We start from the raw sequence: 52,396 nt of genomic DNA on the forward strand, positions 1-52,396 counted from the left end.
ATTTCTGATATTTACATTTCGGGCCAGGAATCCCGTATATCCGATATACAGTCCTTCCCCGTCACAAGACACAATCTCCACATCTTCGACGGTAACTCCGTTGCAGGTCAGTATATATATACCATAGTGATAAAAGTCTTCTGTCTGACCTGTACGGTTGCCGTCGATTTTACCGTTCCGGACAGTGACGTTTACCGCTTCTGTAACTCCACCGATATTAACTACGTTATGATACTGCGCCACGCCACTTTTAAGCTTAAGTGTAGAGCCGTTGAGATCTAATGTAATACCCGAAGGAATCTGAATTGTGTCCGTTACAAATACTTTGCCTGTGGGAAGGATCACTGTTCCGCCATTGGGTAATAGTGCAAAGGCTTGATCAAATATAGCTTTGTTGTCGAAGGCCGGGTCTGTCGCTGCGTCTCTCGCCCCTAAACTGCCGATGTTGATCGCTATATCCGCCAACTGCGCATTAACTTCATCGAATCTATTTTCGAATGGTGCCGGTAGTTGACCTAATCCAGCATCTCCATTCAGGTAGGATTGGGTAATTAATTCACTTACTCTTGGCATTATTTCACCCCCATATAGAAAAAAGGGAGGCATTTCGCCCCCCCCTACGTCCTTACTTCTTATCCATTTCACCAATATCCATCAGATGCTTGCGCATGCTGTTGAACGTTTCCGCAAAAGTCTTCTGAGCTTTTGAAAAGTCATCATCTACCTTTGCAGCTTGCACATATGGGTGAGGCTTTCGGTTTGACTTACCATCAGCTTTGGCTCTCACCTTGACCTCCGTCACGCCTACGACCTTTTCATTTGTCCCTTCCACGTTTTATCAACCCCTCAACACTTTGACGTTGTAAACGGCACTGGCGAGGTCTACGGCTGCTCCCGTGTTGTTTGTTGCACGCACCTTGACCGTATTTGCAGCCGATACCCAACCAAAGACATAAAGTCCCTGAGTGTCAATAATCGGAGCTACGAGCACATGATCACCAAGTACCGCGCCGGTTACTGTGATATTGGATGATGTGGCCCCAGCGCCGGTATCAACACTGGGGAAATCAATTGTGGCTTTAACATTCGCGACCACTGAGCTAAACAGCGTCCGGCCGTCATTAAGGACAATTCCTTTACCTGCTGGCATATCTTACCCTCCTTTAGGCTGCTACGCCTGTGCTTCCGATCAAACCTCTCCAGTCAACATATGTGCAGTCCCACCGGGCAAATCCAAACATGAAGAAGTCTACTGTCTTCGGCAGTTGCTGGGAATCGTAGAATACCTTATCTCTCCATCCGAACAGCAGGTTGTCAAAGTTAGGATCACGCAGGAACCATTTAGGACCAGTGATGTAGTCCATAACCACGACTTCCAGACCTTGAATGACGTTCTTTGTGTTAGACATTTCATAAGCTTTGTTCAGAGATCCGGTGATTTCCAGTGCAGTCATTTCGTTTTCAGGACCGACAATGAGTTGTTTTGGACGCGCCTGGATTAGGATTCCATCCTCACCACGCTGCTGACGCATCAGTGTCATTGCAAGCTTCAGATTCTCAGGAGTCAATTCACCAGTGATCAGGTTGTCACCAGATAATGTAGAGTCGATCAGAGGATGCGCGTCGCTGAACAATGGCACACCGTCATAACCGGATACCGTGAATCCGTTGTTCAAAACGTTTGATGTGTCTGTCTCCAGCGTAGCACGGAATCCGCGTGCCAACATCTGAGCAGATCCATCTTTACCACGGCCTTTGAGTACACCATACAGATCATCACGGGTAAGTTCCCAAGTGACGGAATACCCTTTGTCGAACCGGCGCGCCTCAAGGCGAGCGGTTGGACCTTCAGACATTTCGTCTTCATTGATCGTGTTACCCTCAGTGTTTTGTTCCCACAGACCGAAGCCACCCAGGTGAGGGAAGGTCTCTTCCTTCTTGCGCATGGTCTCTGTGCGGAATACCTTCGTGTACTGTGTTTCAAGGGAATTGTATTCATCCCAGATGATTTTATTGTGAATAGGTGTCAGCAACGATTGGAAATTATCTCTTGTCATTTTCATTGTGTGTTATCCCCCTTAGACCACTTGTACGCGATTTTTGATCAAGAATTTGGCTCGTCCTGGATACGTCTGAGTGTCCACCAACTCCAGGTAACCGCCCGTTGTATCATCTAGGTTTGCCGTCCAAGCATTACCACCCAAGTCATACAGGGTGCCTACATCTGACTTGGTGACACTGGTCTTTGTACCTGTAGTGTTAAGCATCAGCGAGTAAACGCTCATCGGATTAACATCAATCTTTACGCGGTCTGCATCCGTCACTGTTCCCCCGGTGGTGAGGTTACCTACAGCCACGCCCCACACTGTGCCTGCCGCCGCAGCCGCAGCCGCTACAGAAGCTTTGTTTGTTGCTTTGACCACAATTGATCCGTGAACGATGGTTTGGTTGATATTAACCGGCACCTCTTTATAAATTGGCGCGCTACCATCTAGCGAACCGATGAAATATGCTCTCTTAGCCATTTAAACCCCTCATTTCTTCTTGTGTTTGTAGTAATCTTCAGGAGACATTCCAGCCATCTTAGCCACAGCCAATTCATCCGCAGAGAGTTGAACGCGGTTGCTTTTCTTCACACCGCTACCACCGCCAGCAGATGTATCCACCTTTGCACTTCGTTTCTTGGACCGTTCAGCCATTGCACGCTGCTCAATCTCCCGTTTGTATTCTTCCATGCGCTCACGGCCACGCAGGGCCATATACGCAGCTTGTAGAGTCTGTCCAGTGCGTGCGGCAATGGGTTCCAGTTCATCGCGCCAGTCCTCAATGTCACCATAGAACGGATCGGACTTGAGTGACTGGACCTCATTATCAAACTGCTGTTTACGCAGCTGCTGATTGAGCGTTTCCTGTTTGCGCTGCATATCCACAAGCATCATAGCTGTTTGAGAGTCGTAGCCCTGGTCCTCATACTGGCGAACCTTCAGGCCGTCCAGTTGCTGTTCTAGTTGCTCCAGGCTCTGCGCTCCCGTGGCTTGCAGGAGCTTGTCAGCAAGACTGCCTTTCTTTTCAGCTGCCTTAAGGCGTTCCTGCCATTTTCGGCGTTCGGCGATTACAGCGTTACCTGTGGTGTTCTTGCCTTTGCCGTCTGGCTTGGGATCTTCATGCTCTGCACCTTCATCCTCCGCGTCAGATTCGTCAGCATCTATATGTTCTTCTGAAGATTCTTCTTTCTTTTCCTCTTCATCCGGGATAGTGATGCCACTCTCATCTACTTCGTAATCCAGTTCAGCCACATCTTCTTCAATCTCGAATGTCTCCCCATCTACCTCTGCCGAGTTGCTTGCAAAGAGTTGAAGATTCATAGGTAGCCGTGATGTTTTCATGCATATACCTCCTGCGTTTTAAGCGTGTCGCCCACGAATGATGCGGATTTTCGCCAGATCCGATAACTAGAGTTTTTTGGGCGGTGTGCTGTCACCGAATTCTGAGGCATCCCCTCAGATGGGTATAAGAAAGACGCAACCTAGTTGGCTGCGCCTGCTTTGATTCGTTTATTCAGCTTTTCCTCTGTAGTATCTTCGCTGATCGTTAGCACCTTGTAGTTCGGTGACTTCGGCATCAGCCACATGAGGTATTTCTTCTTACACTCCGGGCATTGTGTCCGGCCGAAGTATTTGGCGTTACCACCATATCGTTTAAAGTTTGTACCCAGCGCCTGTACCTGTGTCAGTACACGTCCCTGAAGGTCAGCAAAGGTAAATGTATGATTGCAGCAATCCGTTGTATTCAAATGGTCCATAGTATCACCTCCTGTGCAGATTATCCTGCAAATATTCGTTAAGCAGTTTATCGGCCCGGCCAGTCCATCCACACGCCGGACAATGCGCTGTGCGGTTTACTTCCCACCCTTTGGTGCGTAGAGCAATCTTTTCACAGTACGGGCATACCGGGTGTTCAATATGCTTTTTAATGCCACCTGTCCCACCGATCAGAGGATGTGATGATGCATGTATCTTGTATTGGTCCATCGTTACGCTGCGGGTAATCACATTCCCATACCTCCTGTCATTACGCTGAGTCCCGGCTGCTGTGGCGCTCCCTGACCGGTTAGTCCCTGGATCAACGGATTGCCCATGGGATCCATTGCCGGTTGTTGTGGTGGCGTGAGCGCCTGTACATCGTCATCATTGATTGGCAGTCCCGCATACTCACGCAGCAACTTGGCATAGGTCGGAGCCGGGATAACGCCGTCTCTGAATGCCTCGCGGATCAAGGTGTATACGAATCCTTTATTGCTTGGCAGGCCAGAACCTACAGTAATGGATACATCGAATGCGGCGCGCTTGGTTTGCTTTTGCTGCCCCTGTTCATCCTTTAGAGGCATATATTGCGGTGCGGCCTCTGCTGGCATACCCTCGGCTTGTAGGCGCTGCATGAACATCTGTTGATACATTGTCGTAGCTGGAACCATAACAGGCACTTCTTTCAGATCACTTGGGCGGAAGAATTCGAAGTTATCCTCGCGTTCTGTCACTCTGAAAGCCTGTTCCTCTGTCCAGTACTCCATGACCAGATCCAGGATGTATTCGAACATATCCCCGAGAGTCTCTTCCAGCAGCATCTTCTTATGGGTCACACCTGCATTGGCACCTTGCTGGATAGCCAAGGACTCTGTGGCTGTATCAACCCCGGATTGCTGCACGCCCATCTGCTGATCCCCAAAGCGAGATTGTATCTGTCGCTCGTTGCCAATAGCATCATTACGGCGCTGGATAATGTACGCTGGCATGTTTGGCGGATCAAAGAAGCCCATAGACTGCTCGCCTGTAAGGTCAGTAGGGATCACCAGACCGCCCTCATTGGTTACCTTGTCAGGATCCACACCACTGTTTGTGTTAACCCATCGCTGGGGGTTGCCTGTGAGACGGCCGTTAATGCGGATCTGGTCGTCTATGTCGTTGATAAGGTCCTGAGTGTTCACCAGCAACTCAGCTGTACCCTTGGCCCATGTGGTGCCTTCACGGTACATGTCCGGTGTGAAGAAGTACGGGAACCGGTTACCCGGGATCACAAAGTCGTCATCATCCTTCGTGTCACGCAAAATAACGCCGCAACCGGACATTTCCACCAGTCGCATGCGCCATTCGTACTTAACCTTTTTCTTCTTCTCCGGCTTGTCCTCGTCCGTATCTTTTGGTTCCTCGTTATCGTCTTTATCCTTGTCCTTCACCGGCACCTTATCCCGGAACCACACCAGCATGTGCAGGTAATGGTCCTTACTGAGCGAATCATTCTCGCCGTCATCCTCACCAAATAGCATTGAGGTGAACATGGGTTCATATCCCGGTTCAATCGCGTCTACCAAGTCTTCATCGTATATTAGGCTCTGCCGTGCGGATGATATGGATTTTGGCATGGTCTCAATCAGGAATCGTCCCTCATTGACCTTGTAAATGTCCGTGATGTTGGGATCTGTAAAGACATAAGCTGGGTTGCAAGGGTCAATCACTGGCAGTCCCATCTCGTCCAGCAGGTCTGGATCAAACAGCACCCGGAATATCCCTGTTCCGAACTTCATCCTCCGGCGCTCATGTACATCAAGCTTGCGACGCATCTTGTTCTGATCCTTCACGAACTCCAGCACGATGCGTGCCATGTCTGCAAACGGAACGTCTGAAGGTCCGCGCCCTCTTGTCTGTACCGCAAGGTTTTGCTCTATGAGATAGGCCACTTGGCCCTCCACATTTGGATTGATAATGTTTGTGTTGCTGCCCGGGTCCGTGTCGCTCTCAGGATCGTTAGCATCACCTTCCCAATAAGCATCAATGGTCTCCCATTTATCGAACAGCCCTCGGTTGTCCTTGTCCAGGTACGAGCTGCGGTACCAGTCCAGAAGTTTGTCTGCGAGTTTGCAGTCTTCCTCACTCTGCACATCCCGGCGCTTCTCGGACTTTTCATCATTCATCCTGAAAGCAGCCTTGTTCAATAGTTCCGCCAATTCCCATCACCTCCTGATGCAAAATAAAAAGGCAGGCTATCTGCCCACCTCTACCTTGTCTGTATTGTTGCGACCCTTTGGCCTGACCACATCGTATAGGCCGGAGTCCTTCAGCTTGTATTCCTCATAGCTTACCTTGTTCGTCTGCAACGGGCTTCTGAGGCTCGTACGGCTGCGTTTGACTAGTATGGTGTTATCCTCTGGTTTGCGCTCAACAGGCTTGCCACGTGTCTCCCGGCCCATCAGATAGCCTGTTATGATGCCTACCAGCAGCACAGCAGCATAGATCATTTATCATCATCCTTTGCATATGTGCCGACATAACCACATGATCCACATCGGTACTGGTACATTCGGATTGGTTTGATACCATCCGCTTTAAAGTGGCCACAGTCATTACGTGCTTTGTTTATGTTGTGGCTGAAGCATATTGGGCAGCTGTCCATTATTTCAACCTCCTAATGTCCATCTTCGCTGTACTGGCGGGTTTGATACTCTCAACTTCCATTACATTGACTGCTCCGCCTGTATGCAGATAGAAGTGACTAGTGCTTATGTCCTGTATTAGTTCGGCTATGTCCTCGTACCCATCAGACTCCACATGATCAACACGGCCAGACTTGTAGGTAACTTTCACTCGGTGCATATTACTTCACCTTCCGTATATCTGTCTTCTTGTATCCCATATCCTCAAGCTCTGTGCCGTAGAAACTACCATGCGGTTTAATCGTCTTCGGCTTTTCAGGTCTGAGCTTCATGTATTCGTCATTCAATGCATACCGCGTGGCATCAATAGAGTGATTGTTCTTATCTGGGTACCGCGCCTTGAAGTTCCCGTTAGCATCCTTTTCAAGCTCATACGTCAAAAATTCCCGCGCTGTCTCGGGGCAACGTTCATCGTCAATGATGATCGCCTCCAAGTCTTGCAGGAATTTGATGCCGTACTCTATTGAGTCGGGGCCTTTCTTAACCGGGAACACTCTAAGTCCATACTGGATCAACTCATGAATGCTCTTAGGCTCTGCGGAGTCTGCATATATCTGAGCGTTTATCTTGTTCTCGGCTGCTATATGGTTCTTGGCTTCACGATTGCTAAGACCAACCTTCACCAGTTCATGGTAAATGTACAGACGCTTATACTTGCGGTCATGATGCATCACCAGATAAGCCAGCGGATCAATCGCATACCCAAAGTCTAAGCCACGGCGTATATTGTGGAAGTCTGATATCTCTTCATCGCTGATCTTTCGGATCTGCACGTTGTCGAATACCTCACCACCAGTACCGGTCACCTCGCCCAGATACTCATGCTCATAGGCCGTTGGTTTTGTGTCTCTTAGGTGTTCAGCCTCTACTATGAATGTCTCACCCAGCCAATCCATCGGAACTGTCAGGTATGTGCTGTGATGTGTCAGGCGGTCAGGTCTGGTCATGGTAACTTCTGCATTCACCCAGTTATTAGCGCTCTTTGGCGGGTTGTACGAATAGAACACTGTGAACTTTGGCCCACCACGCATTAAGGATTGGTTGATCATACGGATTTCTTCCATGCCGTTGAATTCATCCACTTCTTCATACCAAATGAACTTTGTGTATCCACGGCTGAACTTCATGGACTTGATCTTCTTCGGCTTGTCAGCACCTCTGAAGCGTATCTCCTGGCCTGTTGGCGTGTAAGTGATGACTAACTTTGCCTCTGGAACATGCCAATAGTCCTCCACACCCAGCACCTCAATAGCCCAGGTCAGCTGCTCTAGTACCGATTCCTTCAACGTATCTTTGACCTTACGCAAGACTACTGCGTTTGCATTAGGGTCGGACATGATACCCAATATGATCTCTATTGCTACAAACGAGGACTTCGTACTACCGCGTCCACCTCTTAGCCAGTAGTGCGTATGATTACCGCGCTTTACATCGAGATGAACCGGATGGAATGACGGAGCAATCACCTCTGACAATCTCATTGGATATCATCTACGATCTTAACGCCTACGTTTCCGCTGTGTTCAAGTTCCTGTTTATCTCTCCATTCACGAGGCTTACGGTTCTTCAGCCAGAAGATTAACGCCGTGGTATTCGGATGGGCTACCTTTGTAGATCGCTCAAATCCATCCTCCGTTTCCTTCGTCTCTTCGTACTGATAACCAAGCGCTGCCTTAAGCAATGCGTTCTCGACCATGATGTCAATGACTTCCTTACCATTTTTTAAGGCCGCCGACAATGCCGGATAGTCGTCTTTATATGTCCGGAATGTCGAGTAAGCCACTTCAAGGTTTGCAGCTATCTGTTCATCCGTCAATCCATCCCTTGCCCACGCTTCAATGAGCAGGAGTTTAGGTTCAACATTGCTGAAGTATTTGCTTGGTCTGCCTCCTGCCATTGTGTTCACCTCCTACCCTTTATATTCCTGATACTGACTGTAGGCATGTGCAATCTGCTTGGCTTGCTCTACAGTGAGCGTGATGCCATCTATCATGTAATCTTCAGTTTGCTTATTGATGGTTACAGGTAATAGATGCTTCGCTGATGTATTAAGGTCTTTCATTTCTCCGATCATGTCTCCACCTCCCTCTAATCCACAAATTTGCACTTATTTACATATCCGTTTGGTATAACACCGTTATTTAGAGCATTTCGCTTGCACTTAATGCACTATTTTCCGTTTCTTTTTGTGCTTCAGCTGCACAGCAGTACACTTCATGCGTTTGTTCAGATGCCGCGATTAGCATTTCGCCAATCTTTCGCATGCTCTCGGCATCCGTGTGAATGTGCATGTACTGCGTGGTATTTCCGAAATGTGTAGCCGTAACCTCTATTCCCAGCATGTTGTCCTTGTCTGTTCCTGCTCTGAAGGTTACTCCACCATTACCAATATGCAGATATACCTCTTCCATCTATCTCACCACCTCGATCAATATCACCAACATTAGGATAAAAGTGATTGCTAAGTACCTTTCTGAATGCCTCAACCCTATCCGGCCTCGCTTCGCTTAGTATTTCGGTCGTCTCGATGGCGCTACGCGCAAATGCAAAAGAGAGCAACGGCATTATGCCATCACTCTCCACTAGTGCTGGGTACACCGGAGCCAGCGCGGACGTTTCCACTTTGTCTTCCTCTCCCCGGTTACGTTCTGGGAGCCATATATGCAAACCATCCCTAACATCGAAGTGTGCGCATTAGCGCGTTATGGATGGGTGTTGCTGATGTACACCGAAGGATGGAATCGAACCACCAGTCACGGTTTTGGAGACCGTTGGTTTACCATTAACCGACTTCGATAAAATGTAGCGCCAACTCTCGTCAGCGCCAAGGGAAGGAGTGAATCATCCAAGTGAGATGGGGAATCGGCAACAGGGGCAGTCCGCGCGTCACTGGTCGCCAATTCCTCATAATAGCATTATATCACGATGCCTTTGCACTTGTTGTCACTACTTTGTCATGTTGCGCCATTTTATTTCTGATATATCCGTATGAATGTCCCGTATGTGCGGCGATTTCCTTCAGGCTGTACCCTTGCGCACGTTTGGACAATATTACATTATCCAGTCCCGTGAATTGGTCCATGTACGACTCATACTGGCGCTTGATGCCTTCCAGCCTCATGACTTCATCCACACACTCGTTTAGCTTCTCAGCAGCCTTATCATACAGTTCTAGTCCCTTTACTAGATCTATATGGCAGTAGATGCTTGAAGGGAGTTTTCCTTCCTTCACTGCTTTCTGGGCAGCCTCCCATTGCTTCCGAAGTTCGAATTCCCTCAACTTCATCATCTGTAGCTCGGCGCATATGTCGTTGTATGACTCCTTCCAGTTCATGGTTATCCCCCCTATAGATAATATGAATTACTCTAGCTTAGTTCCGCAAAATGGACAGTAGTTAGGTGTAAAGTGGCAGCTGCCATCGTCTACGCTAACATCCCATTCTCCACCTTGTTTTTGCACACGGCATTCACCAAGTCTATTTAAAGTATCATTCTCTTTGCACTTGTGTTCCATTTCGTAATCCCCCTTAATCACTTCCAGGCTCCCGGCAGGGTAAGGTATCACCGTACATGTACCGTCTATTAATACGTATACCCACTCTGTGATACTTACGATCCTTCCGGTTAAGCCTGATTTGTGCCGAACTCTTTTGCCCTCCTGCATAAGGAGAAAAGCAGCCGTTAGGCCGCCTCTCCCTTGTCCAAAAATACCGCCAACTCCAGCGCACTTATGCGTTCCAGCGCTTGTCTGAAGGCTTCGGGTGTAACTTCTTCTCCTGCCATCTCCACACCAGCGTGGTCTTGATCCAGTCCACCGGTTGGGCTCTCTTCGGCACGAAAGGCCGGTGCTGTGTAAGCTACTTCGGCTGTGATGTCGGGAATATCGTATGAATGATCCTCTTCAGCAGGCGCCGGTTGTTGCGCGTCCAGGTACTCGGTTCGAAACGTAGCCGCTTGTTCAGCGGACACCTCCCGATGTTTGCCGTTTTTGTAGATCCACAGTCCTTCTACCAGTTCGTCCGTTGCGGCAAGCTTGGCAATGTACTTTCGGTTGTCGTCTGGATGATTCTGCACGTCATAGATGGCCGGCAACGATTGTTTGAACAACTCTACTGATTTATCTCCCTCAACGTTTGTACGTGACTTAGGCACTGTTAACGTGGCTGCTGAAATCTTATCATTCAGCTCATCGATTGTGCGTCTGGCTTCCAGCAGTTCATTGTATGCCGTGTCTCTCTTCTTGCCGTTGTCCTCTGCCAACAGTTTCAGCTCGTAGTTGTCTTGCTTCAGCCCGGTGATGATTACGTCTCTCTCTTCGAGTTGTACGCACAGCTCAGCGATTTCTCCTTTTGCCGTCTCCGCTGCTTCCTCAGCCTTGGACTCAACTTCCGCCTGAAGATCCATCTGGCTGAAAATCTTCGACATCACCACAGACCGCACAGCCGCATACGCAACATCCGTTTCAAAGAAGGGCCGGAGCGCCGTGCCAAAGAAGTCAATTTCTTCGTTAGCCTTGATCATTTCATCCGTTAATATTTGCAATTCCGACATTGTCAAATCCCCTTTATGACCAAATTGTTTTATTACCTATAATTATACTATATTTCCCGACAGTTTTGTTATTTTTTTCGTAGTTTAACGTAATATTTTATGCACTTTTGTTGTCTTTTCGGTCAGGCGGTTTATACCTCGTATACGCCCCTGTAAGGCTTGTTTGTATCTCTCCCGTCACTTGGTTGCGGACTGGCTTAATAATGGCTGTAATCGACCCGCAGGTGTCTATAAGGATGTAATCTAGTCCGATGCCTAACCATGTATCCTTCATGCGATCCACTCCTCAATTTTAATTACAATGCGAGCTTCATCTGCATAATATTTATTCGTGATAAGTCCGACCACTTGGTTATCATCTTCATAGGCTATCTTGTTGAGCGAGTCCATCACACTTTTTGCGGCATTGTCGATGTCCGGCTTCACCACCGGCCGATATTTACCTTCTGCCGCCAGTTGGCGTTTCTTCTTGCTGGTATCCTTCGGTAAAGGGTAATAAAAGTCCGCTGTAACTATAATGGGCTGCTGCATCGGTGACTTGATATGCTTCCTTGCTTCGTAACCCAGCAGTTTCTTATAGTCCAGATACCTTTGTGCTGCCGGGTCCTTCCACTTTCCTTTTTGGGTCATGCGGACGCTTCCCATTGGCTTTACTTTTATCTCGAACTGTACCACGTGGGTTACCTCCTCCCTGCTGGCGTTTGTGCGGTGTGGCTATGCTGCTGTAGCTGCCGTATGGACGGGTAGGCGGTCCGTACTTTGCTATCACTTCGGCTAGTTGCTCCTCCGTCAGTACGTATGTGGTAACCTCGCTGTGTACGGTCTCGCGGTTAGGCGGCGGGAAACTGGATACTACCGGCATAGGGGATATACGGCGGTGCTGTTTCTTAGCGCTGGTCATTTAATTACCTCCAGTTTGTTGGCATATAAATATCCACCGTTGTACTCAGGAGCATTAGGGAACTCACATATCATACGTCTGCCGCCATTGGCTATTTTAGTGACTACACCTATTCCCCAACTTGGATGCGTCTTATGTCGTACCTTTATCCGATATTCTTCGGTGTCTGGCTGTACTGGTGGTGTGGGGTCAAACATTTCGGACTGCAGAGATTGATAAAGTTCGCCCCATACTTCAGCGCGGTATTCTGATGCTCCTGTTTCTGCATATCGTTCCATTTCCCAATTAGCCAGCACATGCCGCTTAAGCTTATCTGCGTCTATCAGTTTCATGGTCTGTCTTCCTCCCCTGGTAGGTTGATGGGTGCCCAATGAGTGACATTATTCAGACCTACATTGCCCACCATCCACCCTTTTCTGCTGTCTAAATACGCACACCATGGATGTGTTCCACTTGAGATAACAAAGTAGTCTTTAGATGATTGCGGCGGATTCGTTGGGTCATACTCTATCCAATTGATCATAGGTTTGTTGTTCCTTTCTTTATGGGGAGCCAGATAACCCTATCCGGCCCCCGCGTTGCTGGGATTATTCTGTCGATAGATGGCCTACGGCCAATAATTCACGCTCTTCCTCTTTGCGGTACTCTCCAATCTCACCTGGAATAAATTCTTCATTTGCTTCTTTGTCGAACCATTCAAGACACGGATCACACATGTAGTGGTTATAGAATTCTCCTTCATACACGCCTGAACATTTTGTTATTTCGGTCCCAACAGGCACCTTCTCAAAACACCCCTCGCACTTATGAAGTTTCCGAGTCTTTACTCGCTTTCTGTTATGGAAGTCGCTCATATCCTCTTCTCCCCCTTATACCTCTAGTAGTTCTGGATTCTCGAATATCGAACCTATTACTTCACCCTGATCAAGGACGAATAAACGCATGTTATCGTCTTCTGTCGCTCTCTTGCTTGGGTGTTTGAGATAAAACATTGCATATTCTGCATCCCATTCCACAGTGTAATTAAGTCCGTGGAATTGCCATACATCCATATGGAACACCTCTCGGCCGTTCTTGTCCTTTAGTCCGGTGTATTGAAGTTGGATCAACTCATCATGTTGTTCTGCAAATACGTCCTCCCACGATACTGCGCGGTGCCCCTCAAATAGTCCGAAGCTGAATCTATTCTGAGACAGGTGATACATTTGCTTTCTTTCGCTGTCCCACACCCGGAACTTAATTTCTCTGCCCATATCGTGTATCCTCTCCCTTTGGGGTCTCTGCCCCCTAATTAGCGTTTTCCTTCCACTTCTTGTATTCTTCCAACTCCCGGCGCAGTGCTTCGTTCTCCTGACGCAACGTGCGGCTGCCCTTACATGTAGAGTGCCGCATATGATCGCCTGTCCAAGCTATCTCATCCTCATAGACTTGCCATCCGCATATATAACAGTCTCCCAATATGCAGCCACTAGACATGTCTCTGCCCCCTTATAAGTTAAGCCCTACACTTGGACATCCAAGTTCTCCATTTGCTCAATTGCCTTGCCCAAGCTCTCCAACTTTGAGAAGTTATCTCTCGCTTCGGTAATTTGCTTATCTCTCACTTGGTCGGCAATCAACAAGCGTAAATCATCATATCTTTCCTTGAGCTCATCCAAGGTCTCAATCGCATCTTTTAATTTCACTAGGTTCATGAGCTGCCCTCCTTGGGTGCTGGGGTATCTGGGTATAGGGCGCGAAATACATTTACAATGCGTTGGACATGATCGCCATCTTTTCCCTCAAGCATAACCATGCAACCAAGTGCGTCCTTCATTAGGTCGTACATTTTAGTTAGGTCCTCTTTCAGCTGTTGTTCCCGTTCTCCGCGCTCTTTGGCTTCTTGGAGCCAGTATTCCAATGCATCGAGCCATCCAGCTGGCGCATATTTACCATTTCCGCCACTTCTGATTTTCTTGGTTGTCTCCATATCCTTTTGCCAGTCCCTCGATGGTGTTTGTGTCATTGGGCTTCCTCCCCGTTCTTAATTAGTTCACCTTTAAACATTTCTGATTCTTTTCCGCATTCTGGATTAGGGCATATGTGATAGGAGTTGTTCTCCCTTTCTTGAATCTCGCAAATCTCATCTCCATATCTGCCGAATATCTTACTTGTCGCTTCATTCCAATGCTTTGAATACGATTTAACTTTGCAGTGTGGGCATTCGTATTTAAGCTTCAACGTTGTTCCTCCCTTAGTGGGAGAGGAGGGTTACTCCTACTCCCTTAATGATCTGTTTCGGCCCCCGGCTACGCCTGGGTTTATGCTGTCGGACGATGGCCTTCGGCCTGATGCAAAACTTCTCGCACAATAAACTCATTCATTCTATCCAGTTCCGTTTTTTCAATGACAACAAGGTCAAACATATCAGCGGCGTGGAATTGGATAATTTCATTCGTGAATTCTCTGACCATTTCAGCAAATTCTTCAGGTCCGACATATGAACTCTCCCAATATTCGTATTCCGCCCAATCTGTCACATCTTCTGGTTTAATTGTGAACTGCTTGACCTTGCTAGTTTTAAGCTGTGGTAACCTCTGTTCGCAGCATGTGCAGTGCGATCTTTGTGTGACGTAGTTAACGGTTATTTCGCTCATTCTGCGCCCCCTGTAGCGTGATATATGCCGCCTCTGCCCTCTCTCGGGGGCTGGCGGTGAGCAGAGCACTGGTTCCATCAATCGTATATCCTACAACCTTCAATTCTCCTCCATATGCGGATTCAATATCTTCAAATGGGTTGACCATGCTTAACAGTGTGTTCAAGTAAACGAGTTTGTTGTCCGCTATAGCTGCTGTCTGTACCTCTAGAGAGGCAGCAGGGTCAGTGCAGTAGTTAGGTGCATCTTCCCAAACCTCAGCTGGAAAGCACTCTTTCGCACTCACAATTCTTAAGTTTGGTCCGATAAGAACCGACTTCCCATTACGGTATGTGCGAACCGTGTACCCCATCAACTCCGCCAGCGCCCGGTTCAGCTCCGGGTTGGTCATTGTCTGTACCTGTGTCATGCCCGCACCCCCGAAATATCAATCTCCCAGAATACCAAATCACGAAGTATTTGCCGCCGCTGGATGTCTGTCATCCGATCAATATTAGCCAGCAGCCACGCCGCCTGTTCTGGTGTAGGTTCGTCATGTCCGAATGCGTGACAGCCTGAATCCCCTGCCTTGTCTACCCACGGGAAGCAGCCAAATTTAATGAAGTTTGGAACCTTGTTGCTGTCTCCGTCAAAAAATTGCAAATCGTACTTCTTTACCAGTTCGGCTGCCAAATGATGGTGTTCTTGATACTCGCAAGAATGGAATACGCCATCCGGGGCAAGGAAGCCGGAGAGTCCTGTATATGGGTGTAGCTGTGTCATGGCTGCTTAACTCCTCCCATTCCAAGCATGATGACACGCTCACCGATCCCTTTGCCCGTTATGAGGATGCCCTCAACTTCTATGGATTTGCTGGCCAAGTGGGCCGTTTCAGAGCCCTTGCTGCGTATTGCTTCAGCCAATGGACCGAGCATACTTGGCAGGATGCCTATAGTTTCATATCCACCGTCCTTGACCAAAACAGTTATTACGATTGGCTTCTCTTTGCTCATGATTCCTTAGCTCCTTCCCCAAGGGCCGTCTGCGCTCGCTTGGCACATGTAATTCCGAGCATGTCTGTTCCGCCGTATTCCGCAATCTCTTCTAGCGCCTCCCGTTGCCGGGCTATGGTCTGTTGTGCCTCAACAAGCTTTTGATAATCTTCTGCTGCCCCACGATCTAATTTGTCATATTCTCCGCGAAGTTTATCAATTCCATCATAGGCTGCCTCTACCTCTTCGGTTTTTCCGATAAGTTGACATTTAAACTCTTTAATATCTCGTTCAAGCATTGATCTTTTGGCCCACTCAGCGATATATTGCTCTTTCCATCCCACGGCATTTACCGTCATTTCATCAAGTTGTTGTTGGGTCTCTTCTAGAGCAGCCAGCGCCCCTTTTAATTCTTTCTTTGTTGCTAAAAGTTCGGCTCCCATCATAGATATTGTCATTCCCATTTCTTCCATTTCTTCAGATAGCGTCATACGTTATACCTCTCTTTCGTTGTTAGAGGATGTATTGATGGCTTCATACGCTTTCTGTCTGATCATTGTCAGCCCGTTTGATAAGTTGTATGTGTTCGTATTTTCTATGTCTAGTTCAAACTCTGCACGTTCCTGAATGTACGTTAGGGCTTTGTCCTTTTCTTCTAGGAGAGATAGGAGGTAGCCGACGTGGTCCTCATATTCTCCGGTTAATACGTACTCCTGCCGAGAGTTTTTGATTTCGCTGTACGCTTGTTTGATCCCTGTTAGTTTATTCATAGGAACCCCCCAACCCTATCCGGCTGCCGCTGGCGCTGGGTGATTCGGTCTGACTCGATGACCTTCGGCAAATGCCTAACCCCGTAGTATCTCTCCTTTTTCTCGTCTTTCGCATATTGCTTACAACCAATCACGCCAATACCTTTAACAACGTCCTTGTCTCTTATCGAAGTATTACATCCCCACGGCTTATCTTTTTCGCATGTGCAACAAATATCCTCTTGTTCCATTCCCTTCACCCTCTCACCTTCTCTGTATCACCATTTGAATATGGAAAAACTTCGGTTCTCGCTTTAATTACTGCAGATTCAGCTTCTGCTTTTGTTTTAAATGACCCTACATAATGTTGTTTTCCGCATTTACGATATTGAGCTTTCCAAATTTCGTCTCTTACACTCCAAACAACTCCACGAACGCCGCTTTTACTGATTGAAGTCGCTCCGCTTCTGTTTTGTGAATTTTCAGATATTGATACAACCCTAAGATTGCAGCGACGATTGTCAAAAGTATTATGATTTATGTGATCCACAACCTTGTCTTTTGGTGCATTTGTGATAATTCTATGCAAATATATATATTCTCTTTTTCTACTGCTATTTGAGAACCTTATGCCTATATACCTAGATAATTGTCCCCAAGTGTTCGTAAATCTGTTGACTAAATCAAAATCTTCTGTGTCTATCAAAAAATGGATCATACTCCCATCTTGTTTTCTTATAAAAATTATTGTCTCTTCCCCATGTATTTCATATTTATTTTTCAATGTTGCCCCTCCTTTTCTTATTCCCTATGGCTCTTGTAAGCCCCGTAGAGCGCTGATTATGGTTGACCCTAACTTTGTGCCTGACCTTTCGGTTATAACGTCTGTGTGGGGCTTGTATTAGCTCTAATCCCTATGTCCTCTGATGATCTCCAGATCGCTAGGCTCTCCCATACCTTTCGAAACGTCCATATGACCTTTTCCCACCATCTCACACATCAACATCAGCAATTCCGGGCGCTTATCCTTCGGAAACTCGCATGTCATGCTACCCAGTGTGTAACTCATTGCCAGCAGCGTTTGTGTTAAGTCCTCCATCGTCTTGTCATTTGCCGTAGCCTCAATAATTTTTTTCCCTACGAATTGTGCACGTTCGCCATTACTCATCTTTTTCATCCCTGTTTCCTCCCTATGCACTCTTATGTTTACCGCCCTTGACGCCTTGCCTTTCCCGGAACTCTCTTTCTTCGGCTACCTTGTCGATTAATTCACACATGTGCTCGTTCACGAACTGCTGATAGTACTCCTTGCTGACGCCCAGCGTCCGCGCTTCTTGGTACATCCGAAACATGAGGTGGTCCAGTTTTTCTACTTCTTCCTTTAGCAGCCACTCAAAGCTTTGCCAGCTCCGCAGCATTTCGTTTTGATCGACACATCGCCTGCGCTGTGTGTAGGTGGTCTTTGCCATCGGGGGTCCTCCCTTATGCGGCCTCTTCTTGCTCACGTTCCCATTCATCCACCACGCTGGTGTCCATCCCGAAGGATTCTAGGCCCTTGCGCCACCATGCCGCGAAGTCTTTGTCGTATAGGTCGTAGTCGTCTATGGGTTTGGTCATTTGTTTATGCCATTCACTTTCATCCCTAAAATGTTCAACGTCTTCCGCATCCCTGATCTCAGACCTTCATTGTGTTCATTTACAAACATAAGAGACGCTTCATATTGCTCTAGTAATTTGTCTTCTACCGTTTGTTCAACGGTGATGTCTTCAGGTCTGTAAAAAGCTGTAATCAACGTGTCGATCGCCATTCCTTTAAGTGGCAGTAGATTTTCTGTACTCCAACGATATGGATCTTCGCAGTGTTGTCTTATGGTATAAATAATGCTTGATTTACCCTCTTCTATCAGCGATTTGATTATTTCATTCTGAGCTTTCGTTATTACCGCTTTATCACTCACTGTTCATCCATCCTCTCTTATTTAAGCCGGCTCACTCTTGCTTTGTGGTCTCCGGTCCGGGCCCAGCATTTCGATTTGTTCAGCTTTACCATTGATCCGGCTGCCTATCTTCCCGCCGTTCAACGGTAACCGCTCTCTGATGCGTCCTAATGCGTAGTTGCTGGTCATGATGGTCACCTTGTTGTTCTTCATGCGTTCGTCAATGATGTTGTACAGCATCCCTTCGGCCCAATCCTTGTACTGAGCAGTGAAAATATCGTCTATCATCAGGATCGGTACGTTGTAGTATCGCTGTAGCACATCAATTTCAGATTCTTCACTGTCTCGGCTGTATGTGGCTTTGATCTCTCCGTATAGTTTGGATTCTGTTACGTATATCGCCGGGATCTTCCGAAGTGAGAATGCATTAGCCATACACTGCATGAGATACGTCTTTCCGGTGCCGTAGGCGTTTAGGATGGCGCCCTTTTCTCTCGACACCTCATTCACCCTGGCATCGTCACCGAAGATGTACAGCCATGTGCCTAGCTCCATATGCTTCTTGATGTCCCGAACAAAGTCTATGGCTACTCCGAACTGATCGCGGTTCAGATTGTCGATCGTTGCAGCTTTGAAGGTGTATCCGCGCTCTTTTGGGTTGAAGCTCTCTGAAGCGTTGTATTTCAGAAACATTCGGTCCATATGGCAACTACAGTTTTCTACCACAGCTATTTGTACTGGAATCGGGTATCCCTCCGGCTGCTCATATCGGAATGAGTTGATCGTCCCGGTGTAGTCGCATTTCTCGCAGCCCTCATTCGAAATTGCTGGCGCGTCGCTGAACTTCCTCGGTGGTAAGTCCTGATTCTCGTCCGGGGCTTCCGATGAAGGTTTCAGCGCCTCGGTTCGCAGCCTTTCGACTCGCCTCAGAAACTCCTGCATAGCCGGTTTGATACTTTCCACCGTTCCCGCCTCCCTTGCTCTTGATAAAGTTTTCAAATGGGTTGTTGTCTGAAAGGAACTGGTCCAGGTTCTTAGGCTCCATGAACTTGTCCAACGTGAATTTGTATGTCCACCAGTAGATGTCTCCGTTTAATACGGTTTGATAATTGGTCATTGCATCAGTGATCTCTTTTTCTGTTCTGTTTGCTAACCTAGCGTTTATAGCCGATTTCATTTTTTTGGTTAACTCTCTGTGTTTTACGATTGATAAAGAGTTCCAAAACGAGAATATGTTTTTATGTTCTTCTTTAACGTTATTTTCATTATTCTCATTATTAACATTATTGTTTGTATGCTTTTGAAATGCTTCTGTGGTGCTTTGCTGGTGCATTGGCGGTGCTTTTGTACTGTTGTTATCTTGATAAAAGTCATAGTTTATAACGGTTAAATAGGTTTTTTTGGTGGTGCTTTTATAGGACAACATTTGGTCACCCACGAGACAATCTAAGAACCGCTTGACTTTCTTATTTGACCACTTCCAATGCTTTTCCATGTCACCCATAGACCATATAGTGGAACCTCTTAGAACCGTTTCAACCGTTCCATTGTGAGTAACCTTTCCCTCTGTGTGGTTTACTCTCATCAGAATATCTAGCCAAGCTTCATAACGACTGAATACTCGATCCTCTTCATATAACCAATGATTCTGTACGTCACGGTGTAAGCTGATGTAGCCAGGCACATGATCACCGCCTAAGCATTCAATTTTCTTAGTTTTTCAATTTGAGGAACTAAAATTTCATCAATGTTTTGTGTTATTTCCTCTGGATTGCTACAAATCTGAGATCCTGTATAACGAAGCAAGTAATATCCATATATAGTGAAAAATCTGTCTCTTGTTTTGTCATGTGCAGCTTGTTCTTTTGTTTTCTCATGAAAGTCGTGACCATCACACTCGACAATTATCTTTGTGTCAGTTGGCTCATGATATATATAAAAATCAACTGTATACTTATCAATTTTGAATTGAGGCGAAACTACTAACTCCATGTAAGGAAAACCCATCGTATATTCTTTTAATTCTAAAAAAGTTATATTTTCTATAGGTGTAAGCCCTTCTGCCTCAATCTTATTGATGATGAAATTAGCATGGTCGGTTTTTCTCTTGATATAAAATTCTTTCCAGTAATTCCAATCCGTTTTTTTCATTCTTTACACCGCCCATTTTTTAAGATACTCGTTCACCGCCATATCTAGGAGTTGCTGCATTGGAATCCCATGTTCAACACAAAACAATTTTAGTTGTTTATGTTCGTCTGGATTAAGTCTGTATGGGATGTTCTTAGTCTTCTTCATGTCATCACTCCTTCATGTTCCTTTGACGTCATTGTAACACTTCCGTATACAAAACACAAGCTTCCGTATACAAATTTCTTATAGGTATATACTTTAAGTATCCATGCGTTAATAATAAATATGAATAAGACGAAAAGGTGATTATGATGATTAAAAACAGAATGCACATTTTAATGGCTGAAAGAGATATAAAAAGCGTGCGCGACCTTTCAGCAGCAACTGAAATCAGCCTACCTACCCTGTACCGCATCTATAATGGGAAGAACGAGCGCATTGACTACAATACGATCAATACGCTGTGCCTCCATTTGAACTGTAAAGTTGGGGATCTGCTGGAATACATCCCGGACTAAGCACTCTTCAACTGCTGAAGCTCCACTTCCAGCGACTCTACTTTCTGCTGTGAAAATTTGATCATATGCTCATCGTGCTGCATCCCGCCGTAATCGCCGTACTTCTTGGCCTCTTCTAGGGCCTTGGCGTAGATGATTGCGGCGTTTTCCCATACCTCGATTTCGGACTGTATCCGTTCTTCACGCGTCATTTGCTCACCACCCCGAATAAATCAACTTGGCCCTCAAAATCCTCTGCATCAATGATGTACTCACGCTCGAGCCATCCGGCCGGGGCGTTTTTGCCATATGGTGCAAATTGCTGCTCCACCGGCGCCCCCGGGATCCGGTCGGGATTCGCCGCGGCTGCGGTCTCCGTCCATACCCAGAAGGTTTTTGCGGTCACTCGTTGTCCGCTGGTCATGCGCTCGCCCCTTTCTGCTTACGCCGCGCCCGGACCTCTTTGTCCAGCACTACAGCGATGCCCAGTAACTGCTTGCCTGTCTTGCGTTTGGTGTTACAGTGCCTCTGTAGCCGGTTGTACGATGGCTGCGCCCACTTTTTATCTGTGCGCTTGGGGCATACCTTGCACACCGCCAGTAGCTCGTCCATCTGTTTGATTGATTCTTTCCTCTCCATTGCGCGCCTCCTGTAGCAGATTTGTTAACACTTCGGTCTGGTCACTCTCCAGGCTCCATATAGCAAGAAGCTCAGGGGTCCGTAGAGGGCGTTTCACTTGTCGTTCAAGTGTTAGTGCCAATTCAAAGAATGACGCCTCTTTTGCCTCTTGTAGCTCGTCTGAGAGGATGCCGGATAGTCGGCGCTTGAAGATGAGGAACTTTTGGAATAGGCTCACTATGCACCCTCCTGCAATGTCCGTTTATACCGGATACCTTCCGGTGTCTCGTCAATGTGCTGATGACACGCAATACAAGCGTCTCTGAGATCTTCCGCTGTGGTCTTGTGGTTAATGCGTACCCTACTGGTGATGTGCGCCTGTTGGACCGCAGGGGAGCCGTTACAGCGCAACCGCAGCTCACATATGCCGCCGGACCTTGCGTGTACCTCTTTGCGCACCTTTTCGGAGATATCGCCCATCTGACGCTGAGTCATTCCGCCGCGCTGATGGTGGGAAAGGATACCCTGTCTCCAGGGCATCACTTCCTTTTTGGGCTTCTTTCGCATGGCTATTCCTCTCCTTTGAACCACATTTGGAAAAGAGCAATCAAAGTGAGCGTTAATATTGATCCAAGCAGCATTCCGACTAATATAAGCGCTAAAGTATTTCCATCAATGTATGGCATGGTCACACCTCATTTTGATATTTGATAATGGACTGTAATGCTGATATCTGCGTCTGAATGGCTCCTATGGACTCTATCGCAGCCTTCCAGATGGTTTCGTCATAGTCTCGCTTGAATAGGTAATCCCCTACGTTTCCCTTGGCTACGTCCCCGATCATGCCGATGCTCATGCCCTCGGTTTTGAGCTTGATCATTTCCTGCGCCAGTTTGACCCGGTACGCCTGCTCAGATTCAGCCTTGGACTTGCCCAGCGCGTACAGTGTATCTGCGGCCTTGCTCAATCGCTGAGAGGCCGCATAGATTTCTTGGTTGATCTGTATAATGTCGATTGCCATAAGTCACCCCCGGTCAGAATGGTAGATCATCATCGCTGATATCAATCGGCGTTCCTTCAGAGGGGAACGGATCACTTGGTCTGTCTTCACGCTTTGTATCGCCACTCTCTGCCTTCTCCAGGAACCGTACGTTGTCCGCGACAACCTCGGTGATATACACTCGCTTGCCTTCCTTGTTATCGTAGTTTCTGACCTGTATGCGGCCCTCTACAGCAGTCAGGCGACCTTTGCGAAGGTAGTTTGCTACAGACTCCGCTGTCTGCTTCCAGGTGACAATCTGAATGAAGTCGGTCTCCTTCTCTCCGTTCGTTTTAAACGGTCTTTCCACTGCCAAGGTAAAACTAGCAGTAGCAACGCCGTTAGGCGTGTACCGCAGCTCAGGGTCCTTTGTGAGACGTCCTATTAAGATGGTCCGGTTCAACATGTCATGAACTCTCCTTCTCGGTTTTCATAGCTTCCAACTTAGCAATAAAGTCTGTTGCCAGTTCTTCTGTAAGCTGCGTCAGGGTCTTTTTGTAAAGTTTTGTTGTCTGCTTGTTCATGTCCGCCTCTTTTAGCCCAAGTCCAAGCCACAGCACTTTTGCTTTGCCAATTTGTTCAGACGAAATCATAGATACAAGATCATGCTTTTGCTGGAATGCGTCTGGATCGTCCTTATCTGTAGGGATGTTGAAAAACTTAAGCATGAAATATTTTTCAGCGTAGGTAAGTGCCTTGCCTACTCCCTTTTCCCCTGCAATATCAACCCCTTGCCCATACCAAGGAGATACAATCTGCTCGTCTGGCTTCTCTGCATTGATCCAGGTCATGGTCATATCAACCTCTGTGAAATATGTCGTAGTCCGTTTAGTTACATTGCCGTTTGTGTCCTTGAACTCAATAGGAGATTCATGCAATTTATGCCCTACAACAGCAGGTACAAGCAATAATCCCAATTCGTTCATTTTCGATGTAACAGCAGCCAACACTCTGCTTGAACCTGTGTAACTGTACTGAGCACCTTGATCTGCTTTTTGGATGTAAGGTACTTCTTTCCGAACCTCAATTAATTTTTGATATATGTTCACTTGCATCATCCTCCATTAGTTCATATGTGATGCGCACCTGCTGAGCCGAATAATCTTTTGTACTAGGAGGGGCATAGCTGTTGTGATTCAGGAAATCATAGAGCGATTCTTCATCGCTCCATTTTGTGACTTTCATGAAGTCAAAGGTCTGATTTCCAGCAACATCAATGAAATATCCATCCTTGTGGCGAATAACATACCGGATACGCTCGTCCCGGGTCTTCATCTGAACGGTTCCTCGTAGTGTTCAACCTCGCTCGTCAGCATCGCTACTTGCTTTAATAAATCCTCGTTTTCATGTTCGAGTTGTTGGATATAATCAGAGAGTTGGGCCAAATCTTTGAAATCACGCATGTTCCATTCCTCCTAAAGTTTTGGTATACTGAGATTGAATATTTTAATATGCGACTAACACGGGCAGCCCTGCTATGGCTGCCTGTTCGCGTTTCCACACTCTGGCGTAGTTCTTGAAGCATGTCATCACCCATCGTTTATCATTGGGCCTCTGCTTCGCTAGTTCCAGGTATAAGGTGCGGTCCTGCGGGATCATAGTCGTATCCCGTACTCTTCCCAAAAGTGCCTCTCTATTTCTCCATATTGTTCACCTGTAATCCCCTTCCACTCTAGCCATTGTATAAGTGAATTTCTTGTTGCTTCCTTCATTAATCCTCGCATGAAGTCATTCATCTTTTCTGGCTTTTTCAATTCACTCTCTCCCTTATAGTGGTTTAAAATATCGGATACCGTCTTAAGCAGATTCTTTCAGCTCTCTTTCCTCTTCGCGTTTCATAAACTCAGCAGCACGTTCCATTTCAGCTTCTAACTCTTCATGTTCCGCCCATGTCATGACTACTGCGGCGCGATAATTTCGCTCATGTAGTGCAAGAAACAGGCTCTCCATGTCTACCGCAGACCAACTGAACAGCCGGCCGCATGTGGTTTCAACGTAAAACTCAATGGATGGTGCAGGTGGTGGGTACTTAGCTTGCATCGTCAAACCCTCCCAATGGCCGTACAAACGGCTTAATCTTGCTATCCATTGCTTCCAACATGTGGCGTTCACAATGGGGCTGTAAGGTGTCGTATACCTCGTACTCGGCATCTCGTCCACACATTCCGCAGGTTGGTGTAAACGTACGGTACTGCTTATTTTTAGGCTTGTCCGATGGCTGCTTAATGGGTATCACCAGCGTCAACTTCGGCAGATCCTCGATTTTCTTAGCCAACTTTCTTCACTCCTTTTCGCTCTCCTTTGATGTATGCATACCGCTGGTCCATTTCGTTCTTTTGCTCGCGTTTCTTGAATTCAATCCATTCTATAAAGTCTTTTTTAAGAGTGCGGCGTGAGTTTCCGATCCTCATATTTGGAATTCCACCCAGTTCAACCGGCGTGTCGTACAGCTCGTAGACGGTGTTCCGGGCCAGGATCAGGTAATCCGCGATGTTCTGGGCTGTTAACGTTTGGGGGAGCTCCTCCAGTCTTATCTCTTTCATGGTGTACCTCCTTGGAAGTATTATCCTTTATAGTTAAGTTTGGGCGGTGTATAATTGAGAACGGATATCAATCTATTAAGCTGCTGGTAAGAACTTGTTGATAAAGTAGATTTGACCTTTGCCCGTTACTTTGGAGGTGTATGTTAATTTAATCGTTCCATCCGAACTACCTCGGTGACCTGTTTTTACTTCAAACAATCCAAGTTCCATAGAACGTTGCGTAGGTCTGTTATACTCAGAACCAGACTTGATGAGGTAACCTTCTTCACGCAGCCATCTGTATAAACGGTGTTCGCCGATCTCTACGCCTTTCTGTCTCATCAGCTTTGCAAGGTCAGCGACCAGGATAGAGTCTTTGGAAATCTCGACCGATTCAGCAAAGTGTACTTTTGGCTTGTCCGCTTCAATCTTCTGCTGAAGCACTCTGTTCTTTTCCTGCTCCGTCTTCATCTGATTAGCCATCTGGATGATGAAGTCAGGATCAGTAAGCACCTTTTCGATTGTACTTGGCGTCATATATGCACCATGCTGTCGGATGCTTGGGATGACTTCATGTGTGATCCAGCGTTTGAATTGTTTGGCTTCAGGTTTGCGGCTACCGAGGATTAGGGAGTAAAGACCGGATTCGTTAACCGTAAGCATTTCTTGCTCTCCACCAAGGGTCTGTATTAAACGCAACCCCTTCTCGTCTTCATCAAGTCGGCGTGTTTGTGAAGTGTCCATTTCGAGAACCGAACAAACATCTTTCGCTACGAACCAAGGTTCTCCATTAATTACTGTGCTGCGCACTTCCTGATTGCTGTACATAAATTTTTGAAGCTCGATCATAAAATTCACTCCCGTCATATTGTTTGGTCACGAAGCGCGATCATTTAGGGTAAAAAAAAGCTCGTCAACGCTTACCTTGTAAAAACGTGCCAGTTTAATGGCTAAATCTTTTCTGGGGAATCTACGTCCGGTTTCGATCATTGCGTATGTGCTATAAGGTATGCCGATTTCTGCGGAAATCTCTCTCAGGGACCTTTTGCCACGCAGGGTAATCATTTTTTGATTTTTAAGATTTTCCATGTTATCTCTCCTTTCGGTCACGTTTTGTGACCCATGTGAACAAAGTATACAATCACTTTATGTGATCGTCAAGAGGTTTTTTCACTTTTCGTGATCAAATGATTATTGTTCACGATTCGTGATATATAATATATTAATGGAGGTGGGTTTCTTTGAAGTCATTTGGTGAACGGCTCTCATATTTAAGAAACAAGAAAGGGCTGTCGCAAGAGGAATTATCAAAGATTCTTAAGATCGCAAAATCAACTTTGGGTATGTATGAGATTGACAAAAGAGAACCTAATCATGAAATGACAGCTAAGATAGCAGAATTTTTCGGTGTTAATGTTGGATGGATGACTACGGGGAAAATTGAAAAAGAGAGTGTCCCTGATACACTCCCTGAGGCGGTTATATTAAACGTAATCAAGGAGGCTGAAGCGAAATATAACATTAATTTGCGAGATGATCCTCTGGTAGAGGGAGCAGTGAGGGATCTGATTGATAATATAGCAAAGATAAAGCTAGCAGAGAACAAAGATCGTTAATAAGATCGGCATCATCAACAGTCATACACTTTTTTGCAATAACCTCTTTAGCTAACTGTTTCAACGGATCATTCATTATAACAACCCCTTTATCTTATTACAGTGATGCTCAACTAATATTACCACATCACTGGATTTAACAAAACATATGTTCTTATTTTAAATAAAAAAAATATATGCGAGGCCACGACATGGGTTATAAGCCTGGTCGTTGCCTAATCACTGATATTCTTCATAAGAAGAGAAAAAATCAACAATGGCTTAGTGAAGAGTCAGGGATCGCGAAATCCCTTATCTCTGAGTATGCACGAAACAAGAGGTTAATGACGATAGGCACGGCAAAAACTATTGCTACTGCATTGAATTGCCATATTGATGATCTTTACGACTTCTTTCAGGATTAGGCTTGAGCGGCATTTTGCTGCTCCGACCCGGTAGTTGGTTCGCTACGTAGCGAACTACGTACAATCATAATACATACTACTAATATAATCACCTGCCCATAAGTACTAATTATTTCATGTCATTAATATAACATACTAGTCCTGAAAGCGCTGTCGAACTATGACGAATATCTCTTGTAGTTGAGCACCACAAAAGGGGTTGACTTTTGCGGTTAAACCTGCTTCTTAACAGAAATGTGTGATCCACCGATAAAAGTAACGATTGATCCATTATTATCAATGGATTTGATAGTTCTTACGCGTCTGCTATTAACAACCGCATGTCCCATCATCTCATATCCGTAATGATGGCAAATCATAGCTATGTCGATTAAAGTCGTTACTGCTATGTAAGATCCAAAGTCAGTATGAAATGCAAGTACCCTAGTGGAGTTCTTAGATCTCTGCCAGAGGTCTATGTAATTTATCTCATTCAGCAGATCAAGTTCTACAAAATCGCTCTCAGTGTCATTTCTACCGTACATCTTTACTGCAATCATTTTCATGGTGTGTGCCTCCAAAGGTGTGATACCTAATTTTACGGCGTACACAGGAAATAATCATTGTGTAAAATATGACAAGGGATTTATAGTAAGTGGTGGGAAATAACGTGGAACAAACAGTAAATACCGCAGCCGATGCGGATATATTAAGGGGAAATATATATGAAGAAGTATGTTATGATTTTAGCTTCAGTATTAATACTTTTCTTTTCCAGTTCATTTAATGCAAGTGCAGCAACAGCCACACAAAAAGCAATTTATACTATTGACGAATTAGCTAAAACTTATGGAAAGAACGGACTGAACTACATTAGTATGGTTGAATATATGAATGACGGAAATGGGTTTAAGCAACTATCATTAACAACGAATTTTGATTTTTTAGATAATGTGAATAATTCTAAATACAATGCGTTACTTGCAGCGTCATTTAAAATTGATATAAAGCAACTGAGATTTTATAATGATAAATCAAAATATATAGCATTTATAAAATCTGAAAATTACAAAAAGTTTTTAAATGGAACAATGAGTAATTCCGCGTTTGCAAATTCCATAGAACTTATTCCTAATTCAAAAGAACAGACGAGTTATAGCAATAACTCTGCAATGAAAAATTCGGCTCCTTCACTTTATTCGTATGATCTTAAAGTGTACTTAGGAAAGCTTACGACTAATAAATACGATAAAGATTCAATATATAATGAATATGGAACTTATGGAAGCAAATATCAAACCAAAAGTATATGGAACGAATATGGTGTATATGGTAGTAATTTCTCCCAAGAAAGCGCATTTAATAACCTTGCAAGTAAACCGCCTGCAATTGTATATGATGGCGCAATAATCGGTCATCTAACATCAAATACAACCATTCCAGATGGAGTGAACATTGCGGCATTATCAAATTGGCTTACGGATAACGGATTTTAAATTAATAGACCATACTCAATCCGGGTATGGTCTTTTTGTTGCCCCTCCCCTACAATACAGATACATAGAGAGTAAGGAGTGATCCAAGGTGAAAGGACATTACTACAAGCCTCATTGCAAGTGCCCTGGTCTCAACAAGAAGAAGTGTAAGTGTGGTGCGAAGTGGGCGTTCATAATTGACCTGGGCAAGAAGCCGGACGGCAGCCGTAACCCGAAGAAGCGCGGCGGATTTGACACTAAGGACGATGCAGAGGCCGCAGCAGCCATTATGCTGGAGCAGTACAAGACTAATACCCTCCCGGAGGATGTGGCCCGTAGAGAGGCTGAGGAACGGCTTAGATTGGAGGAACAGCAAAAAGAAGAGGAATGGGTTGACATTAGTTTTTCAGATCTAGCAGAAAAGTGGTTTGAAACATATAAGTCCACAGGAAAAATTAAAAGGCCAAATACAATAAAAAACAGAAGAAATGATATAAATAGAATTGTTGTGTGCTTTGATAAGCCAGCTCGAGAAATAACACATGACGAATATCAGGAAGTACTCAGACAAATGAAAAACGGTACTCATAAAATCCATAAAAAAAAGTTCTCGACAAATACAATATCTGTTACTCATGCCACAGCAAAAATGATATTTGAATTCGGGATCAAGTTTAAACATATAGAAGAAAACCCGGCAAAAGGTGCTCATGTGCCACATGATTATCAAACGGTAGAGGATATTGAGTCGTGGGAAAACATTCCCGATTTTCTGGAACGTGATGAACTTATCGTGTTTCTTGACACTGCTTATCTGCATGGCAGTCCATTAGACTATGAAATATTCACCATGCTGGCGTATACGGGTTTGCGTATCGGTGAACTCGAGGCGCTTCAGGAATATGCATTCAATACGGAGTCGAATAAGATAAGGATCATCAAAAACTATATTGGTACCAATAACTACAAAAAGTTTGAATTGGGCCCTCCTAAAACGAAATCGTCCATACGCGAACTTGATATTGACCCGGAGATTAAGGTTATGATACTAAAGCTTATTGAGACTCACAAGGTTCTGAAAGAGAAAATTAGCACGCACTTAGATCAAGGATTTATATTTGCTCAGACCGTAGGACAGTTTGTCGGCTATCCCATTCCTGAGGGTACTATCAATAAAAGGATGAAACGTCTCTTGCGTATATCAGGGTTAAACAAAGACCTGTCACCCCACTCCCTGCGGCATACATTCACTTCATTGATGGCAGCCGCTGGAGTTCCCTTAGAACAAGTAATGGAGATGCTGGGGCATGCTGGTGACGAAATAACAAAACGCGTGTACCTACACACGACCAAAAACCAAAAGAAAGACGCTGTAATAAAGTATAGTGATTTCCTCAAAAATACGATCAATAGAGACTAAAATGTTACCCAAATGTTACCCAAGCCTTTTTAATCGTTGATTTTCCTTGATAAATAAGGGTTTAGCGACATGTATACTATATCACCCATTGTGCACTCCGCCAAAATAAAATAACCCCAGGTGGTGGGGTTATTAGCGTCAAAGATATGAACCGATAGGCTTAAGCTATCCATTACCCTTCTCTGTCCCGCTGAAACGTGAACGTCCAGCCTTCTATAATACCTTGCTGAGAAAATCGCGCGTACGGGCATGCTTGGGATGGCCGAACACCTCAGCCGGTGTTCCCTGCTCCACAATCACTCCGCCGTCCATGAAGAGGATTCGGTCCCCCACTTCACGGGCGAAGCCCATCTCGTGCGTTACAATCACCATGGTCATCCCTCCCACGGCCAGCTGCTTCATAACCTCCAGCACTTCACCGACCATCTCCGGGTCCAGCGCCGAGGTCGGCTCGTCGAACAGCATGACATGCGGCTGCATGGCCAGCGCCCGGGCAATCGCAATCCGCTGCTTTTGTCCGCCGGAGAGCTGAGCCGGATAAGCATCGCGCTTGTCCTCGAGGCCTACGGTACGCAGCAGCTCCAGCGCGACCTTCTCCGCTTCGGAAGCCTGCTGCTTCTTCACCTTGAGCGGAGCGAGCATAATGTTCTGTAGCACGGATTTGTGCGGGAACAGGTTGAATTGCTGGAACACCATGCCCATTTTCTCGCGGGTCACATTGATGTCATGCCGCTTGGCCGTAATGGATTGCCCCTCGAAGCTGATCTCGCCGCCTGTAGGCTGCTCCAGCAGGTTGAGGCAGCGCAGGAAGGTACTCTTGCCCGATCCGCTGGGGCCGATGACGACAACGACCTCACCCTTGTGAATATTCAGATCAATGCCCTTCAGGATCTCCAGCTTCCCGAAGCTCTTCTGCAGGTTCTTAACCTCGATCATCCGTGTTCAGCCTCCGTTCCAATATACCCAGCAGCTTGGATAGTGTGAATGTCATGACAAAATACATGATTGCAATTATAACATAGGGCGTCAGACCTTCATACGTTATCGTTGTAATGGTCTTGGCCTGGAAGAACAGGTCTGCCACCCCAATCATAGACACGATTGAGGATTCTTTGATAATGGTAATAAATTCGTTACCGATGGCCGGCAGCACGTTCTTAATCGCCTGGGGCAGCACAATGTAGCGCATTGTCATCCCCTGCTTCATCCCGAGTGAACGCGCCGCCTCGACCTGCCCACGGTCCACCCCTTGAATCCCGGCACGGAAAATCTCTGCCAGATAAGCAGAGCTGTTGATGGTTAATGTAATCGCCCCGGACTGGATGGGCGTAAACTCAAGTCCAAGCTCCGTCAATCCGTAGTGAATCAGGAACAGTTGCACCAGCATTGGCGTCCCGCGTAAGAATTCCACCCATGCGGTGGCGATAAAGCGCAGAATTCTCCATTTGGACATCCGCAGGAGCGATACCAGAATGCCGAGTACGAAACCGAAGAATACTCCCAGCACCGCAAGCAGCAGTGTGTACTTTAGACCGGATAAGAAAAAATTGCGGTATTCATAAGCCATATCAAATACATTCATTGCCTGCCCTCCTCTTCTCAAAAAAATAGAAAACGGCGGATCACCGCCATTTTCTTCATGGTCGAACATGATCCCGCAGCCGGCTGCGGGCCTATACTTGATCTCTGCGAACCGCGTGCTATTTGCTCTCGGCCAGCTCGCTTGCTGCCGCTACAAATTCATCAATCTTGCCTTCGGAATTCAGGCGGCCCAGTGTCTTATTCACTTGATCGAGCAGCTCGGTGTTGCCCTTCTTCACGCCGATGACATAGCCGTCATCTTCAACCTCAGGCTTGGCATCCGTGATCACGAGTCCCTTGACGTTCTTCACAAAGGACTTGGCAACAGGTCCTTCCATGATGGAAGCATCCACACGGTTCGACTGCAGCTGAAGAACGATTTCGGAGATTTTACCGAGGGAGGTCAGCTGTGCGCCTTCAATGCCCTTGGCGATATCTTCTTGAATCGAACCGGTCTGAATCCCGATCTTGGCGCCCTTCAGCGCGTCCATGGTTGCATATTTGTCCTTATCTGCTTCACGTACTACGACTGCCTGCTCCGCTTTGTAGTAGATGTCAGACAGACCTACAGCTTCGGCACGTTCCGGTGTCGGGCTAAGCCCCGAGATGACCATATCGATCCGTCCGCTTGACAGCTCATTCAGCAGAGAATCGAACGGAAGATCCTTAACCTCCAGCTCCTGGCCCAAATCAGCCGCAATCTCCTTGGCAATCTCAATATCGAATCCGACAACCATATCCTTGCCGTCGATCATCTTGTGGAATTCATATGGAGGAAAGTCTGCGCTTGTCCCCATAATCAGCTTCTTCGCAGGAGCTTCTGTGCTTGCTGCTCCGCCATTTCCGCTTGCTGCGGTATTGTTCTTATCGTTATTGGAGCCGCATCCGGCCAGCAGTCCTGCTGCCAGCAGCAGTCCCATAGAAAGTTTACCCCATTTGTTCATTTGTTCCGTCTCCCTTACTCTATTTATATTCTATCTCTAATCCGTCCAATGACTAAATGACCGATTGACCGATTTATTATAAATCACTTCGCATGAATATGCAAAGACGAATTTGTGACAAAAACCTGTTACGAAGACAAAAAAATGCACATCCTATGAAGGTGGTATATAATACTATCTACTATAGATTATCTCCAACTGATGCAGGAATCATTACACTGGTGTATATAGGAAGGATCATAAGGGTCTGAAGCTTCCACCCAACTTACAGGAGGTGCAACTATGCTGCTTGAAGCGATGTACCATGTTCCCCGTGACAAATGGGCCTATGCCTATGATACTGAAACGATTCATCTGCGGGTGCGCACCAAACGTGATGATGTGGACTATGTAGTCGCCCTTACCGGCGACAAGTACGACTGGCAGCACACCTCTTATGACATCATCATGGAGAAAGCCGCCTCCGATGACAAATTCGACTACTGGGAAGCGGCGGTCCGGCCCAAATATAAGCGGCTCAGCTATACTTTTCGCGTCAGTAAAGGCATGGAGACGGTCTATCTGCTCGATAACGGTATCCGCTCTGAATGTCCGCCGCCGCCGAATCACTTCTACGAATTCCCGTATATCCACGGGGTCGACTTGTTCCGGGTTCCTACGTGGGCCAAGGACGCGGTGTTCTACCAGATCATGACCGAGCGGTTCGCGAATGGCAATCCCTTGATTAACCCGGAAGGCACGCAGCCCTGGGGCGGGAAGCCCGAGCTGAATAATTTCTTCGGCGGTGACCTCCAGGGTGTGCTGGATCATCTGGATGATCTGCAGGAGCTGGGCATTAATGCCCTATACTTCACGCCGTTGTTCGTCTCCCCGTCCAACCATAAATATGACATCGTGGATTATAAAAAAGTCGACCCGCATTTCGGCGACAATGAGCTGCTGAGGCAGGTCGTCGAAGAATGCCACAAGCGGGGCCTGCGCGTCATGCTGGACGCCGTATTCAACCACTGCAGCGATCAATTCCCTCCTTTTCAGGATGTTCTGGCGAAGGGGGAATACTCGGTCTACCGCGACTGGTTCCATGTGAACTCTTTTCCGGCTGAGGTTGTGGACGGCATTCCGACCTACGACACCTTCGGCTTCTACGGCAATATGCCGAAGTTCAACACCGCCAATCATGAAGTGAAATCTTATCTGCTGGAGGTGGCCGAATACTGGATCAAGGAGATCAAGGTGGACGGCTGGCGGCTGGATGTGGCCAACGAGGTGGACCATCATTTCTGGCGCGATTTCCGCAAAGTAGTCAAAGCCGCTAATCCGGATGCTTACATTGTCGGTGAGGTGTGGAGTGACTCCCTGACCTGGCTGCTCGGCGATCAATTCGACTCCGTCATGAACTATCCGTTCTCGGGGACGGTGCTGGAATTCTTCAACGGCGGAATGGACGGCATAACGTTCGGACACCGGATCGGCGGCCTGCTCATGCGGTATCCGCAGCAGACGAACGAGGTGGTCTTCAATCTGCTTGGCAGCCACGACACTCCCCGCCTGCTCACCGTGCTTGGTGAAGACAAACGCAAGCTGAAGCTGACCGTCGTCTTCCTGTTCACCTTCATGGGTACTCCCTGTATCTATTACGGCGATGAGATCGGCCTGACCGGCCACGAGGACCCGGATTGCCGCAAATGTATGGAATGGGATGAAGAGAAGCAGGACCGCGAGCTGTACAACTTTTACCGGATGATGATTACCTTGCGTAAGGACAATAAGGCTCTCCGTGAAGGACGCTTCCGGATTCTTCAGGCTTGTGAGCATGACCCGTGCATCGTCTATGAGCGCGCAGATGAGCTGATTCATTTCACCGTCTGGATGAACAATTCACCGCAGCCGCGCACGCTCAGCCACCCGATGGAGACCAGTGACTGGCTCGATGCGCTGACCGGCGAAGCGGTGGTCCCGGAACGCGGGATGATGAATGTGGCGCTTGATCCGTACGAGTACCGGATTCTGTTCCGGCATATTGTGGAGGTGAGTTCTAATGATTGAACGCGAGCAAAGAATCGAACAGTATTTCAAGTCCTGGATTGACAATGAACCGTCCGTATTAACAGCAATCTTCGACCCTGCCATTGTGTACACCGAAAGCTACGGCCCTGAGTACCGGGGATTAGACACTCTGTTACTGTGGTTCGAAGACTGGAATACGCGCGGCACGGTGCTGGACTGGACCATCAAGCAATTCATCCACCAGGGCCATATGACTGTAGTCGAATGGTACTTCAAGTATGAGTATGATGCCGTAACCGATGCGTTTGACGGAGTCTCCATCGTTGAATTTAACCCGGAGAACCAGATCGTGAGTCTAAAAGAATTTCAATCGAAAATCCCCCATTCTTATCCGTACACCTGACTTGAAGGGCGGATCAGACACAGTAACACACAAATACAAACACCAAAAGGCATCCCTTCGTTCATGATGAACTCTGGGGTGCCTTTTCCATCCTGATCCTGCTATTTCCTATTCCGCTGGGGCGGCTGTAATGTTGTTGTAAATATCAATATACTGCTGCGCGGATACGTTCCAGCTGTAGTCGCCGGAGAAAGCGTTCTTCGCCACCTTCTTCCAGTGCTCAGGCTTGTGGTAGAACGATACGGCGCGGCGCAGGGTGTGCATCATATCATGGGCATTGTAGTCCTTGAAGGTGAAGCCGTTGCCCTCTCCGGTGTATTCATTGTACGCCTGTACGGTATCGTTCAGCCCGCCTGTCTCACGGACGACCGGAATGCTGCCGTAACGCAGCGCCAGGAGCTGACTGATGCCGCAAGGCTCGAATTTGGACGGCATCAGGAAGATGTCGCTGGCGGCGTAGATTTTGCGGGATAAGGCATCATTGAACAGAATCTGTGAAGAGAGCTTGGTCGGGTAACGCCACTGTGCTTCGCGGAACCAGCGTTCGTAGACCTCATCTCCCGTTCCGAGCAGGACAAATTGGATGTCATCGTAATACAGCAGCTCATCCAGGACACGGGTCAGCAGATCCAGTCCTTTGGAATCCACCAGACGGGTAACCATAGCTACCATTGGAATGTAAGGCGCCACCGGCAGTCCAAGCTCCTGCTGTAGTCCCAGCTTATTCTCGGCCTTCTTGGCCAGATTGGAGCGGTACTTGGTGAAGATCGCAGAATCGCTGGACGGATTATAGCTCTTGGTGTCAATCCCGTTCACAATCCCGCTTAAGGCATCCGAACGCGAAGCCAGCAGCCCGTCCAGGCCGTATCCGTAATACGGGGTGCGGATCTCGTCGGCATAGGTCGGGCTGACTGTCGTGACATGGTCACTGTAGACAATCCCGCCCTTCATATAATTCACGTTCCCGAAGTATTCCACGCCCAGGAAATAGCTGTCGTCCAGACCGAGCAGCTCACCGAGTACCGTATACGGGAAGACTCCCTGGTACAGGAGATTATGTATGGTGAATACCGTACGCATCTCACTGTAGAACGGATTATGCCGGTAATGCGCCTGCAGCAGCAGCGGAACAACCGCAGCATGCCAGTCATGGCAGTGGATGACATCCGGCTGGAAGCCTATGGACGGCAGGCACTCCAGCACCGCCCGGTTGAAGTATGCGAACCGTTCCCCGTCATCCATATAGCCATAAATCCCGTCACGGCCGAAGTAATACTCATTGTCGATGAAATAGACGGGAATCCCTTCAAAGACCACCCGTTCAATCCCGCAATACTGATTGCGCCAGCCAATCGGAACGTCCAGAGTAGCGACATGCTCCATCTGTGCTGAATATTTCTCGGGAATCCCCTTATATTTGGGCAAAACCACCCGGACATCGACTCCGGCAGCCTTAAGGGCCTTCGGCAGGGCACCGATGACATCGGCCAGCCCGCCTGTTTTGATAAATGGATGGGCTTCTGCTGCGGCAAATAGTACTTTCATTCCATTCTCCCCCTTAGGATAGTTGCTTATTCGGAACATTTATGCAAATTAAACGGTCTTGCGCCCGGTCTTCTTAAGCACCACAAATCCAAGCGGCGGCAGGGTCAGTTCTACACTGTTCACCTGATTATGCCACTCTGTCCTGGTACTCTTCACTGGTTCATTGTGGAACCCTGACCCGCCGTATTCGGTGTTCTCGGAGCTGAATAATTCCTCATAGACGCCCGGACGCGGCACACCGATGCGGTAATGACGGCGCTCGACCGGCTGGAAGTTGATGATAATCAGCAGGGTATCCACCGGACGCTTGCCTCTGCGGATATAGGATACAACACTCTGGCCGCTGTCGTCTGCATCGATCCACTGGTAGCCCGCCATGTCGTGATCCAGCTCCCACAAGGCTTTCTCGGCAAGGTACAGCTTATTGAGCGCAGACGTATAGGCCAGCATCCGCTGATGGCTCTCATAATCCAGCAGCAGCCAGTCGAGCTGCTCCTGATCCTTCCATTCAATGAATTGTCCGAACTCTCCGCCCATGAACAGCAGCTTCTTGCCTGGATGGCTGATCTGATACCCGAGAAGCAGGCGCAGCCCGGCAAATTTCTGCTCATAGGAGCCTGGCATTTTGTCCAGCAGTGACTTCTTGCCGTGCACCACTTCGTCATGGGACAGCGGCAGCGTATAGTTCTCGGCATACGCATAGCATATCGGGAAGGTCAACAAATTATGATGATAAGGGCGTGATCCGAAATCACGTTCTATGTAGCCCAAGGTGTCGTTCATCCACCCCATATTCCATTTGTAGTTGAAGCCCAGGCCCCCTTCATGCACCGGGGAGGTTACGCCCGGCCAGGCACTGGATTCTTCAGCCATCATGAGCGCCTTCGGATAATACTGGAAGATCGTTTGATTGAGCTGCTGGATGAACCGGATGGCTTCCAGATTCTCCAGTCCTCCATGTTCATTCGTCCGGTACTGATGATGGTCCTTCTCGAAATCAAGCCGCAGCATACTCGTAACCGCATCCACGCGCATTCCGTCGATATGGTACTTCTCGAACCAGAACAAGGCATTGGAGATCAGGAACGATGAGATTTCCGGCTTGCTGAAGTCAAAGGACAAGGTGCCCCAGCCCGGCTTCTCTGCCAGCATCGGATCGGCATACTCATACAGCGGCGAACCGTCGAACAAGCGCAGACCATGGGCATCCTTCGCAAAATGGGCCGGAACCCAGTCCAAAATAACCCCGATTCCCGCCTGATGCAGCTGATCGATCAGATACATCAGATCCTGCGGCTCCCCGAAGCGGCTGGTAGCCGCAAAATAGCCGGTTCCCTGATAGCCCCAGGACAGATCATAGGGATGCTCGGCAAGCGGCATGAACTCTACGTGGGTATAGCTCATTTCGCTCAGGTACGGAATCAGCAGACTGCTGATCTCTCTATAGGTATAGAGCTCGCCGTCCTCCTTCTGCCTCCAGGTTCCCAGATGCATCTCGTAGATGTTCATGGGTGCCTGATAAGGCCCTTTGCTCTTCCGCCGCCAGGCGGCATCGCCCCATTTATAGCCGTCCAGATTCGCCACAACAGACGCTGTAGCCGGACGCACCTCCGCCTGGAAGGCGTAAGGATCTGCTTTGAGGAAGCTTGTCCCGTCTGCTCCGGTAATCCTGTATTTGTAAAAAGTTCCCGGCGTTATGCCCGGAAAAAAACGACTCCAAAATCCTGAATCGGGTATCTTATATAACGTATCAAGATCGGATGTTCCATCCCAGCTGTTATGATCTCCCGCCAGTCCTACATATGCCGCATGAGGAGCCCACACGGTAAAGCGAACGCCGGCCTGCCCTTCCTGGACGGCAATGTGCGCGCCAAGCATCGTATAGCTGCGATAATTCGTGCCCTCATGGAACAGATAAATATCTTCAGCGGACGGGAGGTTCTCTGTCTTTGGTAAATCGGCCAAATCATCACCACCTTTGTATATAGGATGCACCTTTTACATTACCCGAATATGGAGCATTTGAAAATGATTTTGAGAGTGAATCCGGCGATTTCTGAATAAAGAAAATGTTTATGTAATTTTTCTTGATACGCAGCAATATAATTCACCTATGCCGTTTCAAGGGCCCAACTTGCGTGTATATTACAAGCATTGACAAAAAAATGGGAGGGATAACAAATGAGTAAAAAAGATTGTATCGCCATGCTCCTGGCGGGCGGGGAAGGCCGCAGATTGGCCCCTTTGACTTCCAGCATGGCTAAGCCTGCAGTCCCTTTCGGCGGACAGTACAGAATTATTGATTTTCCCCTCAGCAACTGTGTGAATTCCAAGATTGATACCATCGGAGTACTGACTCAGTACGAAGCGGAATCCTTACATCAGCATATCGGTGAAGGCGAGCCCTGGGGGCTGCACAGCCGGAGTGATCGGGGTGTAAGACTGCTCCCTTCAGGCATTGAAGGCAGAGACAGCTATACAGGCACCGCCGATGCTATTTATAAGAATATTGAATACATTGACAGTCAGGACCCGGATCATGTTCTTATCCTGTCGGCAGACCATATCTATCACATGGATTACCGCAAAATGCTCGATTACCACATCGCCAAGTCTGCAAAAGCCACCATTTCGGTCATGGAGGTCCCTTGGGATGAGGCAAGCCGCTTCGGCGTGATGAACGTGGATGAAGATTTGAAGATCTCCGAATTTGCCGAGAAACCGAAGGCTCCGAAGAGCAATCTGGCGTCCATGGGCATTTATGTGTTCGAGTGGGCCTACTTGAAGGCTTATTTACTGCGGGATGCTGCAATGGCGGAATCCGGTCATGACTTCGGTAAAGATGTTATTCCGGCCATGCTGGATGCAAGTGATGAGCTGTTCGCTTACCGCTTCGAAGGCTACTGGAGAGATGTGGGTACAGTTGGCAGCCTCTGGGAAGCTCATATGGATCTTCTGCAGGAGGACGGCTTCCAGCTGGATAACTCCCGCTGGCCGATGTACAGCCGTGCACAGCGCACCAGGCTGGCTGCGATCAGACCCCGCGATCAAGCTGCGGCGGCGGATTGCCTGATTCATGAAACCTGCCAGCTCGAAGGCAGCCCTCAGCGTTCTGTCATCTTCGGCGGTGTGGAGATCGGCAAGCTGAGCAGAATCAAGCAGAGCGTGGTAATGCCGGGTGCCCGCATAGGCCGCGGTGTTCTGATCGAACACGCCATTATCGGTGAAGGGGCTGTCATCAAGGACGGTGCTGTCATCAAAGGCAGTGCAGACAACATCGTTGTTGTCGGCCCGCATGAGATTGTAGCTGCCAAGCCGCTGGTCCGTACCCAGCCTTCCCGCCTGCTTCAGGAGGTCTATGAGAAGGCCGGCCGTCTGCGTGCAGAAGGTATGCCTTCCTAAATATCACTCAGCCCTAAGGGCTGTTACATACAAAGGGATACAGCTCCGGTCTCTCCGGACGATAGCTGTATCCCTTTTGTATAAATATAATAAATTATAGGTTTCAAGTTACCGGCGGGGTGCCGGTGCGGGTATGTCCCTGTTCGCTATCATCAAGCGGCAGAATGACGGTAACCTGAGTCCCCTTGCCCAGCTCACTGTCCATTTCCAGCTTGCCGTTATGAAGCTCCACGATCTGCTGGGAGATCGCCAGCCCCAGGCCCGTGCCTCCGTTCAGGGCATCGACCTGGAAGAAGCGGTCCCGTACTCTGGACAGATGCGCTTCACTAATGCCGATACCGCTGTCACGAACAGTGACCGCCATCTCAGTACCGGACAGGCGTTCCGCCGACAGCACGATGCTCGAATCCTCTGGCGAGAACTTCACCGCATTATCCACCAGATTGAGGAAGACCTGCTTGAGGCGGTTGGCATCCCCCTTGATGAAGATCGTCTCCTCACATTCCAGCAGCAGGTGAATCCGCTTCTTCTCGGCCTTGGCCCAGATATTGAGCAGCGTCTCCTGCAGCAGGACCTTAATATCCACTTGCCCCATCGACAGCTTCATCTCGTTCTGCTGCAGCTTAGAGAAGTCGAGGATTTCTTCCACCAGCCCGATCAGCCGGTCACTCTCTCTGGAGATAATTCCGACCCCAAGCTTAGTCTCTTCAGGGTCGTAGCCTCCGGAGACCAGGGTCTCGCTCCAGCCCTTGATGCTGGTCAGCGGGGTGCGCAGCTCATGCGAGATCGAGGAGATGAAATCGTCCTTGATCTGATTGCTGCGGACAATCTCATCCGCCATATAGTTCAGCGTTGAAGCAAGTTCCCCGATCTCGTACCGGTAATCGCCCTTGATCCGGGTCGTGAACTTGCCCTTCGCCATCTGAACCGACACTGCCGTAATATTATTCAGCGGACGCACAATCGAATTAGCGAGACCGAAGCTGAGCAGCAGCACAATCGTCAGCACCGCCACACCGATGCCAATGGAGAGCAGAGTAAGATTAAGCAGATTGCTATTAACGCCTTCCATCGAAGTCAGGTAACGCAGAACATACGTGTCATGGGAGTTGATCTGCACCATCTTGGAGACCGCCATGACATTCTCATTGGTACCGGCTTGGCGGCCAACCCAACGGCCGATACCACCGCCTACCGCCTCGGGGACATCACTGGTGGTGATCGTCCGGTCCGGCTGGAACCCGGTTGAGCTGGTAATGATATCCCCTTTTAGCGTCAGGACCTCCAGCTCGGTAAACTCCACATTGAATAACTTAAGCACCTTCTCCAGCTGGGCCTGCGACTTGTCTTCCGTAATTTCATATTTCTTATATGACTCGGCCACACTCATGGAAGTGGTGATTTTGCTGTAAATGCTGTTGTAATAATAGGTGCGGATCGCCAGCAGGAAGATCGTCTCCACAAGGAGAAGCGCCACAAAGACTACCAATATATAATGCAGTACGATCTGTCTGCGCATCCCCTTCTTAATCATTGTACCTGGCCTTTCCATTTATAGCCGTGCCCCCACACCGTTTGCAGGTATTCAGGCTCCGATGGATTATTTTCGATTTTTTGGCGCAAGCGGCGGATGTTCACATCAACGATCTTAGGGTCGCCCATATACTCCTTGCCCCAGACATGATCGAGCAGGGAATCACGGCTGAGCGGTGTATTCTCCTTCTCCAGGAAGAACTGAACCAGCGAGAATTCCGTTGGCGTAAGCTCGATCGCTTCCCCGCTCCGCTTGAACTGCTTGGAGATCAGATCCAGCGTGAATGGGCCCGATTGGAATGATACCTTGGCCGACTGCTCGCGGTGAACATTGACCCGGCGCAGCAGTGACTGGATACGGGCGATCAGCTCGGTTGGACTGAACGGCTTACTGACATGGTCATCTGCTCCTACGGACAGCGCGTAGACCTTGTCCTGCTCCTGAACCTTGGCGGTCAAGAAAATAATTCCCAGCCGCTCATTGGTCTCCCGGATGCGTCTGCACACTTCGAACCCGTCGATGCCGGGAACCATCACATCCAACAAAGCGATATCAATATCATGAATGGTGGTCAGCTTATGCAGCGCCTCGTTACCGTCCGCCGCCTCAAGTACTTCAAAGCCGTTGCGTTTCAGGTTAATGACAATAAAACTGCGGATGGATTCCTCATCCTCCAGTATCAGTACTTTACTCATCGATTCCCTTCCTTTCAATAGAGGATTGGATTCGTCCGTCCTCTCCTCCGATTGTACTCTGTTCCAGTTCTCCCCGGTACCCGATCATTTTATCCAGATCGCGGCCGAGGAGCTTCCAGCCGGTGTTCTTCACATTGTCCCATTCCGCAGGCGAGAAGAACGAGACTTCGGCGACCGTCTCTCCGGTATCCGTCATAATGAATTTGAGCGATTTGTTCTGAACAGACTTGGTGTCCACGGTCACCCGCTCCTGCCATTCAGGGGCGAAGTTAATGGTGAACCGGTCCAGCGGATCATTGTAGAGCTGGGTACTGAAGGTCAGGCCTTCTTTCCCGTCCCATTTGTAATAGGAATTGAAATACGGGATGGTCTCCGGGTCGAAATATTCCCAGCCCTTGGGGGGAACCAGCATACCGATCTCAATAATCCCATCCGCATCAATATCCTCACTGACAATTTTGCGGTCCTTGAAGGTGCGGGCATCCCCCGGAACCACCACTCGCAGCTTGTTATTCTCCATCACTACCACCGTTGTATAGGCTGAACGCGAATCCACGGCAGAATCCAGTACAATCCCTTCTTTATTCGCAGCTACTTTTCCTGAGACAATATTGTAATAACTATTGAAATAAGGGTTTAGATCGTCGAGTTCATCCAGTACCTTGAAGCTGTCGTTATACTGATAGGTAGTAATAGTAGCGAATTCATTACGCTTGAAGTATACCACGGTAATATCCGTAATCCCGTCTTCATTCAGATCGTCGATAATATATTTGGTGTACGGCTTGGTCAGAATCTCTTCCAGCACTCCGCCGGAATAACTGTAGACGACCATGCCCTTCACGCCCTTCACTTCCCGGCGGGCATAGCCGGTAACAATATCAAGCTTGCCGTCACCCGTTACATCTCTGAGCTCCACCGAATCCAGCATGGTGCCGTCGCCGTCGAAGGTAAGCTTCTTAACCCAGGTATCCTCATGCTTCTCCAGGATCATCCCATGGATCACCACGGCTTCGTTCTTGGTCTCGTAGAACACGAGCGTCTCCATCACGCCATCCCGGTCCAGGTCCTCTGTAAAAATAGAGCTGTTATCATCATTGGCCGGACGGGTCAAGGTGCCATCCAGTGCCTTCAATGAAGAATTGATGGCCGCCATCAGCGAAGCCTTGTCCGCAGGCAGTTGGGGCACCCTCATCAGGGATACCGGATCATTGATGAAGGTGCAGCCTGACAGGGCAAACAGCGACAGAGCGGCTGCGGCAAGCCCTCCCACTACACGCATACGCATATTCAACTTCATTTATGCTCTCCTTACTGAACGCCTTGCCTGACTTCACAGATGCAGCCGCTCCTGTGAGGTGAGCCGTCGTCCTTTGACATCATGCTTGATTCTTCCGTCCTCCAGTACCCACAGACGGCTGGCGTAACGCTCGGCCAGTTCAATCGGCAGCACCGTAAGCACGGTAAGGCCTGTCTCCTTGCACAGCTTACGGAGGGTCTCCAGCACATTCTCCGCAGTCTTGGGATCAAGGCCCGTCACCGGCTCATCGGCCAGAATGACCTTGGCGCCGTGGACCAGGGCACGGGCAATCGCCACACGCTGACGTTCCCCCCCGCTGAGCTGGCCGGACTTCAGCTTGGCCTTGTCGAGCAGACCAAGCAGGTCGAGCTGGTCCATCGCCCCCATATAATCATCTGAACGGACCATTCCTGTAGCCATCCGCCACAGCGGCGTCTGGGAGGATTGTCCGATCAGCACATTCTTCAGTGCAGTGCGGTTCGGATTAAGCTCCGCGTTCTGCTCCAGATAAGCCCATTCCCGGCGGATCTTGCGTTTGCCGGCGAAGGGACTCTTCATAATATCCTGCCCATCTACCCTGAAATTCCCTCTGTCCCACTTCTCGTGAAGGGCAAGGCAGCGCAGTAATGTGGACTTCCCGCTGCCGCTGGCTCCGAGCAGCGCTACAAATTCTCCCGGTTCTAATTGAAATCCGATATCCTGAAGCACCGGTGTTTTATCTTCCCCGACCGCTTTGGCCAAATGTTCAACTGTAATCATAGGTCAGCCTCTCCTGTCTTCGACTCTACTCTATAGTGTACTCTGAAAGCGGGATCAAATTCCATGCGAGCATTCGTTCTTATTCTACCTCATATCGTCTTCCGTGGCGAGAATAATAACCCGGCCAGCCCAAACACAATGTACAGGCCGCCCATTACGCCAAACACACTGCCACCCCAGCCGAATTGCAGCAGCAGTCCGCCGATGCCAGGTCCCGCTATACTTCCAAGACTATAATGGAAGGAAGCGACGACGTTGGCAGCCGGAAGCAGCTTACGGGGCAGGATATCGGCGGCATAGCTTAACCCGAGTGAGAAAAAGGAGCCGACAAGCCCCCCGGCCACCATCAGCACCGCCAGCGTCAGCAGGAAATGGTCGGCTGTAAGCGGAAGCAGCGTGAAGGCCAGGCCTCCTCCTGTGCCCGCAGCAATCAGGATGGCCTTGCGGCCGTAGCGGTCGCTCCATATGCCGAGCGGCAGCTGGAGCATCAGCCCCCCGATGCCTGCAAAGGGCAGCAGGGCGGCAATCTGGTCTGCACTGAAGCCGGTGCGCAGCCCGTACACCGGGAAGCTGCTGTTCAGACTGGCTTCCATATAGCCGTATAACAGTGCCGGGATCAGCGCATACCAAGCAAGCCGGTAGCTCCGGCCGAACCTGCTTGCCTGGCCTTCGCTGTGATCCATAGCTTCCGGGCGCGAGTCAGGCAGCTTGAAGCCCACAATCAGCAGCACAATAACGAACAGCAGAGCTGTAATCAGGAACGGCGCGGGCTGCCCGAACCGCAGCAGGCTGATGCCAAGCGGTCCCAGGCTGAAGCCCAGACCGTAGGACATGCCGTAGAGCGACAGATTGCGTCCACGGTGCTCCGCCGGTGTCATGAGCAGCACCCAGAGCTGCGCGGCGTAGTTAATGGCTGAATCGCCGATCCCGACAAGCAGGCGGAGCACGAACCAGACCTTCACGCCTGTAAGCAGCGGGAACAGCAGCAGTGTGACCAGCACCAGCGCGAGACCGGCTGCGATCAGCTTCTTGAAACCGATAGCGCCAAGCACCCGCTCTGCAATCAGGGTCATAGCGAACGATCCTACATACAGGGCAGCCGCGTTAAGCCCGTTCAGCGAGGAAGAGACGCCCTCTTGCTCCAGCAGAATGGATAAGACCGGCAGCAGCATCCCCTGGCTCAGCCCTGCCAGAATAATCACGGCAATCAAAATCAAATAATTCGTTCTGCCGCTAACTGCAAGCGGCTTCGGTGTGGATACTGGCACGAATAAATCCTCCTATGTAATTCAGTGGTGACCGGAACCTTGCGTCCATGCGGCAAACACGGAACATTATAGTGGACAACCTTCTTCAAAACAAGAGATAATATATAGAAGTGACTGATTTTTCTGGAGGTGACCCGGCTTAAATGAAGTATGAACTGAGCATTGATGTTTCCCCCGTATACGAACTGCTGGACAGTTTCATGTTATATGTGACCAAGAAATGGACCTCCAATCTGGACATCGGCACCGATTGGATCAGGGACGTGGACGGCCGTTTCACACCCGCCCAGCTGGCTGCACTGAAGCAGGCCGCCGAGTGGCCGTTCGAAGATTATGATGTGCTCTACGCCTGGGCCTACAGCCGGGGCGAGGCTTCCAAGGTACTGCAGTTCCTGGCTGAGCTGGAGAACTCTTCTCTGGAGGATTGCCTGCACCGGACGGAGCCGTTCTTCCATAGCTTCTCGGCTGAAGAATGCGCACGGATCAAGAACGGGTATACGCCACTTTTGCGGATCTGGTACGAGCATTATTTCCGCCATGTCGAGCATACCCTGCTGCCGCTGCTGATTGAAGACGCCTCTGAGAAAAAAATGCTGGAGAGCAAAATGGACATGGTCCCGCTGATCGAATATGCTTCCGGCGGCATTGTCATCGAAGACATTCCCGGTCTTAAGACCATCGTCCTGCTGCCTACAGTGCATAACCGGCCAATCAACACGTATTGCTTCTTCAAAAACCTGATGCTGGTACAATACCCCGTAGATGTCCCTTCAGACAATGAGGAGGAGCCGCCCACCGTGCTGCTTCGTTTAGCACAGGCTCTCTCTGACCCTACGCGGCTGAGGCTGCTGCGCTTCGTAGCGAATGAACCGAAGACGCTGTGGGAGATGCAGTCCGGGCTGAGCCTCTCCCGCGAGATGCTGATGCATCATCTGCTCAGTCTGCGGGTCGCCGGACTCCTGCGGGTCCACCTGCGCGGTGAAGGCACCGAACGCTACAGCATCCGCCCTGACGGGGCCTCCGAGCTCCAGATGTTCCTGGAGTCCTACATTCGAATCTAACAGACAAGCATAGGAGTGAACCGCATGAAGTATTTGACCCAACAAGTAATTTTTGATCTCGATGATACCCTGGTGCATTGCAACAAATATTTCGACCTCATTCTGGGACAGTATTTCGAGCTGATGTCCGACTGGTTCAGCGATTACCAGCCTACAATCGGCGAACTGCGCAGCAAGCAGGTGGAGATCGATGTCGAGACCGTCAGCACAAGCGGGCTGGCCAGCGACAATTTTCCGAAATCGCTGATTGCCACCTACCGTTATTTCTGCAGCAAATATAACCGCGAACCGGATGACTTCGAGGAGCGGCAGCTGATGAAGCTGGGCTTAAGCGTCTACGACCAGGAAGTGGAAGCCTACCCCGGCATGGTAGAGACGCTGGATACCCTCAAGCAGGACGGTCATTCCCTCTACCTCTATACCGGCGGCGACGACACCATCCAGCAGCGCAAAATCGCCCAAATGAAGCTGGACGCCTATTTCGATGACCGCATCTATATCCGCCAGCACAAAAATGTGGAGGCGCTTGAGGATATCCTGACCACACATCGATTCGACCGCAAAATCACCTGGATGATCGGCAATTCCCTGCGTACGGATGTGCTGCCCGCGCTGACGGCCGGAATCAACAGCATCTATCTGAAGCAGCAGAATGAGTGGCTCTACAATCTGGTTGAGCTTCAGCGGGAGATGCAGCAGTCCGTACTGACCATCTCCGCCATTCACGAGGTGCCTCCGGTGATCCGCACGGCTGCCCTGCGTGAGCACCACGGCTGACGGACCGCTTCACCAGGGTATAGCGATTGTTACAAATGGCATAGGCAGCCTGCTGCAGATATGATTATACTGTGTGAGTAGATTTTCACACCTTGCAGGAGGCTGGCCATGAACAACAAAGCTAACCGTTCCAAGAATACCCCGAAACAAGGGCGTCTGCTCCCTATGCTGCTTGCCGTCATTGCAGTGCTGTTGATCGCAATTCTTGCCTTCATGCTTACGAAGAACAAGACATCCGGCACCGAGGCGCTCGATAATCTCCCCAACTACACCGATGTGAAGGGCAAGATCGTGGTCGACGGGCTGAAATACGAGAAGCAGCCGCATCTGGGCAAGGAAGACGCCAAGGTGAAGGTGATCGAATTCGCCGACTTCAAATGCCCTGCCTGCAAAAATTGGACCGCCTCCTACCTCGATACGTTCATCAAGGACTATGTTGACAGCGGGAAAGTCCAGTTCTACTTCATGAACTTTGCCTTCATCGACCGGGACTCTTACCTGGCCGCCAGTGCCGGGGAAGCCATCTATCAGCAGAGCAACGAGAAGTTCTGGGAGTATCTGCACAAGCTCTACGCCAATCAGGGCGATGAGAGCAAGATCTGGGCGACCCAGAAGTTCATCCTTCAGTTCGTGAAGGAGAATATTGAAGGGATTGACCAGAAGAAATTCGGGCAGGATCTGAAGAACCATACGTATATGTACGATGTCAAAGAAGACTTCAAAATCGCCGGAGCCTACGGCGTCAACGGCACGCCTAAGTTCATGGTGAACGGCGTCCTGCTGCCGGATTCCTCCTATGAGGGCCTAAGTGCCGCCATTGAAGCGGCCTTACTGGAAGCTAAGTAATTTCCCCCCACAAAGTGGGGCTTTAGCTTCGATGATGACTCTGGTACTTTGCGGGGACCCCAAAACATATAACTTCTCTATTACAAGAGCGCCCCGGCCGGGAATAGATGGCCGGGGCGTTCTTATATGAATGAATTATTCCACAGCCAGCTGGCCGGTATCCATATTCTGCAGCACCAGCTTGCCTTCAAGCGGCTCGCCGTCCTCGCCGGTCAGCTTCAGCTTTCCGGTTCTGCCCTTCTCAATCAGGGCCTTCACCTGGGTGTCGGTGAGCGTGCGCCCGTGATTCTCCTTCCAGATTACGAAGGCACAGCCTTCCTTGTAATGGGAGCAGCCGTAGCCCTTGCGGCCCATGAAGATCATGCCGCCGCAGCCCGGACGCGGGCAGCTGCCGATGACCTTCGGCCCGGTATCTCCGCTCTTCCCGGCAGCCGCAGGTGCCGCGCGGCGCGGTTTTGCCGCTGCGGGCGTGCCCCCGGCCGTTTTGGATTCGGCGGCCTTGCGCGGCGCAGCAGCGGAGCTGCGGCCCTTGCCGCCGCTGTTCAGCGAAGGCGTCTCGCCTTCGAAGGAGGTCTTGGCGGCGCGCGACTGCACACGTACCTTGTCCACAATCATCGAAGCGAACCGCTTGACGTTCTCCATGAACTGTCCGTCCGCTGCGGCGCCTCGGGCAATTTCATTCAGGCGGCGCTCCCACTGCCCGGTCATTTCCGGGGAGGTCAGCAGCTCTATGCCTGCCCCGCGGATCAGCTCAACCGCCGTCCGCCCCTTTTGGGTGATGGCGATCTTTTTCCCCTGCATCTCCACATAGCCGACATTCTTCAGCCGTTCAATCGTGGCTGCCCGGGTGGCCGGAGTGCCCAGCCCTGAATCCTTCATCGCATCGCGCAGCTCTTCATCCTCAATCTGCTTGCCCGCACTCTCCATCGCCTTCAGCAAGGTCCCTTCCGTGTAATGCTTCGGAGGCTGGGTATCCTTCTCCTTCACAATGGCATCGCTGCAGTGCACTTCACCGTCCGCGTTGACCGAGAACGGCTCGTTCACCTCAAGCTCCTCTTCCTCCTCGTCCTCCTTGCCTTTGCCCTTGGCCGGTCTAGACTTGTCCTTCTTCTGGTCTGCGTAGATGACCTTCCAGCCGAGGCTGAGCAGCTCCTTGACCGTGGTCTTGAACTTCTCCGCCTCCACTTCGGTGATCACCGTATGCACCTTGTATTCCGCAGCCGGATAGAACTGGGAGAGGAAGCGGCGGACGATCAGATCGTACAGCTTGGCTTCGTCCGCGCTCAGCCCGTTCGCTTTGCGGTTCGTCGGCAGAATCGCATGGTGATCCTCCACCTTGGACGGATTACAGATAAACTTGTTGCCCTTATGAACCAGATTCCGGTTCGCACCCTTCACCCAATCGTCGTACTGCGTCCCTTGAAGGGCCGACAGCGTCTTGTGCATTTCAGGAATATTCTGCTCCGTGACATAGTTGGAGTTGGTACGCGGGTACGAGATCACCTTGTGCTTCTCATACAGCGCCTGGGCAATATCCAGTGTCTTCTTGGCGGAGAAAGCGTATTTCCCGTTCGCCTCACGCTGGAGCAGCGTCAGATCGTACAGCTTGTTCGGATATTCCTTGGTCTCTTTGACCTCATAGGAGACAATCCGGGCGGGCTTGCCCTTAACCTTGGCGGCAAGCGCCTCCGCCTTCGCACCATCCGTTAACCGGTCGCCCTGCCACATTCCTTTATACGTCAGCTCATTCTGGGTGAAATGCCCTTCCACCTCAAAGAACTTCAGCGAGGAGAACGCTTCGATCGTCTTCTGACGGTCATAGATCAGCGCAAGCACCGGGGTCTGTACCCGACCTACAGAGAGCAGCACATTATGCTTGGTGGTAAAAGCGCGCGAGCCGTTCATCCCAATCAGCCAGTCCGCCTCGCTGCGTGCCCGGGCTGCTTTGGTCAGATTCTCGTATTCCGAACCGTCCTTCAGCTCCTGGAAGCCCTTGCGGATCGTCTCCGGCGTCAGGTCGGAGATCCACAGCCGCTTCACCGGCTGGTTCAGCTCCAGGTAACGCTGGATCAGGGAGAAGATATGCTGACCCTCACGCCCCGCATCGCAGGAGTTCACGAGCAGATTACTGCGCTTCGCCAGCTCACCGATTACCTTCAGCTGATCCATGGTGCGTGCGTTAGGCAGCAGCTTGAACTCCTCGGGGATGATCGGCAGATCATTAATGTTCCATTTTTTATATTTATTGTCGTAGGCTTCGGGCTCTGCCAGGCCAATCAGATGCCCGATCGCCCAGGTGATGATGTACTGCTCCCCTTCCAGATAGGAACGGTAGTTTTTGGCCTTCGGTTCTATTGCGGCGGCGATATTCCGCCCCATGTCCGGTTTCTCCGCAATAATGAGTGTCTTCAACAATAATCGCTCCTTACCCTCGGTTCATTACAAAAGTTGTCCAGTAGTCTATTATACCATTCCCGGACCCCAAAATCCGCTTCACATTATTAAAGCCTGCGGCCTATGGGCGGAAGATAGCCATCAGGATGAGCAGCGCCCCGATGATCAGGCTGAACAACTCAAGCACATCTCCCCGGGACCAGTGCTTGCGAAAGAATACGATTGCAGGCTGGGCAAGCCCCGCGATCAGATACAAAACAGCCAGCAGCAGACCAAAGGAAAGTATGGTGAAGACAGGTGCGTTACTCTGCGGCCCCCCGATGAAGGTAATCAACACAATAAGCACAGTCAGAATATACAGAATACACCGGAAGAAGATAATCCACGGCCCGGACTTTGCGGGTGCAGGTTCAACCGGGACTTGCTGTTCCCTGGCCCGCTCTTCCAGTAGGCGGCGGATCTCCTCAGGATGCTCCTTGCGCATTTTCTGCATCTGTCTGGCATTGTCAAGCCTGCGTCTCAAGCGTCCAAACATGCTTTCCCTTCCTCTCCATGGCGGCAATTCATGCGGTATTCCCCTATTTTACCAGAGCTTCAATTCAAGCAAAAGCAGTATCCGGTGCGGACGGCAGACTGCTTACGCGAAGCACCGCCTCGCCAATATCGACTACTTCCTTGTTACCCGTTCTGCGGTCCATGTATTCAACCCTCTGCTCTGCGGCCAGCTTGCCGACCACCAGCGCAACTGGTAGGCCGATCAGTCCGGCATCCTTGAATTTGACCCCGGCCCGTTCATCACGGTCGTCCAGCAGGGTATCGATACCCAAGGCGGTCAGCTGTGTATACAGAGCTTCGGCGAGCTCACGCTGCGCTGTATCTTTGACCGACATCAGCAGGATATGGACTGCATATGGAGCCAGGCCCTGCGGCCAGACCAGTCCCTGGTCATCGCTGTTCTGCTCAGCCACTGCGGCCAGCAGGCGGGAGATTCCAATGCCGTAACAGCCCATTACCATAGGCTGCGTACGGCCGTCTGCATCCAGATATCCCGCTCCCAGCTTCTCGCTATAGACCGTGCCCAGCTTGAAGACATGTCCTACCTCAATGCCCTGCTGGAAATTCAGCTCCCCTTCACCGCAGTGCGGACAGCTGTCGCCGGTAACCGCATTGCGGAAATCCCCTGTCTGCGTTAGCGGGAAGTCCCGGCCGGGGATGACTCCGCGCAGATGGTAATCCTCTTCCCCTGCGCCTGTGACCGCTTCGGTCATGGCTGCAACCGCCGCATCCACCAGGAGGGGCACGGACAATCCGCCAGGACCGACATAACCGCTCCCTACTCCCGCTGCCTCCTGCACATGCTCAACATCAGCCAGCGTAATGTCAGCGCAGCCGAGGTACTTTTGCACCTTCAGCTCATTCACCTCATGATCTCCGCGGACCAGCACGGCAAATGTCTTGCCTTCGCCCGTGTAGATTAATGTCTTGATGATATCCTGCGCTCCAAGCTGACTCCCCTGCTCCAGCTGCTGTATGGTCTTCTGGGCAGGAGTATGGAATCGCTCAGGGGCAGGCCGTCCGGCAAAATCCTGCCGATGCGGTGCGGCTCCGCTCTTGACTTCGGCCTGCTCCAGATTCGCGGCATATCCGCACAGAGAGCACACAGCTATCGTATCCTCGCCGATCTCTGAGAGGGCCATGAATTCATGATTCTGGCCTTTGCCGCCAATCGCTCCGGCATTCGCCTGCACCGCCCGGTACTTCAGGCCGCAGCGGTCAAAGATCCGCTCATAAGCGCTGTACATCCTCTGATAGGCCAGATCCAGGCCTCCCCAGTCCGTATCGAACGAATAGGCATCCTTCATCAGGAATTCCCTGCCCCGCAGAAGCCCTGAGCGTGGACGGGGCTCATCCCGGAACTTCGTCTGAATCTGATAGACGGTCACCG

77 protein-coding genes and 1 tRNA gene (2 of these 78 only partly in view) are annotated in these 52,396 nt (G+C 49.3%); 12 read left to right on the forward strand and 66 right to left on the reverse strand.

The genetic code is table 11. The features are described from left to right. The 39 genes from MHH28_RS07695 to MHH28_RS07885 all read right to left on the reverse strand — a co-directional run. Positions 1-573 carry the 5' end (the start) of a hypothetical protein gene (locus MHH28_RS07695; protein WP_405113617.1) on the reverse strand. The gene continues 1,107 nt to the left of window position 1, outside the view, so 573 of the gene's 1,680 nt are visible here — the first part of the coding sequence; its start codon is at positions 571-573; its stop codon lies off the left edge, out of view. Between the two features lie 52 nt (positions 574-625). After that, positions 626-832 (reverse strand): hypothetical protein, encoded by a 207-nt coding sequence (locus MHH28_RS07700; RefSeq protein ID WP_405113619.1) that lies wholly within the window; start codon positions 830-832, stop codon positions 626-628. 6 nt (positions 833-838) lie between these two features. Beyond that, entirely contained in the window at positions 839-1,150 is a 312-nt protein-coding gene (locus tag MHH28_RS07705; protein ID WP_405113621.1) for a hypothetical protein, read from the reverse strand. A gap of 13 nt (positions 1,151-1,163) precedes the next feature. Beyond that, positions 1,164-2,063 carry a Mu-like prophage major head subunit gpT family protein gene (locus MHH28_RS07710; RefSeq protein WP_405113623.1) on the reverse strand — a complete coding sequence of 300 codons (900 nt, stop codon included), beginning with the start codon at positions 2,061-2,063 and terminating at the stop codon, positions 1,164-1,166. A gap of 15 nt (positions 2,064-2,078) precedes the next feature. Further along, a complete protein-coding gene (locus MHH28_RS07715) occupies positions 2,079-2,525 on the reverse strand; it encodes a hypothetical protein (RefSeq protein WP_405113625.1) in 447 nt (148 codons plus the stop codon). Positions 2,526-2,534: 9 nt separating this feature from the next. After that, entirely contained in the window at positions 2,535-3,386 is an 852-nt protein-coding gene (locus MHH28_RS07720) for a hypothetical protein (protein ID WP_405113627.1), read from the reverse strand. A 140-nt stretch (positions 3,387-3,526) separates the two neighbouring features. Continuing rightward, the gene (locus MHH28_RS07725; RefSeq protein WP_405113629.1) at positions 3,527-3,802 is read right to left on the reverse strand and encodes a hypothetical protein; all 276 of its coding nucleotides are present in this window, start codon (positions 3,800-3,802) and stop codon (positions 3,527-3,529) included. Between the two features lie 246 nt (positions 3,803-4,048). After that, positions 4,049-6,001, reverse strand: a complete 1,953-nt coding sequence (locus MHH28_RS07730; RefSeq protein WP_405113631.1) for a hypothetical protein — start codon at positions 5,999-6,001, stop codon at positions 4,049-4,051. Positions 6,002-6,037: 36 nt separating this feature from the next. Next, on the reverse strand, positions 6,038-6,292 hold the full coding sequence (locus MHH28_RS07735; RefSeq protein ID WP_405113633.1) for a hypothetical protein: 255 nt from the start codon (positions 6,290-6,292) through the stop codon (positions 6,038-6,040). Between the two features lie 356 nt (positions 6,293-6,648). Continuing rightward, positions 6,649-7,968 carry a PBSX family phage terminase large subunit gene (locus tag MHH28_RS07740; RefSeq protein ID WP_405113635.1) on the reverse strand — a complete coding sequence of 440 codons (1,320 nt, stop codon included), beginning with the start codon at positions 7,966-7,968 and terminating at the stop codon, positions 6,649-6,651. Then, the gene (locus MHH28_RS07745) at positions 7,965-8,384 is read right to left on the reverse strand and encodes a transposase (protein WP_405113637.1); all 420 of its coding nucleotides are present in this window, start codon (positions 8,382-8,384) and stop codon (positions 7,965-7,967) included. Before MHH28_RS07745 ends, MHH28_RS07740 begins: the two co-directional genes overlap by 4 nt. A 12-nt stretch (positions 8,385-8,396) precedes the next feature. After that, the gene (locus tag MHH28_RS07750; protein WP_405113639.1) at positions 8,397-8,561 is read right to left on the reverse strand and encodes a hypothetical protein; all 165 of its coding nucleotides are present in this window, start codon (positions 8,559-8,561) and stop codon (positions 8,397-8,399) included. Positions 8,562-8,628: 67 nt separating this feature from the next. Next, the gene (locus MHH28_RS07755; RefSeq protein WP_405113641.1) at positions 8,629-8,898 is read right to left on the reverse strand and encodes a hypothetical protein; all 270 of its coding nucleotides are present in this window, start codon (positions 8,896-8,898) and stop codon (positions 8,629-8,631) included. A gap of 315 nt (positions 8,899-9,213) precedes the next feature. Beyond that, a tRNA-Trp gene (locus MHH28_RS07760) sits at positions 9,214-9,284 on the reverse strand. A 123-nt stretch (positions 9,285-9,407) separates the two neighbouring features. After that, positions 9,408-9,821, reverse strand: coding sequence for a hypothetical protein (locus MHH28_RS07765; protein ID WP_405113644.1), 414 nt, complete (start codon positions 9,819-9,821; stop codon positions 9,408-9,410). A gap of 347 nt (positions 9,822-10,168) precedes the next feature. Continuing rightward, positions 10,169-11,038: a hypothetical protein gene (locus tag MHH28_RS07770; RefSeq protein ID WP_405113645.1), complete on the reverse strand. Its 870-nt coding sequence runs from the start codon at positions 11,036-11,038 to the stop codon at positions 10,169-10,171. 97 nt (positions 11,039-11,135) lie between these two features. Continuing rightward, positions 11,136-11,312, reverse strand: a complete 177-nt coding sequence (locus MHH28_RS07775) for a hypothetical protein (protein WP_405113647.1) — start codon at positions 11,310-11,312, stop codon at positions 11,136-11,138. Then, complete coding sequence (locus tag MHH28_RS07780; protein WP_405113649.1) at positions 11,309-11,713, reverse strand: RusA family crossover junction endodeoxyribonuclease; 405 nt, start codon at positions 11,711-11,713, stop codon at positions 11,309-11,311. The genes MHH28_RS07775 and MHH28_RS07780 overlap by 4 nt, the downstream gene beginning before the upstream one ends. A 222-nt stretch (positions 11,714-11,935) precedes the next feature. Next, the gene (locus tag MHH28_RS07785) at positions 11,936-12,271 is read right to left on the reverse strand and encodes a hypothetical protein (RefSeq protein ID WP_405113651.1); all 336 of its coding nucleotides are present in this window, start codon (positions 12,269-12,271) and stop codon (positions 11,936-11,938) included. A 255-nt stretch (positions 12,272-12,526) separates the two neighbouring features. Further along, on the reverse strand, positions 12,527-12,793 hold the full coding sequence (locus tag MHH28_RS07790) for a hypothetical protein (RefSeq protein ID WP_405113653.1): 267 nt from the start codon (positions 12,791-12,793) through the stop codon (positions 12,527-12,529). Positions 12,794-12,808: 15 nt separating this feature from the next. Beyond that, positions 12,809-13,192, reverse strand: a complete 384-nt coding sequence (locus MHH28_RS07795; protein ID WP_405113655.1) for a YopX family protein — start codon at positions 13,190-13,192, stop codon at positions 12,809-12,811. A 249-nt stretch (positions 13,193-13,441) separates the two neighbouring features. Then, positions 13,442-13,633 carry a hypothetical protein gene (locus tag MHH28_RS07800; protein ID WP_405113657.1) on the reverse strand — a complete coding sequence of 64 codons (192 nt, stop codon included), beginning with the start codon at positions 13,631-13,633 and terminating at the stop codon, positions 13,442-13,444. Continuing rightward, positions 13,630-13,944 (reverse strand): hypothetical protein, encoded by a 315-nt coding sequence (locus MHH28_RS07805; protein ID WP_405113659.1) that lies wholly within the window; start codon positions 13,942-13,944, stop codon positions 13,630-13,632. The genes MHH28_RS07800 and MHH28_RS07805 overlap by 4 nt, the downstream gene beginning before the upstream one ends. Continuing rightward, the gene (locus MHH28_RS07810) at positions 13,941-14,159 is read right to left on the reverse strand and encodes a hypothetical protein (protein ID WP_405113661.1); all 219 of its coding nucleotides are present in this window, start codon (positions 14,157-14,159) and stop codon (positions 13,941-13,943) included. Before MHH28_RS07810 ends, MHH28_RS07805 begins: the two co-directional genes overlap by 4 nt. An 80-nt stretch (positions 14,160-14,239) precedes the next feature. Continuing rightward, a complete protein-coding gene (locus MHH28_RS07815) occupies positions 14,240-14,575 on the reverse strand; it encodes a hypothetical protein (protein WP_042136376.1) in 336 nt (111 codons plus the stop codon). After that, positions 14,556-14,984: a hypothetical protein gene (locus MHH28_RS07820; protein ID WP_405113663.1), complete on the reverse strand. Its 429-nt coding sequence runs from the start codon at positions 14,982-14,984 to the stop codon at positions 14,556-14,558. Before MHH28_RS07820 ends, MHH28_RS07815 begins: the two co-directional genes overlap by 20 nt. Beyond that, entirely contained in the window at positions 14,981-15,337 is a 357-nt protein-coding gene (locus MHH28_RS07825) for a hypothetical protein (protein WP_405113665.1), read from the reverse strand. Before MHH28_RS07825 ends, MHH28_RS07820 begins: the two co-directional genes overlap by 4 nt. Continuing rightward, the gene (locus tag MHH28_RS07830; protein WP_405113667.1) at positions 15,334-15,567 is read right to left on the reverse strand and encodes a hypothetical protein; all 234 of its coding nucleotides are present in this window, start codon (positions 15,565-15,567) and stop codon (positions 15,334-15,336) included. The genes MHH28_RS07825 and MHH28_RS07830 overlap by 4 nt, the downstream gene beginning before the upstream one ends. Continuing rightward, positions 15,564-16,037 carry a hypothetical protein gene (locus MHH28_RS07835; RefSeq protein ID WP_405113669.1) on the reverse strand — a complete coding sequence of 158 codons (474 nt, stop codon included), beginning with the start codon at positions 16,035-16,037 and terminating at the stop codon, positions 15,564-15,566. Before MHH28_RS07835 ends, MHH28_RS07830 begins: the two co-directional genes overlap by 4 nt. 3 nt (positions 16,038-16,040) lie before the next feature. Further along, positions 16,041-16,316, reverse strand: a complete 276-nt coding sequence (locus MHH28_RS07840) for a hypothetical protein (protein WP_405113671.1) — start codon at positions 16,314-16,316, stop codon at positions 16,041-16,043. Positions 16,317-16,551: 235 nt separating this feature from the next. Beyond that, positions 16,552-17,079: an HNH endonuclease gene (locus MHH28_RS07845; RefSeq protein ID WP_405113673.1), complete on the reverse strand. Its 528-nt coding sequence runs from the start codon at positions 17,077-17,079 to the stop codon at positions 16,552-16,554. A 123-nt stretch (positions 17,080-17,202) separates the two neighbouring features. Then, the gene (locus tag MHH28_RS07850; protein ID WP_405113675.1) at positions 17,203-17,472 is read right to left on the reverse strand and encodes a hypothetical protein; all 270 of its coding nucleotides are present in this window, start codon (positions 17,470-17,472) and stop codon (positions 17,203-17,205) included. Between the two features lie 13 nt (positions 17,473-17,485). Next, complete coding sequence (locus tag MHH28_RS07855) at positions 17,486-17,764, reverse strand: hypothetical protein (RefSeq protein ID WP_405113677.1); 279 nt, start codon at positions 17,762-17,764, stop codon at positions 17,486-17,488. Between the two features lie 13 nt (positions 17,765-17,777). Further along, on the reverse strand, positions 17,778-17,912 hold the full coding sequence (locus MHH28_RS07860) for a hypothetical protein (protein ID WP_405113679.1): 135 nt from the start codon (positions 17,910-17,912) through the stop codon (positions 17,778-17,780). After that, entirely contained in the window at positions 17,909-18,253 is a 345-nt protein-coding gene (locus MHH28_RS07865) for a hypothetical protein (RefSeq protein WP_405113681.1), read from the reverse strand. The genes MHH28_RS07860 and MHH28_RS07865 overlap by 4 nt, the downstream gene beginning before the upstream one ends. 21 nt (positions 18,254-18,274) lie before the next feature. Beyond that, positions 18,275-18,934 (reverse strand): ATP-binding protein, encoded by a 660-nt coding sequence (locus MHH28_RS07870; RefSeq protein ID WP_405113683.1) that lies wholly within the window; start codon positions 18,932-18,934, stop codon positions 18,275-18,277. A 112-nt stretch (positions 18,935-19,046) separates the two neighbouring features. Beyond that, the gene (locus MHH28_RS07875; protein ID WP_405113685.1) at positions 19,047-19,916 is read right to left on the reverse strand and encodes a hypothetical protein; all 870 of its coding nucleotides are present in this window, start codon (positions 19,914-19,916) and stop codon (positions 19,047-19,049) included. An 11-nt stretch (positions 19,917-19,927) separates the two neighbouring features. After that, positions 19,928-20,383, reverse strand: a complete 456-nt coding sequence (locus tag MHH28_RS07880; protein ID WP_405113687.1) for an endonuclease domain-containing protein — start codon at positions 20,381-20,383, stop codon at positions 19,928-19,930. A 3-nt stretch (positions 20,384-20,386) separates the two neighbouring features. Continuing rightward, on the reverse strand, positions 20,387-20,530 hold the full coding sequence (locus MHH28_RS07885) for a hypothetical protein (RefSeq protein ID WP_405113689.1): 144 nt from the start codon (positions 20,528-20,530) through the stop codon (positions 20,387-20,389). 173 nt (positions 20,531-20,703) lie between these two features. On the opposite strand from MHH28_RS07885, the gene MHH28_RS07890 reads away from it, so the two are divergent. Next, positions 20,704-20,883, forward strand: a complete 180-nt coding sequence (locus tag MHH28_RS07890; protein ID WP_405113691.1) for a helix-turn-helix domain-containing protein — start codon at positions 20,704-20,706, stop codon at positions 20,881-20,883. Here MHH28_RS07890 and MHH28_RS07895 read toward each other — a convergent pair. The 3 genes from MHH28_RS07895 to MHH28_RS07905 are packed head-to-tail and all read right to left on the reverse strand — an operon-like array spanning position 20,880 to position 21,501. Next, on the reverse strand, positions 20,880-21,074 hold the full coding sequence (locus MHH28_RS07895; RefSeq protein WP_405113693.1) for a hypothetical protein: 195 nt from the start codon (positions 21,072-21,074) through the stop codon (positions 20,880-20,882). The genes MHH28_RS07890 and MHH28_RS07895 overlap by 4 nt on opposite strands. Then, positions 21,071-21,286 carry a hypothetical protein gene (locus MHH28_RS07900; protein ID WP_405113695.1) on the reverse strand — a complete coding sequence of 72 codons (216 nt, stop codon included), beginning with the start codon at positions 21,284-21,286 and terminating at the stop codon, positions 21,071-21,073. The genes MHH28_RS07895 and MHH28_RS07900 overlap by 4 nt, the downstream gene beginning before the upstream one ends. Next, a complete protein-coding gene (locus tag MHH28_RS07905) occupies positions 21,283-21,501 on the reverse strand; it encodes a hypothetical protein (protein WP_405113697.1) in 219 nt (72 codons plus the stop codon). Before MHH28_RS07905 ends, MHH28_RS07900 begins: the two co-directional genes overlap by 4 nt. A 279-nt stretch (positions 21,502-21,780) precedes the next feature. Between MHH28_RS07905 and MHH28_RS07910 the strand changes: the two genes are divergently transcribed. Then, positions 21,781-22,191, forward strand: a complete 411-nt coding sequence (locus MHH28_RS07910) for a hypothetical protein (RefSeq protein WP_405113699.1) — start codon at positions 21,781-21,783, stop codon at positions 22,189-22,191. Here MHH28_RS07910 and MHH28_RS07915 read toward each other — a convergent pair. From MHH28_RS07915 to MHH28_RS07960, 10 genes are all read right to left on the reverse strand, one after another. Continuing rightward, the gene (locus MHH28_RS07915; RefSeq protein WP_038594886.1) at positions 22,169-22,501 is read right to left on the reverse strand and encodes a hypothetical protein; all 333 of its coding nucleotides are present in this window, start codon (positions 22,499-22,501) and stop codon (positions 22,169-22,171) included. The two genes, MHH28_RS07910 and MHH28_RS07915, sit on opposite strands and share 23 nt — an antisense overlap. Before the next feature lie 13 nt (positions 22,502-22,514). Next, positions 22,515-22,925, reverse strand: a complete 411-nt coding sequence (gene ssb, locus MHH28_RS07920) for a single-stranded DNA-binding protein (protein ID WP_405113701.1) — start codon at positions 22,923-22,925, stop codon at positions 22,515-22,517. Between the two features lies 1 nt (position 22,926). Next, positions 22,927-23,568, reverse strand: a complete 642-nt coding sequence (locus MHH28_RS07925; RefSeq protein WP_405113703.1) for an ERF family protein — start codon at positions 23,566-23,568, stop codon at positions 22,927-22,929. Next, positions 23,543-23,794, reverse strand: coding sequence for a hypothetical protein (locus MHH28_RS07930; RefSeq protein WP_405113706.1), 252 nt, complete (start codon positions 23,792-23,794; stop codon positions 23,543-23,545). The genes MHH28_RS07925 and MHH28_RS07930 overlap by 26 nt, the downstream gene beginning before the upstream one ends. Further along, on the reverse strand, positions 23,791-23,922 hold the full coding sequence (locus MHH28_RS07935) for a hypothetical protein (protein WP_340957589.1): 132 nt from the start codon (positions 23,920-23,922) through the stop codon (positions 23,791-23,793). The genes MHH28_RS07930 and MHH28_RS07935 overlap by 4 nt, the downstream gene beginning before the upstream one ends. A gap of 394 nt (positions 23,923-24,316) precedes the next feature. Beyond that, a complete protein-coding gene (locus tag MHH28_RS07940) occupies positions 24,317-24,559 on the reverse strand; it encodes a hypothetical protein (protein WP_405113708.1) in 243 nt (80 codons plus the stop codon). Continuing rightward, the gene (locus tag MHH28_RS07945; RefSeq protein ID WP_405113710.1) at positions 24,549-24,794 is read right to left on the reverse strand and encodes a hypothetical protein; all 246 of its coding nucleotides are present in this window, start codon (positions 24,792-24,794) and stop codon (positions 24,549-24,551) included. The genes MHH28_RS07940 and MHH28_RS07945 overlap by 11 nt, the downstream gene beginning before the upstream one ends. Beyond that, a complete protein-coding gene (locus MHH28_RS07950; protein ID WP_405113712.1) occupies positions 24,787-25,062 on the reverse strand; it encodes a helix-turn-helix domain-containing protein in 276 nt (91 codons plus the stop codon). Before MHH28_RS07950 ends, MHH28_RS07945 begins: the two co-directional genes overlap by 8 nt. A 75-nt stretch (positions 25,063-25,137) precedes the next feature. After that, positions 25,138-25,890 carry a phage antirepressor gene (locus MHH28_RS07955; protein ID WP_405113714.1) on the reverse strand — a complete coding sequence of 251 codons (753 nt, stop codon included), beginning with the start codon at positions 25,888-25,890 and terminating at the stop codon, positions 25,138-25,140. Positions 25,891-25,917: 27 nt separating this feature from the next. After that, on the reverse strand, positions 25,918-26,130 hold the full coding sequence (locus MHH28_RS07960) for a helix-turn-helix transcriptional regulator (RefSeq protein ID WP_405113716.1): 213 nt from the start codon (positions 26,128-26,130) through the stop codon (positions 25,918-25,920). Between the two features lie 152 nt (positions 26,131-26,282). Here MHH28_RS07960 and MHH28_RS07965 point away from each other — a divergent pair, with 152 nt between their 5' ends. Beyond that, on the forward strand, positions 26,283-26,657 hold the full coding sequence (locus MHH28_RS07965; RefSeq protein ID WP_405113718.1) for a helix-turn-helix domain-containing protein: 375 nt from the start codon (positions 26,283-26,285) through the stop codon (positions 26,655-26,657). 191 nt (positions 26,658-26,848) lie between these two features. Further along, positions 26,849-27,061, forward strand: a complete 213-nt coding sequence (locus tag MHH28_RS07970; RefSeq protein WP_405113720.1) for a helix-turn-helix domain-containing protein — start codon at positions 26,849-26,851, stop codon at positions 27,059-27,061. A gap of 212 nt (positions 27,062-27,273) precedes the next feature. Here MHH28_RS07970 and MHH28_RS07975 read toward each other — a convergent pair whose 3' ends face one another. Continuing rightward, a complete protein-coding gene (locus tag MHH28_RS07975) occupies positions 27,274-27,606 on the reverse strand; it encodes a hypothetical protein (RefSeq protein WP_405113722.1) in 333 nt (110 codons plus the stop codon). A 159-nt stretch (positions 27,607-27,765) separates the two neighbouring features. Between MHH28_RS07975 and MHH28_RS07980 the strand changes: the two genes are divergently transcribed. Beyond that, on the forward strand, positions 27,766-28,536 hold the full coding sequence (locus MHH28_RS07980; RefSeq protein WP_405113724.1) for a hypothetical protein: 771 nt from the start codon (positions 27,766-27,768) through the stop codon (positions 28,534-28,536). An 88-nt stretch (positions 28,537-28,624) separates the two neighbouring features. After that, complete coding sequence (locus MHH28_RS07985; RefSeq protein ID WP_405113726.1) at positions 28,625-29,935, forward strand: tyrosine-type recombinase/integrase; 1,311 nt, start codon at positions 28,625-28,627, stop codon at positions 29,933-29,935. Between the two features lie 213 nt (positions 29,936-30,148). Here the strand turns inward: MHH28_RS07985 and MHH28_RS07990 are convergent, their stop codons facing one another. The 3 genes from MHH28_RS07990 to MHH28_RS08000 all read right to left on the reverse strand — a co-directional run bounded on the left by MHH28_RS07990 (position 30,149) and on the right by MHH28_RS08000 (position 32,460). Next, on the reverse strand, positions 30,149-30,871 hold the full coding sequence (locus MHH28_RS07990; protein WP_405113728.1) for an amino acid ABC transporter ATP-binding protein: 723 nt from the start codon (positions 30,869-30,871) through the stop codon (positions 30,149-30,151). Then, on the reverse strand, positions 30,858-31,517 hold the full coding sequence (locus tag MHH28_RS07995; protein ID WP_405113730.1) for an amino acid ABC transporter permease: 660 nt from the start codon (positions 31,515-31,517) through the stop codon (positions 30,858-30,860). The genes MHH28_RS07990 and MHH28_RS07995 overlap by 14 nt, the downstream gene beginning before the upstream one ends. 118 nt (positions 31,518-31,635) lie before the next feature. Then, on the reverse strand, positions 31,636-32,460 hold the full coding sequence (locus tag MHH28_RS08000) for a transporter substrate-binding domain-containing protein (RefSeq protein ID WP_405113731.1): 825 nt from the start codon (positions 32,458-32,460) through the stop codon (positions 31,636-31,638). A 282-nt stretch (positions 32,461-32,742) separates the two neighbouring features. On the opposite strand from MHH28_RS08000, the gene MHH28_RS08005 reads away from it, so the two are divergent. Next, positions 32,743-34,506 (forward strand): alpha-glycosidase, encoded by a 1,764-nt coding sequence (locus MHH28_RS08005; RefSeq protein WP_405113733.1) that lies wholly within the window; start codon positions 32,743-32,745, stop codon positions 34,504-34,506. Further along, positions 34,499-34,870: a nuclear transport factor 2 family protein gene (locus MHH28_RS08010; protein WP_405113735.1), complete on the forward strand. Its 372-nt coding sequence runs from the start codon at positions 34,499-34,501 to the stop codon at positions 34,868-34,870. Before MHH28_RS08005 ends, MHH28_RS08010 begins: the two co-directional genes overlap by 8 nt. Positions 34,871-34,978: 108 nt before the next feature. Here the strand turns inward: MHH28_RS08010 and glgA are convergent, their stop codons facing one another. Next, positions 34,979-36,415, reverse strand: a complete 1,437-nt coding sequence (gene glgA, locus MHH28_RS08015) for a glycogen synthase GlgA (protein ID WP_405113737.1) — start codon at positions 36,413-36,415, stop codon at positions 34,979-34,981. Between the two features lie 48 nt (positions 36,416-36,463). Beyond that, positions 36,464-38,293 carry a 1,4-alpha-glucan branching protein GlgB gene (gene glgB / locus MHH28_RS08020; RefSeq protein ID WP_405116924.1) on the reverse strand — a complete coding sequence of 610 codons (1,830 nt, stop codon included), beginning with the start codon at positions 38,291-38,293 and terminating at the stop codon, positions 36,464-36,466. A 303-nt stretch (positions 38,294-38,596) separates the two neighbouring features. Here glgB and MHH28_RS08025 point away from each other — a divergent pair, with 303 nt between their 5' ends. Beyond that, positions 38,597-39,817: a glucose-1-phosphate adenylyltransferase gene (locus MHH28_RS08025; protein ID WP_405113739.1), complete on the forward strand. Its 1,221-nt coding sequence runs from the start codon at positions 38,597-38,599 to the stop codon at positions 39,815-39,817. A gap of 103 nt (positions 39,818-39,920) precedes the next feature. Here the strand turns inward: MHH28_RS08025 and MHH28_RS08030 are convergent, their stop codons facing one another. The 5 genes from MHH28_RS08030 to MHH28_RS08050 all read right to left on the reverse strand — a co-directional run bounded on the left by MHH28_RS08030 (position 39,921) and on the right by MHH28_RS08050 (position 45,373). After that, entirely contained in the window at positions 39,921-41,351 is a 1,431-nt protein-coding gene (locus MHH28_RS08030; RefSeq protein ID WP_405113741.1) for a sensor histidine kinase, read from the reverse strand. Continuing rightward, entirely contained in the window at positions 41,348-42,046 is a 699-nt protein-coding gene (locus MHH28_RS08035; RefSeq protein ID WP_076079320.1) for a response regulator transcription factor, read from the reverse strand. The genes MHH28_RS08030 and MHH28_RS08035 overlap by 4 nt, the downstream gene beginning before the upstream one ends. Further along, positions 42,039-43,346, reverse strand: coding sequence for a hypothetical protein (locus MHH28_RS08040; RefSeq protein ID WP_405113743.1), 1,308 nt, complete (start codon positions 43,344-43,346; stop codon positions 42,039-42,041). Before MHH28_RS08040 ends, MHH28_RS08035 begins: the two co-directional genes overlap by 8 nt. Positions 43,347-43,379: 33 nt before the next feature. Next, positions 43,380-44,105, reverse strand: a complete 726-nt coding sequence (locus MHH28_RS08045) for a phosphonate ABC transporter ATP-binding protein (protein ID WP_405113745.1) — start codon at positions 44,103-44,105, stop codon at positions 43,380-43,382. A gap of 89 nt (positions 44,106-44,194) precedes the next feature. After that, positions 44,195-45,373: an MFS transporter gene (locus MHH28_RS08050; RefSeq protein ID WP_405113747.1), complete on the reverse strand. Its 1,179-nt coding sequence runs from the start codon at positions 45,371-45,373 to the stop codon at positions 44,195-44,197. Positions 45,374-45,516: 143 nt separating this feature from the next. Here MHH28_RS08050 and MHH28_RS08055 point away from each other — a divergent pair, with 143 nt between their 5' ends. The 3 genes from MHH28_RS08055 to MHH28_RS08065 all read left to right on the forward strand — a co-directional run bounded on the left by MHH28_RS08055 (position 45,517) and on the right by MHH28_RS08065 (position 48,057). After that, on the forward strand, positions 45,517-46,434 hold the full coding sequence (locus MHH28_RS08055) for an ArsR/SmtB family transcription factor (RefSeq protein ID WP_405113749.1): 918 nt from the start codon (positions 45,517-45,519) through the stop codon (positions 46,432-46,434). Between the two features lie 24 nt (positions 46,435-46,458). Next, positions 46,459-47,211 carry an HAD family hydrolase gene (locus MHH28_RS08060; RefSeq protein WP_405113751.1) on the forward strand — a complete coding sequence of 251 codons (753 nt, stop codon included), beginning with the start codon at positions 46,459-46,461 and terminating at the stop codon, positions 47,209-47,211. 108 nt (positions 47,212-47,319) lie between these two features. Further along, on the forward strand, positions 47,320-48,057 hold the full coding sequence (locus tag MHH28_RS08065) for a DsbA family protein (RefSeq protein ID WP_405113753.1): 738 nt from the start codon (positions 47,320-47,322) through the stop codon (positions 48,055-48,057). 135 nt (positions 48,058-48,192) lie between these two features. Here the strand turns inward: MHH28_RS08065 and MHH28_RS08070 are convergent, their stop codons facing one another. The 3 genes from MHH28_RS08070 to MHH28_RS08080 form a co-directional block, all read right to left on the reverse strand. Next, entirely contained in the window at positions 48,193-50,469 is a 2,277-nt protein-coding gene (locus MHH28_RS08070; protein ID WP_405113755.1) for a DNA topoisomerase 3, read from the reverse strand. 103 nt (positions 50,470-50,572) lie between these two features. Continuing rightward, positions 50,573-50,986, reverse strand: a complete 414-nt coding sequence (locus tag MHH28_RS08075) for a hypothetical protein (RefSeq protein ID WP_405113757.1) — start codon at positions 50,984-50,986, stop codon at positions 50,573-50,575. Between the two features lie 64 nt (positions 50,987-51,050). Next, positions 51,051-52,396: the 3' portion of a proline--tRNA ligase gene (locus tag MHH28_RS08080; RefSeq protein ID WP_405113760.1), read on the reverse strand. It continues 385 nt past the right edge of the window; only the last 1,346 of its 1,731 coding nucleotides appear in the window; its start codon lies beyond the right edge, outside the window; it ends in the stop codon at positions 51,051-51,053.

The sequence above is a fragment of the Paenibacillus sp. FSL K6-1217 genome (assembly GCF_045040735.1).
GTDB lineage: Bacteria > Bacillota > Bacilli > Paenibacillales > Paenibacillaceae > Paenibacillus_AQ.

What these genes read in the sequence shown, in the direction of transcription:
- MHH28_RS07815 (WP_042136376.1), bottom strand. Translation starts at nt 14,575, where the DNA reads ATGAGCGAAATAACCGTTAACTACGTCACACAAAGATCGCACTGCACA.
- MHH28_RS07860 (WP_405113679.1), bottom strand. Translation starts at nt 17,912, where the DNA reads ATGACCAAACCCATAGACGACTACGACCTATACGACAAAGACTTCGCG.
- MHH28_RS07750 (WP_405113639.1), bottom strand. Translation starts at nt 8,561, where the DNA reads ATGATCGGAGAAATGAAAGACCTTAATACATCAGCGAAGCATCTATTA.
- MHH28_RS08075 (WP_405113757.1), bottom strand. Translation starts at nt 50,986, where the DNA reads ATGTTTGGACGCTTGAGACGCAGGCTTGACAATGCCAGACAGATGCAG.
- MHH28_RS07740 (WP_405113635.1), bottom strand. Translation starts at nt 7,968, where the DNA reads ATGAGATTGTCAGAGGTGATTGCTCCGTCATTCCATCCGGTTCATCTC.
- MHH28_RS07910 (WP_405113699.1), top strand. Translation starts at nt 21,781, where the DNA reads ATGACACGCAATACAAGCGTCTCTGAGATCTTCCGCTGTGGTCTTGTG.
- MHH28_RS07905 (WP_405113697.1), bottom strand. Translation starts at nt 21,501, where the DNA reads ATGGAGAGGAAAGAATCAATCAAACAGATGGACGAGCTACTGGCGGTG.
- MHH28_RS07820 (WP_405113663.1), bottom strand. Translation starts at nt 14,984, where the DNA reads ATGACACAGGTACAGACAATGACCAACCCGGAGCTGAACCGGGCGCTG.
- MHH28_RS07980 (WP_405113724.1), top strand. Translation starts at nt 27,766, where the DNA reads ATGAAGAAGTATGTTATGATTTTAGCTTCAGTATTAATACTTTTCTTT.
- MHH28_RS07790 (WP_405113653.1), bottom strand. Translation starts at nt 12,793, where the DNA reads ATGAGCGACTTCCATAACAGAAAGCGAGTAAAGACTCGGAAACTTCAT.
- MHH28_RS07960 (WP_405113716.1), bottom strand. Translation starts at nt 26,130, where the DNA reads ATGGAAAATCTTAAAAATCAAAAAATGATTACCCTGCGTGGCAAAAGG.
- MHH28_RS08065 (WP_405113753.1), top strand. Translation starts at nt 47,320, where the DNA reads ATGAACAACAAAGCTAACCGTTCCAAGAATACCCCGAAACAAGGGCGT.
- MHH28_RS07755 (WP_405113641.1), bottom strand. Translation starts at nt 8,898, where the DNA reads ATGGAAGAGGTATATCTGCATATTGGTAATGGTGGAGTAACCTTCAGA.
- MHH28_RS07835 (WP_405113669.1), bottom strand. Translation starts at nt 16,037, where the DNA reads ATGACGCTATCTGAAGAAATGGAAGAAATGGGAATGACAATATCTATG.
- MHH28_RS07935 (WP_340957589.1), bottom strand. Translation starts at nt 23,922, where the DNA reads ATGCGTGATTTCAAAGATTTGGCCCAACTCTCTGATTATATCCAACAA.
- MHH28_RS07915 (WP_038594886.1), bottom strand. Translation starts at nt 22,501, where the DNA reads ATGGCAATCGACATTATACAGATCAACCAAGAAATCTATGCGGCCTCT.
- MHH28_RS07775 (WP_405113647.1), bottom strand. Translation starts at nt 11,312, where the DNA reads ATGAAGGATACATGGTTAGGCATCGGACTAGATTACATCCTTATAGAC.
- MHH28_RS07785 (WP_405113651.1), bottom strand. Translation starts at nt 12,271, where the DNA reads ATGAAACTGATAGACGCAGATAAGCTTAAGCGGCATGTGCTGGCTAAT.
- MHH28_RS07795 (WP_405113655.1), bottom strand. Translation starts at nt 13,192, where the DNA reads ATGGGCAGAGAAATTAAGTTCCGGGTGTGGGACAGCGAAAGAAAGCAA.
- MHH28_RS07840 (WP_405113671.1), bottom strand. Translation starts at nt 16,316, where the DNA reads ATGAATAAACTAACAGGGATCAAACAAGCGTACAGCGAAATCAAAAAC.
- MHH28_RS07770 (WP_405113645.1), bottom strand. Translation starts at nt 11,038, where the DNA reads ATGTCGGAATTGCAAATATTAACGGATGAAATGATCAAGGCTAACGAA.
- MHH28_RS07725 (WP_405113629.1), bottom strand. Translation starts at nt 3,802, where the DNA reads ATGGACCATTTGAATACAACGGATTGCTGCAATCATACATTTACCTTT.
- MHH28_RS07765 (WP_405113644.1), bottom strand. Translation starts at nt 9,821, where the DNA reads ATGAACTGGAAGGAGTCATACAACGACATATGCGCCGAGCTACAGATG.
- MHH28_RS07715 (WP_405113625.1), bottom strand. Translation starts at nt 2,525, where the DNA reads ATGGCTAAGAGAGCATATTTCATCGGTTCGCTAGATGGTAGCGCGCCA.
- ssb (WP_405113701.1), bottom strand. Translation starts at nt 22,925, where the DNA reads ATGTTGAACCGGACCATCTTAATAGGACGTCTCACAAAGGACCCTGAG.
- MHH28_RS07975 (WP_405113722.1), bottom strand. Translation starts at nt 27,606, where the DNA reads ATGAAAATGATTGCAGTAAAGATGTACGGTAGAAATGACACTGAGAGC.
- MHH28_RS07800 (WP_405113657.1), bottom strand. Translation starts at nt 13,633, where the DNA reads ATGAACCTAGTGAAATTAAAAGATGCGATTGAGACCTTGGATGAGCTC.
- MHH28_RS07830 (WP_405113667.1), bottom strand. Translation starts at nt 15,567, where the DNA reads ATGAGCAAAGAGAAGCCAATCGTAATAACTGTTTTGGTCAAGGACGGT.
- MHH28_RS08040 (WP_405113743.1), bottom strand. Translation starts at nt 43,346, where the DNA reads ATGAAGTTGAATATGCGTATGCGTGTAGTGGGAGGGCTTGCCGCAGCC.
- MHH28_RS07825 (WP_405113665.1), bottom strand. Translation starts at nt 15,337, where the DNA reads ATGACACAGCTACACCCATATACAGGACTCTCCGGCTTCCTTGCCCCG.
- MHH28_RS07850 (WP_405113675.1), bottom strand. Translation starts at nt 17,472, where the DNA reads ATGAAAAAGATGAGTAATGGCGAACGTGCACAATTCGTAGGGAAAAAA.
- MHH28_RS07930 (WP_405113706.1), bottom strand. Translation starts at nt 23,794, where the DNA reads ATGAAGACCCGGGACGAGCGTATCCGGTATGTTATTCGCCACAAGGAT.
- MHH28_RS07990 (WP_405113728.1), bottom strand. Translation starts at nt 30,871, where the DNA reads ATGATCGAGGTTAAGAACCTGCAGAAGAGCTTCGGGAAGCTGGAGATC.
- MHH28_RS08035 (WP_076079320.1), bottom strand. Translation starts at nt 42,046, where the DNA reads ATGAGTAAAGTACTGATACTGGAGGATGAGGAATCCATCCGCAGTTTT.
- MHH28_RS07955 (WP_405113714.1), bottom strand. Translation starts at nt 25,890, where the DNA reads ATGATCGAGCTTCAAAAATTTATGTACAGCAATCAGGAAGTGCGCAGC.
- glgB (WP_405116924.1), bottom strand. Translation starts at nt 38,293, where the DNA reads ATGCTTGGCGCGCACATTGCCGTCCAGGAAGGGCAGGCCGGCGTTCGC.
- MHH28_RS07855 (WP_405113677.1), bottom strand. Translation starts at nt 17,764, where the DNA reads ATGGCAAAGACCACCTACACACAGCGCAGGCGATGTGTCGATCAAAAC.
- MHH28_RS07710 (WP_405113623.1), bottom strand. Translation starts at nt 2,063, where the DNA reads ATGAAAATGACAAGAGATAATTTCCAATCGTTGCTGACACCTATTCAC.
- MHH28_RS07885 (WP_405113689.1), bottom strand. Translation starts at nt 20,530, where the DNA reads ATGAAGAAGACTAAGAACATCCCATACAGACTTAATCCAGACGAACAT.
- MHH28_RS08030 (WP_405113741.1), bottom strand. Translation starts at nt 41,351, where the DNA reads ATGATTAAGAAGGGGATGCGCAGACAGATCGTACTGCATTATATATTG.
- MHH28_RS07940 (WP_405113708.1), bottom strand. Translation starts at nt 24,559, where the DNA reads ATGCAAGCTAAGTACCCACCACCTGCACCATCCATTGAGTTTTACGTT.
- glgA (WP_405113737.1), bottom strand. Translation starts at nt 36,415, where the DNA reads ATGAAAGTACTATTTGCCGCAGCAGAAGCCCATCCATTTATCAAAACA.
- MHH28_RS08010 (WP_405113735.1), top strand. Translation starts at nt 34,499, where the DNA reads ATGATTGAACGCGAGCAAAGAATCGAACAGTATTTCAAGTCCTGGATT.
- MHH28_RS07880 (WP_405113687.1), bottom strand. Translation starts at nt 20,383, where the DNA reads ATGAAAAAAACGGATTGGAATTACTGGAAAGAATTTTATATCAAGAGA.
- MHH28_RS07705 (WP_405113621.1), bottom strand. Translation starts at nt 1,150, where the DNA reads ATGCCAGCAGGTAAAGGAATTGTCCTTAATGACGGCCGGACGCTGTTT.
- MHH28_RS07735 (WP_405113633.1), bottom strand. Translation starts at nt 6,292, where the DNA reads ATGATCTATGCTGCTGTGCTGCTGGTAGGCATCATAACAGGCTATCTG.
- MHH28_RS08025 (WP_405113739.1), top strand. Translation starts at nt 38,597, where the DNA reads ATGAGTAAAAAAGATTGTATCGCCATGCTCCTGGCGGGCGGGGAAGGC.
- MHH28_RS07890 (WP_405113691.1), top strand. Translation starts at nt 20,704, where the DNA reads ATGGCTGAAAGAGATATAAAAAGCGTGCGCGACCTTTCAGCAGCAACT.
- MHH28_RS07870 (WP_405113683.1), bottom strand. Translation starts at nt 18,934, where the DNA reads ATGGACCGAATGTTTCTGAAATACAACGCTTCAGAGAGCTTCAACCCA.
- MHH28_RS07895 (WP_405113693.1), bottom strand. Translation starts at nt 21,074, where the DNA reads ATGACGCGTGAAGAACGGATACAGTCCGAAATCGAGGTATGGGAAAAC.
- MHH28_RS08060 (WP_405113751.1), top strand. Translation starts at nt 46,459, where the DNA reads ATGAAGTATTTGACCCAACAAGTAATTTTTGATCTCGATGATACCCTG.
- MHH28_RS07805 (WP_405113659.1), bottom strand. Translation starts at nt 13,944, where the DNA reads ATGACACAAACACCATCGAGGGACTGGCAAAAGGATATGGAGACAACC.
- MHH28_RS07970 (WP_405113720.1), top strand. Translation starts at nt 26,849, where the DNA reads ATGGGTTATAAGCCTGGTCGTTGCCTAATCACTGATATTCTTCATAAG.
- MHH28_RS07720 (WP_405113627.1), bottom strand. Translation starts at nt 3,386, where the DNA reads ATGAAAACATCACGGCTACCTATGAATCTTCAACTCTTTGCAAGCAAC.
- MHH28_RS08005 (WP_405113733.1), top strand. Translation starts at nt 32,743, where the DNA reads ATGCTGCTTGAAGCGATGTACCATGTTCCCCGTGACAAATGGGCCTAT.
- MHH28_RS07900 (WP_405113695.1), bottom strand. Translation starts at nt 21,286, where the DNA reads ATGACCAGCGGACAACGAGTGACCGCAAAAACCTTCTGGGTATGGACG.
- MHH28_RS08045 (WP_405113745.1), bottom strand. Translation starts at nt 44,105, where the DNA reads ATGATTACAGTTGAACATTTGGCCAAAGCGGTCGGGGAAGATAAAACA.
- MHH28_RS08055 (WP_405113749.1), top strand. Translation starts at nt 45,517, where the DNA reads ATGAAGTATGAACTGAGCATTGATGTTTCCCCCGTATACGAACTGCTG.
- MHH28_RS07950 (WP_405113712.1), bottom strand. Translation starts at nt 25,062, where the DNA reads ATGAAAGAGATAAGACTGGAGGAGCTCCCCCAAACGTTAACAGCCCAG.
- MHH28_RS08000 (WP_405113731.1), bottom strand. Translation starts at nt 32,460, where the DNA reads ATGAACAAATGGGGTAAACTTTCTATGGGACTGCTGCTGGCAGCAGGA.
- MHH28_RS07745 (WP_405113637.1), bottom strand. Translation starts at nt 8,384, where the DNA reads ATGGCAGGAGGCAGACCAAGCAAATACTTCAGCAATGTTGAACCTAAA.
- MHH28_RS07995 (WP_405113730.1), bottom strand. Translation starts at nt 31,517, where the DNA reads ATGAATGTATTTGATATGGCTTATGAATACCGCAATTTTTTCTTATCC.